Below are 56,504 nucleotides of genomic sequence, written 5' to 3' on the forward strand. Positions count from 1 at the left end.
CACACCTGTTCCCATGCCGAACACAGCAGTTAAGCTCTCCAGCGCCCATGGTAGTTGGGGCTTTGCCCCTGCGAGAGTAGGACGCCGCCAGGCAAATTATAAACACCCTTGAATGAGTTCAGTCTCTTCCAAGGGTGTTTTTTTATGATTCGCAAATCAATACGTTTCAGAAGAGGTGGATATGAAGACACCTATTCACATGAAGCGAAGTGAAAAACTGTTGTGGAAATCACCCTCCAAGCTGTCAGAAGAAGAACCACAAAAGGTATCCAGTTCCATCCGCGTTTAAAAGAGGCATTTCGCCGTGTAAGTAAAAATGTTCATGGGTTGGAAACATAACGATAAAAGTTTTAAAACGAGATTCCTTTGGAACGAATAAAGCATAAAATTTTATGGCAACAAGCGGTTAAAAATATCTATAGAGTGAAATAGCGTAGCAGAGGAACTAAGCGAAACACCTGCAGAAAACGGACGACCAAGACCCCGCAGTGGGCTTTGCGAGGAGGCTTGGGGATCGTCCGCGGAAAGCGAGTTTAGTTCCTCTGCGGCCGCAGGAACATAGCTATTTTTTTGGAATAATCCTTTCGATAAAAGAGAGGGTGGAGTGAATATAACATCACCACATTTGAAAGATAACCAAAAGTTTTCAAAATAGTTATTTGTTTTAAAATAGAAACAAGCATTGCTGTTTATCATTACTACATAAGATAAAAGAAAACCCGATTTCATTTAGTCAGTAACGGGTATTTATTTCACTAGAATAAGGGGGAAGTGGAGTGCAGTTATCTAGTCTAATTCATGAGGATTTTACATTAATGGTAATTCGTTTATTCGTAGCCTTGCTGCTGTCCGGACTCATCGGATTTGAAAGAGAGTGGAATAACCATGCCGCAGGCTTTAGAACCCATATCTTAGTAGGTGTAGGGTCCTGTTTGATGATGCTTTTATCGATATATGGCTTTGAAGCCTTTATGGAGAAGTATGATAATGTTCGATTTGATCCTGCTCGTATCCCCTCTTATGTGATTAGCGGAATCGGATTTTTGGGCGCTGGGACAATTATGGTTCATGGAATTAATATTCGAGGTTTAACAACAGCAGCATCCATTTGGGCGGTGGCTGGTCTTGGCCTTGTGGTAGGTGCAGGTATGTATAGCCTGGCTGCAGTAGCTACGTTAATTATTTTACTTAGCTTAGTATTTTTGCAACAAGTAGAAAGGCTGTTTTTAAACAAACGGGCAAATCTCCATTTTGAATTAATTGTGGAGGAAGGCTTAAAAATTGAAAGCCTGCTTCGTATTTTTGAAAAGTACCAATCGAAAATCGAGAAAATGGAAGTAGAAAGAGCAGAGGATGATGCAAGAAGTTTGTTTATCGAACTGGACAATAAAACACAAATTGATAAGTATCAATTAATAGAAGAAATGTCTTCCCTCGAGCATTTAAAAAGGGTAAAGGAAATTTGAAGGGATTTTCTATAAAAAAGAAGAAGTCTTATAAAAACAAGAACAAAAAATCAAATTACGGAAGTTTATCCATGCTTTTTAAGGAAAAGATGTTTACTGAACTTTTTTATTTGCATCCTAAGAAAAGATGAGTATAATAAAAGTAAAGTCAAAGATAGTCAAAGTCAAAGCTGAGGAGGGGAGGGCAAATGAGTAACATATCTGATGTAATTGAGCGGTACTTAAAAGAAATTCTGCGCGAGACTAATAAAAACGCGGTTGAAATTAAAAGAAGTGAAATAGCGAACCAATTCCAGTGTGTGCCTTCTCAGATAAATTATGTGATTAAAACCCGCTTTACTGTGGAAAGGGGCTATATAGTCGAAAGTAAACGCGGAGGCGGAGGCTATATTCGCATAATTAGAATTGAAAATGAAGATAAAGCAAAATTGATCGATGATATTATTAAAATGATCCAACCTGCGGTAACACAGCAGGCTGCTGTGGATATATTGGAGCGAATGCTGGAGGAAGAATTGATTACCAAACGTGAGGCAAAAATGATGGCAAGTGCCATTGATCGCAGCACTCTTGCCTTTCAACTGCCGGTTCGCGATGAGGTGCGGTCCCGCATAATGACCGCAATGCTAGCAACTCTAAAATATTAGGCAGAAGGGGGAGTTGGCATGGAGTGCCAAGAATGCCATGAACGTCCAGCTACCTTGCATTTTTCAAAAATTGTTAACGGTAATAAAACAGAAATCCATGTATGTGAATATTGCGCCAAAGAAAAAGGGTATATGGGTTATGAAGACGAAGCTTATTCTCTGCATAATTTATTGTCTGGTTTATTTAACTTTGACGCTGGATCAGGTTTTAGTGAACAACATACGAGCAGTATACCTTCCGAACAAGGGCTCACTTGCCCGAAATGTGGCATGACCTATCAGGAGTTTGCCAGAATAGGTAAGTTCGGCTGTGCACGGTGTTATCAAACTTTTTCTGATCGACTCAACCCGGTGTTTCGCCGGGTTCACAGTGGGAACACAACCCATCATGGAAAAATACCTTCCAGAATTGGAAGTGGGATTCAGCAGAAACGGAAGTTAGGCGAGTACCGCGAACAGCTGAAACAGTTAATTGCCAACGAAGAGTTTGAAAGTGCTGCTCAGGTGAGAGATAAAATAAAACAATTGGAAAAAGACCTTAACCGCGACGGGGAAGGTGAGGAAGAATGAGCTTACAGCAATTTATGAATGAAGCGATCAGTCCGTGGATGAAGGAAGAAGGGCCGGATAGCGACATTGTGATGAGTAGTCGTATTCGCCTGGCAAGAAACTTTGAACAAGTTCCTTTCCCGATCATTGCCGATGCCGCTGATTTGGAAAAAGTGCTCTCGTTTTTTCAGAAGGAATATGAACATCAATCTTTTTCCAACTATAACGATTTGGCGCTCGTTAAAATGCGGGACTTGAAGCCGATTGAGAAAAAGGTTTTAGTGGAAAAACACTTGATCAGCCCTCATTTGGCAGAGAACGATGAAGAAGCTGCCGCCTTGATATCGAGCAATGAGCAAGTATCGGTAATGGTAAATGAAGAAGATCATATCCGGATACAATTATATTTTCCGGGTTTTCAATTGGAAAAAGCACTTGAACAGGCATTTACCTTTGATGATTGGCTGGAAGAAAGAATCAATTATGCGTTTGATGAAAAGCGCGGTTACTTGACTAGCTGTCCGACAAATGTAGGAACCGGGATGCGCGCTTCTGTCATGATGCATTTGCCGGCTCTGGCTCTAACTCAAAAAATCAACCGGATGATTCCGGCAATTAGCCAGCTTGGTTTGGTGGTTAGAGGTATATATGGCGAAGGAAGCGAAGCTATCGGAAACATTTTTCAAATTTCCAATCAGATTACCCTTGGTAAGTCGGAGCAGGACATTGTCCAGGACTTGCGGAGTGTCGTCAATCAACTAATCGATCAAGAACGAAAAGCTAGGCAGTTACTGGTAGAACAATCAGAGTTACAGCTTGAAGACAGGATTTTCCGTTCCTATGGCATCCTTCAGCACAGCCGTATCATTGAATCGAAAGAGGCTGCGAAATGCTTGTCAGATGTGCAGCTAGGTATAGATGTTGGTTATATAAATGATATCTCGAAAAGCATTCTCAACGAGTTAATGATCCTGTCCCAGCCTGGATTTTTACAGCATTATGCTAAAAGAATGCTGTCAGCGAAAGAAAGAGATGTGCTTAGAGCTTCATTGATTAGAGAACGGTTTAAACTGGAAATTTAACTAATGTAAGGAGGAAGACCTGATATGATGTTTGGTCGATTTACCGAAAGAGCACAAAAAGTTTTGGCCTTATCCCAGGAAGAAGCGGTCAGGTTAGGGCATAACAATATTGGTACAGAACATATTCTATTAGGGTTGGTAAGAGAAGGGGAAGGCATTGCTGCCAAAGCATTAAGCTCTCTCGGACTTGAAACGGAAAAAATCCAGGAAGAAGTAGAACAGTTAATTGGACGCGGCCAAAAAGTTTCGCAGACAATTCATTATACGCCGCGTGCAAAGAAGGTCATTGAACTCTCGATGGATGAAGCTCGAAAGCTGGGGCACTCATACGTAGGAACGGAACATATTCTATTGGGCCTTATCCGAGAAGGGGAAGGTGTCGCTGCAAGGGTCCTGAACAATCTTGGCGTCAGTCTGAACAAGGCAAGACAGCAAGTATTGCAATTGTTGGGCAGCAATGAATCAGCCGCTGGCCAACACGGCCGTAATGGTTCACAAGCCACTGCCGCCAATACACCTACCCTGGATTCACTGGCGAGGGACTTAACTTCAATCGCCAAGGACGGAAACGTGGATCCGGTTATCGGACGTGGGAAAGAGATTGAACGCGTCATTCAGGTGTTAAGCCGTCGAACCAAAAACAATCCCGTATTGATAGGGGAACCAGGTGTCGGTAAGACAGCCGTGGCCGAGGGGCTTGCCCAAAAAATCGTAAACAACGACGTTCCGGAAATTTTGCGTGATAAACGAGTCATGACATTGGATATGGGTACGGTTGTGGCTGGTACCAAATACCGCGGTGAATTCGAAGATCGCTTAAAGAAAGTAATGGAGGAAATACGACAGGCCGGAAATATTATATTATTCATCGATGAACTTCATACGTTAATTGGAGCTGGCGGTGCAGAAGGCGCAATAGACGCATCCAATATTCTGAAACCATCTCTTGCCCGCGGTGAACTGCAATGTATCGGGGCAACCACGCTAGATGAATATCGTAAATATATCGAGAAAGATGCAGCACTGGAACGACGGTTCCAACCTATCCAGGTGGATGAACCGACGATGGATCAATCTAAGCAAATTTTGCGGGGGCTGCGAGATCGTTACGAAGCCCACCATCGTGTCACCATTACGGATGAAGCCATCGAAGCTGCCGTTACGTTATCTGATCGTTATATCACCGATCGCTTTTTACCTGACAAAGCCATCGATTTAATTGATGAAGCAGGTTCGAAAGTGCGTCTACGCTCTTACACTGCTCCGCCAAACCTGAAAGATTTGGAGCAAAAGCTGGAAGAAGTTCGTAAGGAAAAGGATGCAGCGGTTCAAAGCCAGGAATTTGAAAAAGCAGCTTCCTTAAGAGACAGCGAACAGCGTTTGAGAGATGAACTGGATCAGACGAAGGAAGAATGGAAGGAACAACAGGGGCAGGAAAGCTCGGAAGTGACGGTCGAGGACATTGCCAGTGTTGTTTCGACATGGACCGGTGTTCCGGTTTCCAAGCTTACCAAAGACGAAAGCGAACGACTGCTTAATATGGAAGAAGTATTGCACGATCGAGTAATCGGGCAGGAGGAAGCAGTGAAAGCTGTAGCAAAAGCCATTCGCCGTGCCAGGGCCGGATTGAAGGATCCAAAACGCCCAATCGGTTCCTTTATCTTCTTGGGGCCAACAGGTGTAGGTAAGACGGAGTTGGCTCGTGCTCTAGCTGATACAATGTTCGGTGATGAGGAAGCGATGATTCGTATCGATATGTCCGAGTATATGGAAAAACACTCAACATCCCGACTTGTTGGTTCGCCTCCAGGTTATGTCGGTTATGAAGAAGGCGGACAATTAACAGAAAAAGTAAGAAGGAAGCCTTATTCCGTTGTGCTGCTCGACGAAATAGAGAAAGCACATCCTGAAGTCTTCAATATTCTGCTACAAGTACTGGAAGACGGGAGATTGACCGACTCTAAAGGAAGACTGGTCGATTTCCGCAATACGGTGTTGATTATGACCTCCAACGTAGGGGCCAGTGAATTGAAGCGCAACAAGTATGTAGGTTTCAATCTTGGAGACGAGGATCAAGGTTATAAAGGGATGAGGGATAAGGTAATGGATGAATTGAAAAAGGCATTCCGTCCAGAATTCCTCAATCGGATCGATGAAACAATCGTCTTCCACTCTCTGGAAAGAAAGCACATGAATGAAATTGTCACCTTGATGGCGAATGAACTGCAAAAAAGATTGGCAGATCAGGACATTGAGTTTACCTTAACCGATCAGGCGGTGGAAAAAATCGCAAATGAAGGGTTCGATCCGGAGTATGGTGCACGTCCGCTCCGTCGTTCCATTCAGAAGAATGTCGAGGATTTACTGTCCGAAGAATTGTTAAAAGAAAAGATTCAAAAAGGGCAGAAAGTGAAAATCGATGTCAACAAAAATGATGAGTTTACCGTTACGGCACAAAAAAGCAAGGCTGCCGAATAAGGCTGGAAAAACGGAAGGTTAAATCCCTTCCGTTTTTTCATTTTAAGAAAAGGTAGCGAGTAGAAGTTTGTGGCGGTACTGACATTCTGGCATCATAGGCTCTTTCAAGGTGGTTTACGAGAAAAAATCACCATTCTGGGACTGGTATAGGCATTCATGGCGTCATCGAACTGTTTATCGCTTTAAAGGAAGAGATATTTTTTAATAAATTGATAGAAGTCTGTAACTTGTTCGTTATCTCATTCGTATACAATAGGTGAGGAGAGATTATTTTGGCAAAAAGAAAGACGAAGTATGTTTGTCAGGAATGTGGATACGAAACACCAAAGTGGATGGGGAAATGTCCTAGCTGCCATAATTGGAATACGTTTGTGGAGGAAATGGAAGCTTCTTCTTCCTCAAGGCACACATTTCAAGTGCAATCTGGAACAAAATCAAAACCAGAAAAAATTACTGCTATTCAGTCAGAAGAGGAACCGCGGGTTACAACGAAAATGCCGGAATTCAACCGGGTGCTTGGTGGAGGTATTGTTCCAGGCTCGTTGGTCCTGATAGGCGGGGATCCCGGGATCGGGAAGTCAACCCTCCTGTTGCAGGTCTCTTCCCAGCTGGCAAGGAAACAAATGAATGTATTGTATATATCGGGTGAGGAATCGGCTCGTCAGACAAAGCTGCGTGCAGATCGCCTTGGCGTAACATCGGACAACCTTTATGTACTTGCCGCAACAAATTTACTGGATATATCCAATCAAATCGAGCAATTGAACCCGTCCTTTGTGGTTATTGATTCCATTCAGACCATTTATCGGGAGGAAGTCACCAGTGCACCGGGTAGTGTTTCACAAGTGCGGGAATGTACGAGCGAGCTCATGCGTATAGCTAAGAGTAAGGGAATACCCATTTTTATTGTCGGTCATGTCACCAAAGAGGGATCAATTGCCGGTCCGAGACTCCTTGAGCATATGGTGGATGCTGTCCTTTACTTTGAAGGGGAACGTCATCATACTTTCCGTATCTTAAGAGGTGTGAAAAACCGTTTCGGAAGCACGAATGAAATGGGTATCTTCGAAATGAAAGAAGAAGGCTTACGTGAAGTAAACAATCCATCGGAAATTTTTCTCGAAGAACGCTCGCAGGGAGCGGCAGGATCCACCGTAGTGGCTTCCATGGAAGGAAGCCGGCCGGTACTGGTGGAAATCCAAGCACTGATATCTCCCACCAGCTTTGGAAATCCAAGGCGAATGGCTACAGGCATCGATCACAACCGGGTCCCGCTTTTAATGGCTGTTCTAGAAAAAAGGGTCGGCCTGATGCTACAAAACCAGGATGCCTATGTGAAGGTTGCTGGAGGGGTGAAATTGGATGAACCCGCCATCGACCTGGCAGTTGCTGTCAGCATTGCTTCCAGCTTCCGTGACCAGGTGTCCAGGCCGGATGACGTGTTGATCGGCGAAGTGGGACTGACCGGCGAAGTCCGAAGGGTAGCGAGGATTGACCAAAGAGTCCAGGAAGCAGCGAAGCTTGGTTTCCAGCGGGCAATTATTCCGGCGAAAAATCTTGATGGATGGACGACTCCGAATAATATTGAAATCGTCGGGGTGAACACGGTTCAAGAAGCCTTAAAAGTGACGCTGGGAGGAAACTAAATGGAATGGCAGGGTAGAAAAGAAGCAAAGGTAATTGAGGCAATGCTGAAGTTTGTAGCTCCTGGAACTCCTATGAGACAGGGGATTGATAATGTATTGAGAGCTAACACCGGGGGCCTGATTGTCGTCGGCAGCCCCGATAAACTCAAGGGGGTTGTCGATGGCGGATTTGCGATAAATGCTTCTTTTTCCCCTGCAAATCTGTATGAACTGGCAAAAATGGACGGAGCAATCCTTCTCAGTGAGGATGCGTCGACCATTCTTTATGCCAATGTTCAACTGATGCCGGAGCCTACCATTCCTTCTAAAGAAACAGGAATGCGGCATCGGACGGCTGAACGAGTTGCAAAACAAACTGAAACGCTAGTGATTGCCATTTCAGAACGAAGAAATGTCATCACACTTTATAACGGCGGTATTCGATACGCATTGAAAGAAATGGGTGTCATCTTAACGAAAGCGAACCAAGCAATGCAGACATTGGAGAAATATAAAATCGTGCTTGATCAGACCCTGACCAATTTAGGGGCGCTGGAATTTGAGGATTTGGTGACATTAACAGAGATTGTGCAAGTCTTTCACCGGATAGAAATGGTGCTGAGAATCAAAACAGAGATACTTAAATATATTACGGAGTTGGGCACGGAAGGACGTCTAATCCAATTGCAATTGACTGAGTTGGTTGCTGATATCGAAATAGAGGCTGCCCTTATTATCAGGGATTACAGCACGGATTCCGGCTTGTCACCAGAAGAGATGCTGCTGAAAATGCAGGAGGTAGTTTCGGCTGAGCTTACCAGCGAGGAACAAATCATCAAAATGCTGGGATATAGTCTCGACTTTAAACGCGATGCTATTATTTATCCGCGGGGATATCGGGTTCTAGCCAAGATACCGCGTCTCCCTCACGTAATCATCGATTATCTTATTGATCATTTTGGAATGTTGAATGAAGTAGCCAATGCATCTACTCAAGAGCTTGTTTCCGTTAATGGAGTGGGAGACATAAGGGCCAGAAAAATCAAGGATGGGTTGAACAGATTGCAGGAGCAGCTTTTCATCGACAGGCATATTTAAAATAGTTTGACTATGAACACTTACTGTGATAAAATCTTTATTTTTACTCATTTGACTGATTTTGTCAAGTGTGATAATTTAAGTTTAGAAACCTGCCTATAAAGCGATCCGGCGATAAGGGGGTTTCCACTGGAAATGAACTTGACACTACTAAGAAACAATTATTCGGGGATAAATTTTATATATTTGGAGATACTGACTCATAGGAGGTGACCTTGGTGCTAAAAAGAATTGTACAGCTGTTCATCATTATAGCTGGCGGAACGATTGGATATTTGTATATACCAGATTTATTGGAATTAACGGGCCTTACGAACGGAAACTGGGTTGAGTCACCATATGTAGGTCTAGTATTTGGGGCAATTATTTTATACTTACTATCATTTTGGGTGGTAGATTACATCGTAGACTTTTTGCGGTGGGTTGAGGAGACGCTTGTCAAGGCTCCAGTCGGAGACTTGTTATTCGGCAGTCTTGGATTGATTCTTGGACTGGTAATCGCCTATTTAATCACCATACCAATTTTGGATATTGAGATTAAACTTGTTTCCCAGGTATTGCCGATATTTGTGACGTTTTTATTGGGATACTTCGGTTTCCAGGTCGGTTTTAAACGAAGAGACGAATTTTTGAACTTATTGACGCTCGCTAGGAAGGAAAAAGACAAGACAGCCGTAGAAGAGAACGAGACAGAATCGAATCGGCAAATGCCTAAGGTGAAAATCCTTGATACCAGCGTCATTATTGACGGTAGAATTGCAGATATCTGTCAAACCAACTTTTTGGAAGGGACAGTGCTGATTCCACAGTTTGTATTGGAAGAGTTGCAGCACATCGCTGATTCTTCAGATGTCCTGAAACGAAATCGAGGCCGGCGCGGACTGGATGTTCTGAATCGAATGCAGAAAGAGCTGCCTGTAAATGTTGAAATTTATGAAGGAGATTTTGAAGAAATCCAAGAAGTGGACAGTAAGCTTGTCAAGCTTGCTAAAGTGATTGACGGGGTTGTCGTCACCAATGACTTTAACTTAAATAAAGTATGTGAATTCCAGCATGTCCAGGTATTGAATATCAACGACCTGGCAAATGCCGTGAAGCCGGTCGTCCTACCTGGTGAAGAATTGACTGTTCAGGTCATTAAGGACGGGAAGGAACAAAACCAGGGTGTTGCCTATCTGGACGATGGCACGATGATTGTTGTCGAAGAAGGCAAGGAATACATTGGCAAAACAATTGAAGTGTTAATCACCAGTGTCCTGCAAACTTCTGCGGGCCGAATGATTTTTGCCAAACCAAAATTACTTGAAAAAGCACTATAAAAAAGGTATAACTTATAGAGGAAAACAAAAGTGATAACAGTTCTGTTATCGCTTTTGTTATGAGAGGACCCTTTAGGATATGGAGATACATATAAACAGAATGAACAGGGAATGTTCCCTAGATTAAAACTAGGATGATACAATAATGAGGAGTTATCAGGCTATTATACTGGCAGCTGGTCAGGGAAAGCGGATGAAGGCCGGAGAAAACAAACAGTTTATCAATATCAGTGGACGGCCACTGATCCTTCATACGCTCGATGTGTTTTTGCAGGATAGCTGGTGTGCTGCGATTACTTTGGTTGTGAACCCAAAGGACGAAGAGCGGATGAGAGAGCTGCTTGATTTGGTCTCCTCCCAAAAGGATATCCGTCTGGTCATGGGCGGAGAAGAACGCCAGCAAAGCGTGTTTTCCGGTTTGAAAAGCCTAAAGGGATACACAGGCATAGTATTTATTCATGATGGTGCCCGTCCGTTTGTGTCGAACGACCATCTTCATGCATTGGCTGAAGCGACTGTAGAAAACCGGGCAGCACTGTTGGCGGTGCCTGTAACGGACACGATTAAGCAAGTGGTCAACGGGCGATTAGAAACATTGGACAGAAAAACGCTCTGGGCGGCACAAACACCGCAAAGCTTTGATTTTGAACTGATTCACCAGATACATCAACAGGCGGCTGAACAAGGGGTTCTTGGAACAGACGATGCTTCTTTGGCGGAGCATTATGGCTATGATGTGGGGATTGTGCAAGGAAGCTATCATAACATTAAAGTCACAACACCTGAAGACTTGGGGAAAGCTCAAGCCTTTTTGGGAAGTAAGCAGAATAACAAGTAAAGGGGATAACGGTCATGTTCCGTATAGGACAAGGTTTCGATGTCCACCAGTTTGCCGAAGGGCGTCCTTGCATTATCGGTGGAGTGGACATTCCTTATGAGAAAGGACTTCTGGGCCATTCCGACGCCGATGTACTGCTCCATACAATTGCGGATGCGTGCTTGGGAGCGATAGGGGAAGGAGATATCGGCAAGCATTTTCCGGATACAGACCCGTCGTTTAAAGATGCCGATTCTGAGCGTCTACTGGCACATGTTTGGCGATTGGTCGAGGAGCGCGGCTATCAACTAGGTAATCTTGATTGCACGGTCATTGCGCAGGCTCCCAAAATGGCTCCTTACATTGAAGCGATCAGAGGCAACATCTGCCGGATTCTGGCTGTCGACGTCTCGCAAGTGAATGTCAAGGCGACAACAACGGAAAAGTTAGGGTTCCCGGGGAGAAAAGAAGGAATTGCTGCGCAAGCTGTAGTACTGTTGCATAATAATCAACAATGACCGGTATTAGTGATAGAATGAATGTAGAAATGAATTCATGAAAAGTTGGCAGAATAATATAGATTGGTTAACAAAGGAAGGAGCTCGGCAAGATGACGAACGAAGTAAGGGTGCGCTATGCGCCAAGCCCAACCGGACATTTACATATAGGAAATGCCCGCACGGCTTTATTTAACTATTTATATGCCCGTCATCTGGGCGGTAAATTTATTATCCGTACAGAAGACACGGATGAAAAAAGAAATGTAGCTGGCGGTGAAGAAAGCCAGCTTAGTTATTTGAAATGGCTAGGAATAGAATGGGATGAAGGTGCGGATATTGGCGGTGATTACGGACCCTACCGGCAGACTGAGCGGCTGGATTTATACCAAAAATACGTAGACGAGTTGCTGGAAAGAGACCTTGCATACAAATGTTATATGACAGCTGAAGAGCTGGAACAAGAGCGGGAGGAACAAAAAGCTAACGGACAAGTTCCGAAGTATTCCGGTGCCCACAGCAATCTTTCAGAGGAAGAGATTCAGCAGTTCGAAGCGGAGGGCCGCCAGCCGAGCATTCGTTTCCGTGTACCGAAGAATGTAACGTATAAATTCAATGATATTGTCCGTGGAGATATTACCTTTGATTCCAGCGATTTTGGAGATTGGGTAATCGTGAAAAAGAACGGGATTCCTACTTATAATTTCGCTGTTGCAATTGATGACCATTTAATGAAGATCTCCCATGTGCTGAGGGGAGAAGAGCATATCTCCAATACACCAAAACAGATGATGATTTACGATGCGTTTAACTGGGAACCTCCAAAGTTCGGTCATATGACATTGATTTTGAACGAAAACCGCAAAAAACTGAGCAAGCGGGATGAGCATATACTGCAATTTATCGAACAATATAAAAATCTCGGTTACTTGCCGGAAGCATTGTTCAACTTTATTACATTATTAGGCTGGTCGCCGGTTGGGGAAGAAGAATTGTTTACCAAGCAGCAGTTCATTGAGATGTTTGATCCGGATCGATTGTCCACCTCCCCAGCGATTTTTGATCCACAGAAGCTGAAGTGGATGAATAATCAATACATCAAAGCGACCGATTTTGATCATGTCGTGAAACTGGCACTGCCTCATTTGGTCCACGCAGAAAGACTGCCGGAAGACATGGATAAAGAACAGGAAGATTGGGCGCTGGAACTGATCGGGCTTTATAAGGATCAATTAAACTATGGAGCGGAAATCGTAGAATTGACGGAGCTGTTCTTCCGTAAGGAAATTCAGTACAGCCAAGAAGCGCTGGAAGTTCTTCACGAGGAGCAGGTTCCAGAAGTGTTATCCGTATTCGCTGATAAGCTTGAAGCAAGTGATGATTTTACGCCGGACGCAATTAAAGCAGAAATCAAAGCGACACAAAAAGAAACGAAACACAAAGGGAAAAAATTATTCATGCCGATTCGTGTGGCGACAACCGGTCAGGTTCATGGGCCGGAATTGCCTAATTCGATCCATTTGTTAGGAAAGGATACAGTCCTGGCGAGACTGCGTTCCGCCATTGAACAAATCAACAAGTAAAGCTTCACATTTTCATCGTTTTGTAATATAGTAATACTACAAAAATCGAGCGTTGAAGAGGAGAAGTAAAAAGCGGCAGGCTTAGAAAGAGAGAATCACCACCGGCTGAAAGTGATTTTAAGCGTCCGTTTTTGAAATGCACCTCTGAGTCCCTTATTGAAATGAGTAGGTAAGGGCGGCTGCCTGCCGTTAACCAGGAACTTGAGTTGGGGAATTTTTCCCAAACAGAGTGGAACCGCGCTTAAGCGTCTCTGTGTATGTATACACGGAGGCGCTTTTTTTGTTAGGTACGGTAGAAGGTTTTTCCATTTTCAAGGATATTGGAATCATGGGATGATTCAACGAGGAAGGGAGGCGGTCTTACGTGGGTTTTTTTAGAATGCTGAAAGAAGATATTCTAGTCGTGTTTGACCAGGACCCGGCTGCCCGTACTTATTTTGAAGTTATTTTAACGTACGCAGGGTTACATGCAATTTGGGCACATCGGGTTGCTCACGCTTTTTATAACAAGAAGTTTTATTTTATTGCCCGGGTAATTTCACAAATCAGCCGTTTCTTGACAGGGATTGAAATTCATCCAGGGGCAAAAATAGGAAAAAGATTTTTTATTGACCACGGAATGGGTGTGGTAATCGGGGAAACATGTGAAATCGGAGATAACGTTACAATCTTCCAGGGAGTCACCTTAGGGGGCACTGGCAAAGAGAAGGGAAAAAGACATCCAACGATAAAAAACAATGCTCTAATCGCAACCGGGGCAAAGGTGCTCGGTTCGATTGTGATTGGTGAGAGCTCCAAAGTAGGGGCTGGCTCGGTGGTCCTGCATGATGTCCCTGACCACTCAACAGTTGTCGGAATTCCCGGAAGAGTGGTCATTCAAAACGGAGAGCGGGTAAGAAAGGATCTCGATCATCATAAGCTGCCCGATCCCCTTTCAGAGGTAATGAAAGATATGGAGGCTGAAATAAACGCTTTGCGAAAAGAATTAGATGAGTTAAAAGGAGTGAAGAGCCATGACAATACAACTTTATAATACGTTGACCCGGCAAAAGGAGCCCTTCGAAACCATTGAAGAAGGAAAGGTTAGAATGTATGTCTGCGGTCCAACTGTCTATAACTATATCCATATCGGGAATGCGCGCCCTGCAATTGTATTCGATACGGTAAGAAGGTATCTGGAATATCGTGGATATGAGGTCAATTATGTGTTGAACTTTACGGATGTCGACGACAAAATAATCAAAGCGGCGAATGAACTTGGAGAAGAAGTTCCGGATATATCACAGCGGTTCATCAATGCTTATAAGGAAGATGTCGGTGCTCTGGGTGTGAAGCAAGCTGACCATCATCCCCGCGTAACAGAAAGCATGGAGGAAATCATTGACTTTATCTCCTTGCTGATAGAGAAAGGGCACGCATATGAAGCGGACGGTGACGTGTACTTCCGCACTCGTTCCTTTGATAATTATGGCAAGCTGTCCCATCAGTCGGTCGACGAGCTTCGATCAGGCGCCAGAATTCAGGTAGGAGAGAAAAAAGATGACCCACTCGATTTCGCTTTATGGAAACAGGCCAAATCAGAAGAAATCTCGTGGGACTCTCCCTGGGGCAAAGGCCGTCCGGGGTGGCATATCGAATGCTCGGCCATGGCCAAGAAATACCTGGGCGACACCATTGACATTCATGCCGGCGGACAGGATTTGACTTTCCCGCATCACGAGAATGAAATAGCTCAATCGGAAGCTGGCAATGATAAGCAGTTTGCGAACTATTGGATGCATAACGGTTATATCAATATAGATAATGAAAAAATGTCCAAATCACTGGGCAACTTTGTTCTTGCTCATGACTTGATCGAACAGCATGAGCCCCAGGTAGTACGTTTCTTCATGTTAAGCGTCCACTACCGGAACCCAATCAATTTCAGTGAGGCATTATTGGAAAGTGCTAAAAATAGTTTGGACCGAATCAAAAATGCCTATTTAAATTTGGAACACCGCAAGCAGTCCAGCGCTAATCTTGATGAAAACGAGGAAGAATGGCTGGAAAAAGCGGAGGGTTATCAAAGAAGATTCATCGAGGAGATGGACGATGATTTCAATACAGCCAATGCCATAGCTGTATTGTTTGATATAACGAAAGACGCCAATGTTTATTTGCAGTCCAAGCAAACTTCCGAACGGGTCATCAACAGGCTGATGGAGCTGTTAGAACAGCAGACAGGCGTCCTTGGCATACAGTTAAAACAAGAAGTAGAATTGCTGGATGAAGAAGTAGAAGCTTTGATCAAGCAAAGGATTGACGCAAGAAAGAACCGTGATTTCGCGTTGGCGGACCAAATTAGGGATGATTTGAAGGAACAGGGGATCATTCTCGAGGATACACCGCAAGGTACGCGGTGGAAGCGGGGATGAACATGTCGGAAGTAGATGTAAAACAAATGAAGAGTCTGAATCTGGCTTATATGGGAGATGCCGTTTATGAAATCTATGTAAGGCATCATCTTATTAGAAAAGGGAATGTAAAGCCAGATCAATTACACCGTTCCGCAGTCGCGTTTGTCTCTGCTAAGTCGCAAGCCAGGGTGATTACTGATTGGCTTGAGAAGGAACGGTTGTCTACGGAGGAAGAGGGGGTTGTCCGGAGAGGCAGGAATGCCAAATCCGGAACGGTGCCTAAAAATACAGATGTACAAACCTATCGATATAGTACTGCTTTTGAAGCGCTGTTGGGGTATTTATACTTGGGTGGAAATAAAGAAAGGCTGGAACAGTTAGTGGAAGCAGCCATCGCATTCGTAGAGGAAAGGGATTGATCAATAATGGCTGAAGAATGGATCATTGGCAAAAATCCGGTTACAGAAGCATTGAAATCTGGACGATCGATCAATAAAATTTTGATTTCAGACCAGTTGCAAAAACAAGCGTCTCATAAGATTCAGTCACTGGCCAAGGAGAATGGCGTGACAGTACAGCAAGTACCAAGGCGAAAGATAGACCAGCTGGTGGAAGGGAATCATCAAGGGGTAGCTGCAGCTGTCGCTGCGTATGCATACAGCGACCTGGAAGATTTATTCAAAGCTGCCGAACAAAAGGACGAGCCTCCGTTCTTTATGATTTTAGATGAAATAGAAGATCCGCATAACTTGGGCTCTATTCTCCGTACCGCTGACGCGGCTGGGGTTCATGGGGTTATCATTCCAAAACGCCGATCGGTCGGCTTGACCACGGTGGTAGCCAAAACGTCGGCAGGAGCGATTGAGTATATCCCTGTCGCCCGTGTAACCAATATCGCAGCCACCATTGATGAATTAAAAGAAAGAAACGTATGGGTGGTTGGTACTGCTGCAGATGGTTCAGAGGATTATCGGGAACTGTCGGCAGATATGCCGTTAGCCCTTGTCATCGGCAATGAAGGGAAAGGAATGAGCAGGCTGGTGAAAGAAAAGTGCGATTGGACAGTAAGGCTGTCAATGAAAGGAAAAGTTTCCTCGTTGAATGCCTCTGTTGCTGCGGGATTGCTTATGTATGAAGTTTTTAGAAAACGGAATCCGATTGGTGAATGACAATGGATGTATTAGTGGTTGACGGATACAATATCATCGGTGCCTGGGATGAATTAAAGAAATTAAAAGATCATGACCTTGCTCAGGCTCGTGATCTTTTAATTGCCAATATGGCAGAGTACCAAGCGTATAAAGGAATGAGGGTAATTGTCGTATTTGACGCTTATTACGTCCAGGGCCTTTCGAAAAAACAACAGAATTTCAAGGTTGAAGTAATTTTTACGAAAGAAAAAGAGACGGCTGATGAATGTATCGAGAAATTAATCAAACAGTTGAAAAACGTGAAAACCCAAGTGTATGTCGCTACTTCAGATTTCACAGAACAACGTACCATTTTTGCTCAGGGGGCACTCCGCAAGTCCGCACGAGAGCTTTATATTGAGATGCGGAATATAGAGAAAGAGATAGAGGAAGATTTAGAATCTTATCGAAATATCCAATCCTCCTCCAAGATTCCGATCAAAAAAGATATATTGGAAGTGTTCGAAAAATGGCGAAGGGGCGGACATTAGTCGACACCTGTTATTGACGATAGTGAAACGCTTACTGTATAATATTGCTATATTCACGGCAGTATAGTCGGGGGGAATCCTGGGTGACCATCACACACACGGAGACAGACGATCAGGAATTAGGCTATGAGAAACTAGAAGACGATGAGTTGATTGAATTGGTTCATCAGGGCCAAACCTATGCCTTGGACTATTTGATTACGAAGTACAGAAACTTTGTTAGGGCAAAAGCCCGGACCTACTTTTTAATCGGAGCGGACCGGGAGGATATAGTACAGGAAGGCATGATAGGTCTCTATAAAGCAATTCGGGACTATAAAGGAGACAAACTTTCTTCTTTTAAAGCATTTGCCGAACTATGTATAACCCGCCAAATTATCACTGCAATCAAAACAGCCACGAGGCAAAAACATATCCCGTTAAATTCTTATGTTTCACTGGACAAGCCTATTTATGATGAAGAGTCAGACAGGACACTCATGGATGTGATTGCCGGATCCAAGGCCGTCGACCCGCAAGAGTTGATTGTGAACCGTGAGAAATTCGGTGACATGGAATATAAAATGTCAGAATTGTTAAGCGAATTAGAGCAGCAAGTGCTCAGTCTGTATCTGGACGGCAGATCTTATCAAGAGATTTCCGTAGAGTTGAAACGACATGTAAAATCGATTGATAATGCCCTTCAGCGGGTGAAGCGCAAACTGGAGCGTTACTTGGAAATCAGTGAATTGAGTCTATAAAGGTAACGTTGACAGGCTCTTGTTACCATGCTACATTGGTATGGTGAAAAACCCTGAAACGGGGTGATGAAATGAGACGTAAAGTAGTACTGGCCTGTGTTGACTGCCTAAGCAGAAACTACAGTACAGATAAGAATAAAACAGAGAATGCCGAACGGTTGGAAGTTCGCAAATTTTGCAAGAGATGTGGAGCTCATACCCTGCATCGGGAAACGAAATAAGTAAAAGCCGGTCTGTAGGCCTTAAGTTTGGGGGTAAAGCATGAAACTTATCACATTCTTTAAAAATGTTTCCAGAGAAATGAAAAAGGTGAGCTGGCCAAAGGGTCGGGAACTTACAAGCTATACAATCACAGTTGTATGCACCGTTGCGTTTGTCGCAGTCTTTTTTGCTGTGATTGATTTGGGAATTACGGAAATTCTTAATCTATTGTTTGAATAATTAATGGTAGTTTATGCTATAATATAGTTAATCATACTTTTACGAGCAAAACCCGTGAACTGCGGGTTTTTTAAATTGGCAAAAATAATCAGTATTCGAAAAGGGAGGGAAGGGCAAGGGGATTGTCCTGAAATCATGGAAAAAAATTGGTATGTAGTCCACACTTATTCTGGCTACGAAAACAAAGTGAAAACGAATCTGGAGAAACGTTTGGAATCAATGGGAATGGAAGATAAGATTTTTCGTGTGCTTGTTCCTGAAGACGAGGAAACAGAAATCAAGAACGGAAAAAAGAAGGTAGCTAAAAAGAAAGTATTTCCGGGTTATGTATTGGCCGAAATGATCATGACAGATGATTCCTGGTACGTGGTCCGCAACACCCCGGGAGTGACCGGATTCGTCGGCTCGACCGGAGCAGGCTCCAAACCCATCCCTCTCTTACCTGAGGAAGCAGAGTTTATACTGAAACGGATGGGTATGCAAGAACAGGTCACCGAAGTAGACTTCGAGGAAAAGGAAAGTGTCCGCGTAACCGACGGGCCATTCACGAACTTTACTGGTACCATCGAACAAATTGATCTCGATAAGCAAAAAGTCAAGGTACATGTGAACATGTTCGGCAGAGAAACCCCTGTAGAACTAGAATTCTCCCAAATCGAAAAATTATAATAGAAGATGTAAGAAAAGCGAAAGCGCCTTGCACACCCCCGATAAAGAAAACTGGCTGATTGGCGAGCCATCAGGCGATGACAGAGGCTAAGCTGCACTTATACTTTAATCTAAAAAATTCACTGCGTCGTTTATATCCTATGCTAAATTTTTTAAGGTTCTGAAGTGCAAGCTTAAGCCAAACATAGGATGGCGGTTTTACACACAGAGGATGTGCTTAAGACGGGGTAGGTGCTGGATCTGGACAAAGACACATTAAAAATAATTGAAAGCAATCGATATGGCTGTACGTTCCTATAGGCAATGGTCAAAGAACAGGAACTGGGAATGACTGGTATTCAAACAACCCCTTGCATTTTGTTCGTAAAGATGCTAGAATTTTTATGTTCTTTATGCTCGGTGTATAAAGATATACGATGAGTGGGAGGGGAAGACCCTATTACCACATCACGGACTTTAAGGAGGTGTGTCTCGTGGCTAAAAAAGTTATTAAAGTTGTAAAACTTCAAATCCCTGCAGGGAAGGCAAACCCGGCACCGCCAGTTGGACCGGCATTGGGTCAAGCAGGTGTAAATATCATGGGATTTTGTAAGGAATTCAATGCCCGCACGCAAGACCAGGCTGGCATGATTATTCCAGTAGAAATCACGGTATTTGAGGACCGTTCATTTACATTTATCACAAAAACTCCGCCTGCTGCTGTGCTTCTTAAAAAAGCAGCTGGAATCGAAACGGCGTCAGGTGAACCAAACCGTAATAAAGTTGCTACTGTCAAGCGCGACAAAGTAAAAGAGATTGCGGAAACCAAAATGCCTGATCTGAATGCTGCTAACGTGGAAGCGGCTATGCGTATGGTTGAAGGTACAGCGCGTAGTATGGGAATCGTTATCGAAGACTAATCCCACAGCGACTCTGCTGAGTAAAGAAGGTTGCGATGATGGCGGAAGTGCCTTTCGCAACCTTTTTGTAGGACAGGGATTAAATCATGATTGCCTCCGAAGCAATCGTGTAGCGAGCCCGGCTGTGGAAGACAGCCGGTGAGGCTCGTTCCGCTTTTTAAAGTGGGAGGTATAACCGTTAAAACCACAATCAAGGAGGAAAAAATAATGGCTAAAAAAAGCAAAAAGCAACAAGAAGCTTTGAAACTTGTTGACCGTTCAAAAGCTTATGAAATAAAAGAAGCAGTAGAGCTAATCAAGCAAACTGCCAAAGCTAACTTTGATGAAACCGTAGAGGCTGCGTTTCGATTGGGTGTTGACCCTAAAAAAGCTGACCAACAGCTTCGCGGTGCAATGGTGCTTCCGCACGGTACTGGTAAAACACAGCGCGTCTTGGTTTTCGCGAAAGGCGATAAAGCCAAAGAGGCTGAAAACGCTGGTGCTGACTTTGTAGGAGAGCAAGATCTAATCAACAGAATCAACCAAGGATGGTTTGATTTTGATGTCGTTGTAGCGACTCCTGACATGATGGCTGAAGTTGGTAAGCTAGGACGCGTATTGGGGCCAAAAGGTTTGATGCCAAACCCTAAGACCGGCACGGTTACTTTTGAAGTTGAAAAAGCAGTACAAGAAATCAAAGCCGGTAAGGTAGAATACCGCGTGGATAAGTCTTCCAATGTTCATGTGCCAATCGGAAAAGTATCCTTTGATGACGCTAAGTTGATCGAGAACTTTGAAGCAATTACGGATACCTTAGTGAAAGCAAAACCACAAGCGGCTAAAGGCATTTACATGCGTAACGCTTCTGTTGCTTCTACGATGGGCCCTGGCATCAAAGTAGACGTTTCTAGCTTTGTTCGCTAAAAAAGTCTATTGACTTGTCATGAATGTTTAGCTATAATGTACAATGTTGCATAAGTTAAAGTAACTAAATATAAACGTTGTACCGTAGACAGCAGGCGCTGAAAAGCTTAATTTCCTGCCGAGGTGTGTGAATAGAAAACAATCACCGTTGTATGATTGTTTCATCGAAAACAAAACCTCCATGTCTGCATGGGGGTTTTTTTCATGTATTGGCATAGGATCTAACGGTATGATGAAAAGTCAATAGGAGGTGGAACAATGTCCAAAACAATTGAGCACAAAAAACAAGTTGTAACCGAAATCGCCGACAAGTTCCGCGAAAGTAAATCAACAATTCTTGTCGATTACCGCGGTCTTGACGTTGCAGAAGTTACAGAACTTCGTACACAACTTCGTGATGCTGGTGTCGATTTCAAAGTGTACAAAAACACAATGACTCGCCGCGCTGCAGAAGAGGCTGAGCTGGGAGATCTCAACGAAACGTTGGTTGGGCCGACGGCTATTGCGTTTAGTGCTGACGATGTAGTAGCACCTGCAAAGATTTTGAATAACTTTGCTAAGGAACATGAAGCGCTTGAGATCAAAGCTGGTGTCATCGAAGGAAGCATTGCATCCCTTGAGCAAATCAAGGAACTTGCCGACCTGCCAAATTACGAAGGTATGCTTTCTATGCTGCTTAGCGTGCTTCAAGCACCTGTCCGCAATTTCGCTTACGCTACAAAAGCAGTTGCAGAACAAAAAGAAGAACAAGGCGCGTAAGCTAGCACTTGTTTAGAGATTTAACGTGATTCGTTTCAAATAAAATTAATTATTCCAAGGAGGAAGAAACATGTCTAAAGAACAAATTATCGAGCAAATTAAAGAAATGACAGTTCTTGAATTGAATGACCTGGTAAAAGCTATTGAAGAAGAATTTGGAGTAACTGCTGCTGCACCAGTTGCTGCTGCAGGCGCAGCTGGCGGCGGAGAAGCTGCTGCAGAACAAACTGAATTTGATGTTGTTCTGGAAAGTGCTGGATCTTCTAAAATCAAAGTTGTTAAAGCAGTACGCGAAATCACTGGTCTTGGCCTTAAAGATGCAAAAGATCTTGTAGATAACGCTCCAGGAGCAATCAAAGAAGGCGTTGCGAAAGAAGAAGCTGAAGAAATGAAATCTAAGCTTGAAGAAGCAGGCGCTTCTGTTGAATTGAAGTAATGAATAAACAAGCCCGCCTTTACCGGCGGGCTTTTATTACCTTTAAAGGTTTCTGCTCCGGGAATTGTGAAACACCTAAACAAACCGAGTTGGGCGGCAATAACGGGAATCGCGATTAAGCCTGTTCCCGGTATTTACATCCTCTGAATCATTTTAACTAAGAAAAGCAGGTGCTTACCATTATGTCTGAGCATTATTATTCGAAAAAACCAACATCAGAGAGTAATCCGAAAACCTGGCATTACAAACTGAGGGGTTTTGACTTTTCTTTTACCACTGATCACGGAGTGTTTTCCAGAAATGAAGTAGACTTCGGCTCCCGTACATTAATTGAAGGTTTTACAGAGCCGGCGGTAGCAGGCGGGTTCCTTGACCTTGGTTGTGGATACGGACCGATAGGTTTGTCATTGGCGAAATCTTTTCCGCACCGTCATATTACCATGAGTGATATCAATGAAAGGGCGATTGACTTAGCCAGGCAAAACGCGATAAACAACCAGGTGGAAAACGTAGAATTTAAAATTAGTGATCGTCTCCAGTCCTTCCAAAACGAAACGTTTTCAGCTATAGTAACCAATCCCCCGATCCGTGCAGGGAAAAAAGTAATTTTCGATATGTTTGAAGAAAGCTGCCAAGCGCTGCTTCCGCAAGGGGAGTTGACGGTTGTCATTCAGAAGAAACAGGGAGCGCCTTCTGCCCAAAAGAAATTGGAACAACTATTTGGGAATGTCGAAGTGCTTACAAAAAACAAGGGTTATTACTTATTAAAATCAACAAAGCAATAAGTAGTCCGCTGCTTTTGTGCCAGGAATTTTATCATTGACTCGCTGTTCCTGTTGTGGTAATATTGAAAAATGCCAATAGGCGACTTCCCTTGTCAAGGATTATTTTCACTTTTTTTACGTATAATCTTTTTTGATAAAGGAAAGAATGGTGAAATCGGATAATTTTTCCTATTGTTTCAAGCAGAAATGAAAGAAGAATCATTGCCGTTTTACCACTTTAAAAAAATTTAAATTTTTTTAAATGTCGCAGTATGCTTTCCAGCGGCAACAGGCAAAATGCCAGAAACCCGTTTCTAATCTAACGTTAGATGGATGGAAAATGTGATACAACATTCGCTCGTAGCGAATGTCTCAATAAAAATCTTGTGAACGATTGGTTTTTGCTTCACAAGTTTGTTCGGTATGTTTACCGAACAATTTTGCGCTTAACACCAAATGCTCGTTTCACTGCTGAACAAGAGGGGTGTGATGGTGCAAAAATCGCTTCACCTTAAAGCTGGGCAAAGTGCTAGTGTCTTATATTATAAGCATTGTTGCTTTCTGGGCAGTAATGGTTAAATTCTTGTTCTTTGCCGCCAGTCTTGATGGTGTGCAGCGTTTTTTTCTAATTCTTGATTTGAGGGGTGAATCAGTTGACAGGTCAACTAGTTCAGTATGGACGACACCGCCAACGCAGAAGTTATGCACGTATTAGTGAAGTACTAGAATTGCCAAACCTAATCGAGATACAAACTGCTTCCTATGATTGGTTTTTGGAAGAAGGTTTGCGCGAAATGTTCCAGGACATCTCTCCAATTGAAGACTTCACAGGGAATTTATCATTAGAGTTTGTGGATTACAGCTTGGGTGAACCTAAGTATCCTGTCGATGAATCGAAAGAAAGAGATGTCACCTACAACGCTCCTCTTCGTGTTAAAGTCAGGTTGCTTAACAATGAAACTGGCGAAGTGAAAGAGCAGGAAGTATTTATGGGAGACTTCCCGTTAATGACCGATACAGGTACCTTTGTGATCAATGGTGCCGAACGGGTAATTGTATCCCAGTTAGTTCGTTCACCAAGCGTTTACTATAGTGAAAAACATGACAAAAACGGAAAAAGGGGTTATACAGCTACTGTAATCCCGAACCGTGGAGCCTGGCTCGAGTTTGAAACTGATGCTAAGGACGTTGTTCATGTTCGTATCGACCGTACAAGAAAGCTTCCAATTACGGTTCTTTTGCGTGCGCTCGGATTTGGCACTGATCAAGAGATCATTGACTTGCTTGGCGACAACGAATACTTAAAAAACACGTTGGAAAAAGACAACACGGAAAACAGCGAAAAAGCTTTGCTTGAAATATATGAACGGCTGCGCCCTGGTGAACCGCCGACAGTCGATAATGCCAAAAGTCTGCTTGTTTCCCGCTTCTTTGATCCAAAGCGATACGACCTTGCGCATGTGGGCCGTTATAAAATGAACAAAAAGCTTCACATTAAAAACCGTCTATTCAACCAAGTGCTAGCTGAAACCCTCGTCGATCAGGAAACAGGAGAGGTGTTAGCACAAAAAGGCGATACCATTGACCGCAGGCTGCTTGATAAACTCCTTCCTTATTTAGAGGGAACAGAAGAAAACACCGGTGATCAAGTTCTGGAACCGCACGAAGGAGTGCTGGAAGATCCAATCAAGGTCCAATCGATTAAAATTGTTGATCCGACAGACCCTGAAGGCGAAAGGACATTGAATGTTATCGGCAATGGCAATGTGGACGATAGCGTGAAAAACATTGCACCTGCTGATATTCTTGCGGCGATTAGTTATTTCTTCAATCTGCTGCATCAAGTAGGCGGCACGGATGATATAGATCACCTTGGGAATCGTAGACTGCGTTCTGTAGGTGAACTTTTACAGAACCAATTCCGGATTGGCTTGTCCAGAATGGAGCGTGTGGTTCGGGAGCGAATGTCCATTCAGGACACCTCGTCGATTACACCGCAGCAGTTGATTAATATCAGACCTGTTATTGCTTCCATAAAAGAGTTTTTTGGCAGTTCCCAGCTTTCCCAGTTTATGGATCAAACGAATCCGCTGGCAGAGCTGACCCATAAACGCCGCCTGTCTGCTTTAGGACCCGGCGGATTAACGAGGGAACGTGCCGGAATGGAAGTTCGTGACGTTCACTACTCGCACTATGGTCGTATGTGTCCGATTGAAACGCCGGAAGGTCCGAACATCGGACTGATTAACTCCTTGTCTTCTTATGCGAAGGTAAATAAGTTCGGTTTTATCGAAACGCCTTACCGTCGTGTTGATTTAGAGACAGGAAGGGTAACAGAGCACATTGATTACCTGACTGCCGATGAAGAAGACAACTATGTAGTAGCGCAAGCGAACGCTCGTTTAAATGAAGACTGGTCATTCACGGATGAAGAAGTTATTGCCCGTTTCCGTGGCGAGAACACAGCAGTTCCTCGCGACCGGATTGATTATATGGACGTATCTCCAAAACAGGTTGTATCTGCCGCAACGGCATGTATTCCTTTCTTGGAAAATGATGACTCCAACCGAGCTTTGATGGGTGCGAACATGCAGCGTCAGGCTGTTCCATTGATGCAGCCGGAAGCGCCGAGAGTCGGAACTGGAATGGAATACGTTAACGGAAAGGATTCCGGAGCTGCAGTCATTTGTAAGCACGAAGGAATTGTCGAGCGGGTAGAAGCGAAAGAAATCTATGTCCGTCGTATTTCCGAAGTGGATGGAAAACGAGTGGAAGGCGATTTGGACCGCTACCGTTTGCAGAAATTCATTCGATCCAACCAAGGTACTTGTTACAATCAGAAGCCGATCGTAAGCGTCGGTAACCACGTCACTAAAGGAGAAGTCCTTGGCGACGGACCTTCCATGGAAGATGGAGAACTTGCCCTTGGACGGAATGTCCTGGTTGGTTTCATGACGTGGGAAGGGTACAACTATGAGGACGCCATTATTATGAGTGAGCGTCTGGTCAAAGACGATGTATATACTTCTATTCATATTGAAGAGTATGAGTCAGAAGCACGCGATACAAAACTGGGACCTGAAGAAATCACGCGCGACATCCCGAATGTTGGTGAAGACGCACTGCGCGACCTTGATGAAAGAGGTATTATCCGTGTAGGTGCAGAAGTAGGGGACGGCGATTTGCTAGTAGGTAAAGTTACACCTAAAGGGGTAACCGAATTGTCTGCTGAAGAACGATTGCTTCATGCCATCTTTGGCGAAAAAGCACGTGAAGTACGTGACACTTCCTTGCGTGTCCCTCACGGCGCCGGTGGTATCGTGCTTGATGTGAAGATCTTCAACCGGGAAGATGGCGATGAACTTCCGCCAGGCGTGAACCAGCTTGTCCGTGTTTATATCGTTCAGAAGCGTAAAATCTCTGAAGGGGACAAAATGGCAGGGCGACATGGTAACAAAGGTGTTATTTCGAAAATATTGCCTGAGGAGGATATGCCATTCCTTCCAGACGGAACACCGATTGATATTATGCTTAACCCATTAGGGGTACCTTCCCGTATGAATATCGGACAGGTATTGGAGTTGCATTTGGGTATGGCAGCTAGACAGCTTGGCCTTCATGTGGCTACCCCTGTATTCGATGGTGCCAGGGAAGAAGACGTTTGGGAAACACTTGAAGAGGCCGGAATGCCAAGAGATGCGAAAACAATCCTTTATGATGGCCGTACTGGTGAACCTTTTGACAACCGTGTTTCTGTCGGTGTCATGTATATGATCAAACTTGCCCATATGGTAGATGATAAACTCCACGCCCGTTCTACTGGTCCATATTCACTTGTAACGCAGCAGCCACTGGGTGGTAAAGCTCAATTTGGCGGACAGCGTTTCGGTGAGATGGAGGTATGGGCACTGGAAGCCTATGGTGCTGCTTATACATTGCAGGAGATTCTGACAGTGAAATCAGATGATGTCGTCGGACGTGTTAAAACGTATGAGGCAATTGTAAAAGGCGACAATGTTCCAGAACCAGGTATTCCTGAATCATTTAAAGTATTAATCAAAGAGTTGCAAAGTCTTGGCATGGACGTGAAGATGCTTTCCGCAGATGAGGAAGAAATTGAGCTTAGGGACATTGAAGAAGATGATACTCAATCCGCAGACAACCTGAACATTGAAGTGGAAGAAAGCTAATTCCACTTCCTGTTCATTCAGTCTGTGCTAAGGTTAAAACCTGGATACTAAAAGGGAGGTAGGCCCCTTGCTAGATGTAAATAATTTCGAATTTATGAAAATAGGTTTGGCTTCACCTGATAAAATTCGATCCTGGTCTTTTGGTGAAGTGAAGAAACCGGAAACCATCAATTATCGAACGCTGAAGCCGGAGAAAGACGGATTGTTTTGCGAGAGAATCTTTGGTCCTCAGAAAGACTGGGAGTGTCATTGCGGTAAATATAAACGTGTCCGTTATAAAGGCGTAGTTTGTGACCGCTGTGGTGTCGAAGTTACCAAAGCAAAAGTCCGGCGTGAGCGAATGGGGCACATCGAGCTAGCTGCTCCAGTTTCTCACATCTGGTATTTTAAAGGAATCCCAAGCCGTATGGGTCTTGTGATGGATATGTCTCCAAGGGCTTTGGAAGAAGTTATTTACTTTGCTGCATATATTGTTACTGATGCTGGAGATACGGCATTGGAGAAAAAACAATTGCTTTCCGAGAAGGAATACCGCGCTTATCGTGATAAGTACGGGCAATCATTCCAGGCCCAAATGGGAGCGGAAGCAATCCGTAAACTTCTTCAAGATATTGATTTAGATAAAGAAGTTGATCAACTCAAGGAAGAACTGAAAACGGCCCAAGGTCAAAGGCGTACCCGTGCAATCAAGCGTCTGGAAGTATTGGAAGCTTTCCGTAATTCCGGAAACGAGCCTTCCTGGATGATATTGGATGTATTGCCTATTATCCCGCCTGAGTTACGTCCGATGGTCCAACTTGATGGTGGACGCTTTGCAACTTCTGATTTGAATGACCTGTACCGTCGAGTGATCAACCGTAACAATCGATTAAAGCGACTGCTTGATTTAGGTGCACCAAGTATCATTGTGCAAAATGAGAAGCGCATGCTTCAAGAAGCTGTCGATGCATTGATTGACAATGGCCGTCGCGGCCGTCCGGTTACCGGTCCGGGGAATCGCCCGCTTAAGTCGCTTTCCCATATGTTGAAAGGGAAGCAAGGACGTTTCCGTCAAAACTTGCTCGGTAAACGTGTTGATTATTCCGGCCGTTCTGTAATCGTTGTGGGACCGCACTTAAAGATGTATCAGTGTGGGCTGCCGAAGGAAATGGCAGTTGAATTGTTTAAACCGTTCATCATGAAAGAGCTTGTCGAGAAAGGGCTTGCCCATAATATAAAATCGGCGAAGCGCAAAATTGAACGCTTGCACCCGGAAGTATGGGACGTTCTTGAAGAAGTGATTAAAGAACATCCTGTTCTATTGAACCGCGCACCTACGTTGCATAGATTGGGTATTCAAGCTTTCGAACCCACATTGGTTGAGGGAAGGGCGATCAGGCTTCACCCACTCGTATGTACAGCGTATAACGCAGACTTTGATGGTGACCAGATGGCTGTTCACGTTCCATTGTCTGCAGAAGCGCAAGCGGAAGCACGCATTCTGATGCTGGCTGCGCAAAACATTTTAAATCCAAAAGACGGCAAGCCGGTCGTTACACCTTCCCAGGACATGGTGCTTGGTAACTATTACATCACCCTGGAACGTGAAAACGCAGTAGGCGAAGGCATGGTCTTCAGGGATCTTAATGAAGCCTTGATTGCCTACCAGAACGGTTATGTCCATTTGCATACACGAGTCGCTGTAAGTGCTGCCTCTTTAGGCAATGAAACGTTCAGCGAAGAACAGAGAAGTAAGTTAATTATCTCTACAGTCGGTAAATTGATCTTCAATAACATGCTTCCTAATTCGTTCCCTTATATGAACGAACCAACACAGGAAAATCTGGAGCTTCGTACGCCAGAGAAGTATTTTGTGGACAAAGGGGAAAATGTGAAAGAAATCATTGCCGAGCGTGAAATTATTCCTCCGTTCAAGAAAGGTATACTTGGCGACATTATCGCCGAGGTATTTAAACGGTTCAAGATCAGTGAAACATCGAAAATGCTTGACCGCATGAAGGACTTAGGATTCAGCTATTCGACAAAAGCCGGTATCACTGTCGGTGTTTCGGACATTGTCGTATTGGCTGAAAAAGAAGAAATCCTTGATGAAGCCCAGGGCAGGGTCGACAAAGTATTGAAACAGTTCCGCCGCGGTCTCATAACCGAAGAAGAACGCTATGACCGCGTCATTTCGATTTGGTCACAGGCTAAAGATACGATTCAAGAAAAGCTGATGAAGTCCTTGAATCCACGCAACCCAATATTTATGATGAGTGATTCCGGAGCACGTGGTAATGCTTCTAACTTCACTCAGCTTGCCGGTATGCGCGGACTGATGGCTAACCCGGCAGGACGTATCATTGAATTGCCGATTAAATCCAGCTTCCGTGAAGGTTTAACGGTGCTTGAATACTTTATTTCTACTCACGGTGCCCGTAAAGGTCTAGCGGATACGGCGTTGAAAACAGCTGACTCTGGTTATCTGACAAGAAGACTTGTTGATGTGGCTCAAGATGTTATTATTCGGGAAGAGGACTGTGGAACGGATAAAGGATTAACCGTTCAATCGATTACAGAAGGTACAGAAATGATTGAACCATTGATCGATCGTCTGATTGGAAGAACTTCATTCCAGGCTGTCCTTCATCCTGAAACAAACGATGTGCTAGTGAATAAGAACGAAGTCATTACAGAAGATACTGCCAAGCAGATTGTAGATGCGGGCATTGAACAAGTGACGATTCGATCTGTCTTCACTTGTAACACCAAGCATGGAGCTTGTAAAAAATGTTACGGAAGAAACCTTGCTACCGGAGACGAAGTCGAAGTCGGTGAAGCAGTCGGAATCATTGCTGCCCAGTCTATCGGTGAACCAGGTACACAGCTTACAATGCGTACCTTCCACACTGGTGGTGTAGCAGGAGACGATATCACCCAAGGTCTACCGCGTATCCAAGAGCTTTTCGAAGCACGTAATCCAAAAGGTCAAGCAGTTATCAGTGAGATCAAGGGAACAATCCAGGATATCAATGAGATTAAAGATAAGCAGGAAATCGTTGTACAGGGTGAAGTGGAAAACAGAACGTATACTTCTCCATACGGAGCACGCTTGAAAGTAGCTGTTGGGGATAAAATCATAGCCGGCCAGGAACTGACGGAAGGTTCTGTTGATCCGAAAGAGCTTCTGAAGGTTCAAGGCATTGACGGCGTACAACAGTACTTGCTAAAAGAAGTGCAAAAGGTATATCGGATGCAAGGGGTTGAAATTGGCGATAAACACGTAGAAGTGATGGTTCGTCAAATGCTGCGCAAAGTCCGTGTTTCCAATGCAGGGGATACTGATGTATTGCCAGGTTCGCTACTTGAGATTCATCAGTTTAGAGACGCCAACAAAAACGTATTGCTAGAAGGTAGGCAGCCAGCAGTCGGCCGACCTGTCATTCTAGGTATTACAAAAGCGTCCCTTGAAACAGACTCCTTCTTATCCGCTGCATCCTTCCAGGAAACAACTCGAGTCCTGACTGATGCCGCGATTAAAGGGAAACGCGATGAATTGCTCGGCCTGAAAGAGAATGTAATTATCGGTAAGCTTGTACCAGCCGGAACAGGTATGCCGACATATAGAAAAATCCAGGCAGAAGTAGATGAAGCAGAAGAACCTGTTGATGTACAGCAGGCAGAAGAAATCACCCATTAATTACTTTGTATAAAACAAGGTATAGCAGGGGAGCAAACAGGAAGCGGCAGATTTCAACAATCTGCCTGTTTTCCTGCCTCTATATGAAAAATCCTTTTAATTTAAGTTGACATTAATTTTCGAGGATGATACTATATTTGAGGTGCTTCCGTTTATCCTTGTTACTTTGGAGGATAGCCAATGTCTTATGATAAAGTGGCACAGGTTAAAACTGGTTTGATAATAGGAACCAAACAGACATTAAAAGCCATGAAAAATGGCGAAGTAAGGGAAGTAGTTATTGCAGATGATGCTGATCTGCAAATAACAGAGAAAGTGTCGCGTCTTGCAAGTGATTTAAGCATCCCATGCAGCAGAGCGGATTCGAAGAAAAAACTCGGCGAAGCATGTGGCATAGATGTAGGTACTGCGACTGTGGCAATCAAGCAATAAAGTTTTGGCGAATCGTAGTTAATCGCGAAAACTTTGTTTTTTGCCTTGAAATGAACCACCTGGATATGTGGTATTACAGAATGAGGATGAAAGGAGGAAAAAACATGCCAACAATTAATCAATTAGTACGTAAAGGTCGTGTGAGCAAAGGAAAAAAATCCGACTCACCAGCATTGAACAAAGGGTACAACAGTTTCAAGAAAACCTTGACTGACCAATCTTCTCCGCAAAAACGCGGTGTGTGTACTCGTGTTGGTACTTTGACACCGAAGAAACCAAACTCTGCACTTCGTAAATACGCTCGTGTACGTTTGACAAACGGTATTGAAGTTACTGCTTACATTCCTGGTATCGGACATAACCTTCAAGAGCACAGTGTTGTGCTTATTCGCGGAGGTCGTGTAAAAGACTTACCAGGTGTACGTTATCATATTGTACGTGGTGCGCTTGATACAGCCGGAGTAGAAGGCCGTGCGCAAGGACGTTCTAAATATGGTACTAAGAGACCGAAAAAATAATGGAGCGATTGCTCTTATCTAAATAGAAGAACAGAAAGGAGGAAATCATATGCCACGTAAAGGACCAGTAGCAAAACGTGATGTATTGCCAGATCCGTTACACAATTCGAAGCTTGTTACTCGTTTGATCAATCAGATCATGATTGACGGACAACGAGGCAAAGCTCAAAAGATTCTTTATAAAGCATTTGAACTTGTTCAAGAACGCAGCGGCCAAGATGCTATGGAAGTTTTTGAACAAGCAATGAAAAATGTAATGCCAGTGCTTGAAGTACGCGCACGCCGTGTAGGGGGTTCTAACTACCAGGTGCCTGTAGAGGTACGCCCTGAACGTCGTCAGGCTCTAGGTCTTCGTTACATTGTTAACTACTCCCGTCTTCGCGGAGAGAAAACAATGGAAGAACGCCTTGCGAATGAAATCCTTGATGCTTCCAACAATACAGGTGCATCTGTCAAGAAACGCGAAGACATGCACAAAATGGCTGAAGCTAACAAAGCATTCGCCCATTACCGCTGGTAATCTAAAAACTAAACATTATATCAGGAAGGAGAAAGATGCATGGCTAGAGAATTCTCCTTGGAAAAGACTCGTAATATCGGTATCATGGCTCACATCGATGCTGGTAAAACCACTGCTACCGAGCGTATTCTTTTCTACACAGGACGTATCCATAAAATTGGCGAAACCCACGAGGGCGCTTCTCAAATGGACTGGATGGAGCAGGAACAAGAGCGTGGTATTACCATTACGTCTGCCGCGACAACTGCTCAATGGAAAGGTCACCGTATCAACATCATCGATACACCAGGCCACGTGGACTTCACAGTTGAAGTAGAACGTTCTCTGCGTGTACTTGATGGTTCTGTTGCAGTTCTTGATGCTCAATCTGGTGTGGAACCACAGACAGAAACCGTATGGCGCCAGGCTACAACCTATGGTGTTCCTCGTATTGTATTTGTAAACAAAATGGATAAAGTAGGTGCAGACTTCCTTTATTCCGTTGGAACACTGGGCGACCGTCTGGGAGCAAATGCTCACCCGGTTCAATTGCCGATTGGTGCAGAGGATAATTTCGAAGGAATTATCGACTTGATCTCCATGGAAGCATATTACTACATGGATGATTTGGGCACCCGTGCAGAAGCACGACCAATACCGGATGAGTATAAAGAACAGGCTGAAGAATATCGTACCAATTTAGTTGAAGCAGTAGCAGAGCTGGACGAGGAACTTATGATGAAGTACTTGGAAGGCGAAGAAATCTCTAATGAAGAATTGAGAGCTGCTGTCCGTGCTGCAACGTTAAGCGTTGAGTTCTATCCTGTTTTTTGTGGTTCTGCCTTTAAAAACAAAGGGGTACAATTGCTGATTGACGGTGTCATCGACTACCTGCCGTCACCAATTGATGTACCTCCAATCGAGGGTCATGTACCACAAACAGAAGAAAAAGTCGTCCGCAAATCTGATGACAGTGAACCATTCTCGGCATTGGCATTTAAGGTTGCAACCGACCCTTATGTCGGAAAACTGACTTTCTTCCGTGTATATTCCGGCACATTGAACTCCGGTTCTTATGTGCGAAATTCAACGAAGGATAAGCGTGAGCGTGTAGGTCGTATCCTGCAAATGCACGCCAACTCTCGTGAAGAAATTTCAACTGTTTATGCCGGCGATATCGCTGGTGCTGTCGGACTGAAGGATACTGGAACAGGGGACACGCTTTGTGACGAAAAGTCACTGGTAATCCTTGAATCTATGGAATTCCCTGAGCCGGTTATCGATGTTGCCATCGAACCGAAGACAAAAGCAGACCAGGACAAAATGTCTGTTGCGCTAGGTAAGCTGGCTGAAGAGGATCCTACTTTCCGAACAGAAACAAACACGGAGACTGGCCAAACAATCATTTCCGGAATGGGTGAACTTCACCTGGACATCATTGTTGACCGACTGAAGCGTGAATTCAAAGTAGAGGCTAATGTTGGTGCTCCACAGGTTGCTTATCGTGAAACTTTCCGTGCTTCTGCTGAAGTAGAAGGTAAGTTTGTAAGACAGTCCGGTGGTAGAGGTCAATACGGACACGTTTGGGTTAAATTTGAGCCAAACGAAGAAGGTGCCGGCTTTGAATTTGAAAACAAAATCGTTGGTGGTACAGTTCCGCGTGAATACATTCCTTCTGTAGAAGCTGGTATCAAGGAATCTATGGAAAACGGTGTATTGGCAGGATATCCATTGATTGACGTCAAAGCGACATTGTTCGACGGAAGCTACCATGACGTTGACTCCAACGAGATGGCCTTTAAAGTTGCTGCGTCAATGGCACTTAAGGCTGCTAAAAATAAGTGTCAACCAGTCATTCTGGAACCAATGATGAAAGTTGAAGTCACGATTCCGGAAGAATATATGGGAGACATTATGGGTGACGTAACATCCCGTCGTGGACGTGTAGAAGGTATGGGCGCTCGTGGTAATACACAAGTCGTAAATGCTTTCGTACCACTTTCCGAAATGTTCGGTTATGCAACGGCTCTTCGTTCCAACACCCAAGGAAGAGGTCAATATACAATGCATTTTGACCACTATGAAGAAGTACCGAAGAGCATTTCCGAAGAAATTATTAAGAAAAATGCTGGTGAATAATTGATTTTTTTCTGTTCATCGCGTATAACTTGTATTGTAAGCTTAGAAACGACTTCCCAGTTGTTTCTAAGCGGCAAATACATTGATTATAAAATCAACACTTTTACTTACTTAAAGGAGGAAATATAAATGGGTAAAGAAAAATTCGATCGCTCCAAAGACCACGTTAATATTGGTACTATTGGTCACGTTGACCACGGTAAAACTACTTTGACTGCTGCTATTACTACAGTACTACACAGCCGTTCTGGTTCTGGTACTGCAATGGCATACGACCAAATTGACGGTGCTCCAGAAGAGAAAGAACGCGGAATCACTATCGCAACTTCTCACGTTGAGTACGAAACAGAAAACCGTCACTATGCTCACGTTGACTGCCCAGGTCACGCTGACTATGTTAAAAATATGATCACTGGTGCTGCGCAAATGGACGGTGCTATTCTTGTAGTATCTGCAGCTGACGGCCCTATGCCGCAAACTCGTGAGCATATCCTTCTTTCTCGTCAGGTTGGTGTACCGGCAATCGTTGTATTCTTGAACAAAACAGACATGGTAGACGATGAAGAACTTCTTGAGCTAGTAGAAATGGAAGTTCGCGACCTACTTTCTGAGTACGACTTCCCTGGTGACGACGTACCAGTAATCAAAGGTTCTGCTCTTAAAGCTCTAGAAGGTGACGAGGAATATGCAAACAAAATCTTCGAACTTATGGATGCTGTTGATGAGTATATCCCAAGACCTGACCGTGACACTGAGAAACCATTCATGATGCCAGTTGAGGACGTGTTCTCTATCACTGGTCGTGGTACAGTTGCTACTGGCCGTGTTGAGCGCGGACAAGTTAAAGTCGGTGACGAAGTTGAAGTTATCGGTCTTGCTGAAGAAGCAGCTAAAACTACTGTAACTGGTGTAGAAATGTTCCGTAAGCTTCTTGACTATGCTGAAGCGGGCGACAACATCGGTGCGCTACTTCGTGGTGTGGCACGTGACGATATCAACCGTGGCCAAGTTCTTGCTAAGCCTGGTTCAATCACTCCACATACTAAATTTAAAGCAGAAGTTTATGTTCTTTCTAAAGAAGAGGGTGGACGTCATACTCCATTCTTCGGTAACTACCGCCCACAGTTCTACTTCCGTACAACTGACGTAACTGGTGTTATCACGCTTCCAGAAGGCGTAGAAATGGTTATGCCTGGCGACAACGTAGAAATGAGTGTAGAACTTATTTCTCCAATCGCTATCGAAGACGGAACTAAGTTCTCTATTCGTGAAGGTGGACGTACAGTAGGCGCTGGCGTTGTTGCTTCTATCCAAGAATAAGTTGAAGCGACGCTAGAATTTAAGCAGACAGCTATAAAGCTGTCTGCTTTTTCTATTTTAAAAAGGGTGTATGTTATCGGAAAGACGTATAGTGACCTAAGCAAAAACCGAGTGATGGTCTAAAACCTTTAGCGTGCGACCAGTTCGGACCTTCATTTCATATAAGCAACCATTTTAACCAGGCAACAAGAAAGACTTTTGACCAAGGAAGTCTATCTGGGTAGTACGCTCTCTCTTCGAAGTCCTTTCCATTGTGTTGCTAATCAAACTACATAAAGAAGTCTTTTTATGTGGAGTTATGTTTGTTGGTTTTCATGTTTCAAAATGGTTGAGTGAAGTGAACGCATTTCAGCTCTAAATGAAGCTATTTCCATAATTGATGATCAACCAGGCAACATTCGCAGTCTTTTCATTTAATTACCATCAAAAAACAGGAATAAGGCCTTGAAAATCGGGGTGGAACTCCTGTATAATACGGGAAGTGCCGTTAAGAGTGCACCTTAAAGGAACTTTTCACATTATATTTTTTTGAAAGGCTTCTTTCTTCATATTTAAGGTTGCAATGACCGCTATTATTCTATATAATGAGTAATGTTGGTCATAAAAGGCGATGATGCGGAAGGTTGTTGGCACACCCGGCCCCTTTGCCATGGCGGGGATGTCAAGGAATTTTCGCGGAGAATGTCTATTACAAAATGGGCGAAAAAAGGAGGGAAAATAATGGCAAAAGAAAAGATTAGAATTCGTTTAAAGGCGTATGATCACCGTATCTTAGATCAGTCTGCCGAGAAGATTGTAGACACAGCGAAGCGTTCTGGTGCTAATGTATCCGGACCAATCCCGCTTCCAACTGAAAAATCTGTGTACACAGTGCTTCGTGCCGTACACAAATACAAGGATTCTCGTGAGCAATTTGAAATGCGCACACATAAACGTCTTATCGATATTGTAAGTCCTACCCCACAAACGGTTGACTCGCTAATGCGTTTGGATCTGCCGTCTGGCGTGGACATTGAAATTAAATTATAAAGAATTCAAAGATATTAGGAGGTGTGACGGATGGCGAAAGGAATCTTAGGTCGTAAAATCGGCATGACACAACTTTTCAGTGAAGAAGGAGAATTGACTCCTGTAACTGTAATTCAAGCTGACCCGAACGTTGTTCTTCAAAAAAGAACTCTTGAGAATGACGGATATGAAGCAATTCAATTGGGTGTAGCTGATCAAAAAGAAACAAAGGCAAACAAGCCGGCAAAAGGGCATGCTGAAAAAGCGAACACAACAGCTAAGCGCTTCATTCGTGAAATCCGTGATGCTAACCTTGACGACTACGAAGTTGGCCAAGAGGTTAGTGTTGAGATTTTTCAAACTGGAGACAAAATTGACGTGACTGGAACTTCTAAAGGAAAAGGATTCCAAGGTGCGATCAAGCGCCACAATCAATCCCGCGGACCGATGACTCATGGTTCTCGTTATCACAGAAGACCAGGTACGATGGGTGCTATCGACCCAATGCACGTTTTCAAAGGTAAAAAACTTCCTGGACAAATGGGTGGAGAACAAGTAACGCTTCAAAATCTTGAAGTGGTGAAAGTCGACACGGAGCGTAACCTTATCTTAGTAAAAGGTAATGTGCCGGGAGCGAAAAAATCATTCGTTAAAATTACGAGTGCAGTTAAGGCTAACTAATCATAAACGAAGGGAGGATATGTCATGCCTAAAGTAGCACTTTATAACCAAGGCGGATCACAAGTCGGCGATTTAGAACTTAATGATGCCGTTTTTGGTATTGAACCAAACACACACGTTTTACACGAAGCTGTTGTTATGCAACGCGCTTCTTTACGCCAAGGAACACACGATGTAAAAAATCGTTCTGAAGTAAGCGGTGGTGGACGTAAACCATGGCGCCAAAAGGGCACAGGACGTGCTAGACAGGGATCCATCCGCTCTCCGCAATGGGTAGGCGGAGGAACTGTATTCGGCCCTACACCACGCAGCTATAGCTACAAACTACCGAAGAAGGTACGCAGATTGGCGCTTAAATCTGCTCTTTCCTCTAAAGTGAACGAAGAAAGCCTGGTTGTTCTTGAGAGTCTTGCATTCGATGCGCCGAAAACAAAAGAAGTAGTAAACGTACTTTCTGCTCTTAATGTTGATGGAAAAGCATTGATCGTAACTGCCGATCAGGACGAAGTTGTGGCACGTTCGGCTAACAACTTGCCAAACGTAAAGGTTTTGACTGTGAGCGAAGTTAACGTACTTGACTTGCTTACGCATGACAAGCTGATCTTGACAAAAGAAGCAGCTGAAAAAGCAGGGGAGGTGCTTGCATAATGAAGGACCCACGAGATATTATTAAGCGCCCGATAATCACGGAACACTCTGCTGACTTGATGGCAGAAAAGAAATACACCTTTGAAGTGAACACTAAAGCCAACAAAACAGAGATTAAAGATGCTGTTGAGTTGATTTTTGATGTGAAAGTAGAAAAGGTCAATACAATGAATCTCAAAGGTAAATTCAAGCGGATGGGTCGTTACGGTGGATACCGTCCAAACCGCAAGAAGGCCGTTGTGCAATTGACAGAAGACAGCAAAGAACTCGAATTCTTTGAAAGTGTATAAATAAAACCTATTAAAAAAGGAGGGAAACAAGATGGCGATTAAAAAGTATAAACCAACTTCTAATGGTAGACGCGGCATGTCAACATCCGATTTCGCTGAAATCACAACCGACAAGCCGGAAAAATCTCTGTTGAGCCCAATCCACAAACGTGGTGGACGTAACAACCAGGGTAGATTAACAGTTCGTCATCAGGGCGGCGGCCATAAGCGCCAATATCGTATCATCGATTTCAAACGCGACAAAGATGGAATACCAGGACGCGTTGCTACAATCGAATACGATCCAAACCGCTCCGCAAACATTGCATTGATTAATTATGCTGACGGTGAAAAGCGATACATCCTTGCACCTAAAGGCCTGACTGTGGGTACTGAAATTATTTCTGGACCAGAGGCTGATATCAAGCTCGGAAACTCGCTTCCACTGCAAAACATTCCAGTAGGTACTATCATTCATAACGTAGAATTGAAGCCTGGCCGCGGCGGACAACTTGCCCGCTCTGCAGGAGCTCAAGCGCAAATTCTAGGACGTGAAGATAAATACGTATTGGTTCGCTTAGTATCTGGTGAGGTGCGTCTAGTGCTTGGTACTTGCCGTGCTACAATCGGACAGGTAGGAAACGTTGAGCACGAACTAATCAACGTTGGTAAAGCAGGACGTTCTCGCTGGAAAGGCAACCGTCCAACTGTTCGTGGTTCTGTAATGAACCCTAACGATCACCCACACGGTGGTGGTGAAGGTCGTGCGCCTATCGGTCGTAAATCACCAATGTCTCCTTGGGGCAAACCTACGCTTGGTTACAAAACGCGTAAACGCAACAAGCCGACAGATAAATTCATCGTTCGTAAACGTAAAAAATAACGGGATTGAAAGGCGGGAGGAAAACCCCGTCTGTCAATCGCAAAGGGAGGTTTATGTATGGGTCGCAGCTTAAAAAAAGGACCTTTCGCAGATGACCATTTAATGAAAAAAGTCGAAAAATTGAACGAAGACAACAAGAAACAAGTTGTAAGAACTTGGTCTCGCCGTTCAACTATATTCCCTAATTTTGTTGGTCATACCATCGCTGTATATGACGGTCGTAAACACGTACCGGTATATGTCACCGAAGATATGGTCGGACATAAATTAGGTGAATTCGCGCCAACCCGCACGTTCAAAGGGCATGCTGGCGATGATAAGAAAACAAAACGCTAATGAGAGGAGGCACTCTTGATGCAAGCTAAAGCCGTTGCGAAATCTGTTCGTATTGCTCCTCGTAAAGTTCGTTTAGTCGTAGATTTAATTCGAGGAAAAAAAGTCGGAGAAGCCGTTGCAATTCTAAACCATACACAACGCGGTGCATCACCAGTTGTGGAGAAGGTATTGAAATCAGCTATTGCTAATGCTGAACACAATTATGAAATGAACCCGGATGATTTGGTAGTATCTGAAGCATTTGTAAACGAAGGGGTTACGCTGAAACGTTTCCGCCCTCGTGCAATGGGTCGTGCTAGTCAAATCAATAAAAGAACCAGCCATATCACTGTGGTTGTATCAGAACAGAAGGAGGGATAATCAGTGGGTCAAAAAGTTAATCCTGTAGGACTTCGTGTTGGCGTCATCCGTGATTGGGAATCCAAATGGTACGCTGGCAAAGATTACGCAGACTTGTTACATGAAGACATTAAAATTCGTGAATATATCGAAAAGCGTCTGAAAGATGCAGCTGTTTCAAGCATTGAAATTGAACGTGCAGCCAACCGCGTGAACATTTCTATTTCAACTGCGAAGCCAGGAATGGTTATCGGTAAAGGCGGTTCCGAAGTAGAAGCATTGCGCAAATCTTTGAACGCTTTGACTGGCAAGAGAGTTCACATCAACATCGTTGAAGTGAAGAAAGCAGATCTTGATGCTACATTGGTAGCTGAAAACATCGCACGTCAATTGGAAAACCGTATTTCTTTCCGTCGTGCTCAAAAACAAACGATCCAACGTGCTATGCGCGCAGGAGCTAAAGGTATTCGTACTCAAGTCTCTGGTCGTCTTGGTGGAGCAGACATTGCCCGTGCAGAACATTACAGCGAAGGAACTGTACCACTTCACACACTTCGCGCTGACATCGATTACGGTACTGCAGAAGCAGATACTACTTATGGTAAACTTGGTGTCAAAGTGTGGATCTATCGTGGAGAAGTCCTTCCAACTAAAAACAATCAATAAGGAAGGGGGAACGCATTATGTTAATGCCTAAACGTGTAAAATATCGTAAACAACACCGCGGCCGCATGACTGGTAAAGCAAAAGGCGGTACGACTGTTGCATTTGGTGAATATGGACTACAAGCTATAGACGCTTCTTGGATTACAAGCCGTCAAATCGAGGCTGCTCGTATTGCAATGACCCGTTATATGAAGCGTGGCGGTAAAGTCTGGATCAAGATCTTCCCAGACAAACCTTATACTGCTAAACCTCTTGAGGTTCGGATGGGTTCCGGTAAAGGTGCTCCTGAAGGATGGGTCGCAGTAGTAAAACCAGGTAAAATCATGTTTGAAATCGCCGGAGTTTCTGAAGAAGTAGCACGTGAAGCATTGCGTCTTGCTTCTCATAAACTGCCGATTAGAACGAAATTTGTAAAACGTGAAGAAATTGGTGGTGAAATCAATGAAGGCTAATGAAATCAGAGAGTTAACCACTGCCGAAATTGAACAAAAAGTTAAATCTTTAAAAGAAGAGCTATTCAACTTGCGTTTCCAACTAGCTACCGGCCAATTGGAAAACACCGCACGTCTTCGTGAAGTTCGTAAATCGATCGCACGCATGAAAACTGTTGTACGTGAAAGAGAACTAAGCGTTAATAACTGATAAACCCGAGAGGAGGTTAGCCTCACATGAGTGAACGTAACAATCGTAAGGTCTATAACGGCCGTGTAGTATCAGATAAAATGGATAAAACCATTACCGTATTAGTCGAAACCTACAAATTCCATAAGCTTTATGGAAAACGTGTTAAGTATTCTAAGAAATTCAAAGTGCATGATGAAAACAACCAAGCAAAAATCGGCGACGTTGTGCGCATCATGGAAACTCGCCCGCTTTCAGCTACAAAGCGTTTCCGTCTAGTTGAAATCGTTGAAGAAGCGGTTATTATTTAATAAAGTTCGCTCGGAAGGATTCCGAAGGGAGGTTCAAGCAGTATGATTCAACAAGAAACTCGTTTAAAAGTTGCAGATAACTCAGGAGCACGTGAAGTGCTTGCGATTAAAGTTCTGGGCGGTTCCGGCCGTAAAACTGCCAATATCGGCGATGTGATTGTGTGTACGGTGAAACAAGCAACACCAGGCGGCGTTGTTAAAAAGGGTGAAGTCGTGCGTGCTGTCATTGTCCGTTCTAAAAGCGGAATGCGCCGTAAAGACGGTTCTTACATTCGATTTGATGAAAATGCAGCGGTAATTGTACGTGAAGATAAAAGTCCGCGCGGTACTCGTATCTTTGGACCAGTAGCACGTGAATTGCGCGATGCTAAATTCATGAAAATCGTTTCCCTAGCTCCAGAAGTACTATAAGCGAATTAAAAGCCTTGTAAGGAGGTGCAGCAAGCATGCATGTTAAAAAAGGTGATAAAGTTCAGGTAATAGCTGGCAAGGATAGCGGCAAACAAGGCACTATTCTCGAAGCTTATCCGAAAAAAGAGCGTGTGTTGGTCGAAGGCATCAATGTCGTGAAGAAGCACGCAAAACCTTCTCAGGATAACCCGCAGGGCGGAATTCTTAACCAGGAAGCACCAATTCATGTTTCCAATGTGATGCCGATCGATCCGAAATCCGGCGAACCAACTCGTGTTGGACATGAAGTGCGCGACGGTAAGAAAGTCCGTATAGCTAAAAAATCCGGTGAAGCATTAGATAAATAAATCAGCGGCGAAAGGAGGGCTACTCGATGAACGAATTGAAAAAAAGATACCAAGAGGAAATCGTTCCTTCATTGGCAGAAAAATTTAATTATGATTCAGTAATGCAAGTGCCTAAAATCGAAAAAATCGTAATCAACATGGGTGTGGGTGATGCTGTTCAGAACACAAAAGCGTTGGATAACGCTGTGGAAGAACTTTCGCTGATCTCCGGACAACAGCCAGTTGTTACAAAAGCAAAGAAATCAATTGCAGGATTCCGTTTGCGTGAGGGGATGCCGATCGGGGCAAAAGTAACCCTTCGCGGCGAGCGTATGTACGAATTCCTTCAAAAGCTGATCGGGGTATCATTGCCACGTGTGCGTGACTTCCGTGGTATCTCTAAGAAAGCATTTGACGGACGCGGTAACTATACGCTTGGTATTAAAGAACAATTGATTTTCCCGGAAATTAATTATGACAAAGTCAATAAAGTTCGTGGTATGGACGTAGTTATCGTAACTACTTCAAGTACTGACGAAGAAGCACGTGAACTTTTAGCTCAGCTTGGCATGCCTTTTCAAAAATAAGCATTAGAGCTAACACAAGGAGGGAAAATTGTGGCTAAGAAATCTATGATTGCGAAACAAAAACGCAAACAGAAATTTAAAGTACAAGAGTACACACGTTGCGAACGCTGCGGACGTCCACACTCTGTATTACGCAAATTCAAACTTTGCCGTATTTGTTTCCGTGAACTTGCCTATAAAGGTCAAATTCCTGGTGTCAAAAAAGCAAGCTGGTAATCCCCGATCAGGGAAGGAGGTAATGAATAATGGTTATGACAGATCCAATCGCAGATATGCTTACTCGTATTCGTAACGCCAACATGGTACGCCATGAGAAGCTAGAGGTGCCTGCTTCTAAGCTTAAAAAAGAGGTTGCAGACATTCTTAAACGTGAAGGCTTCGTACGCGATTACGAATTTATCGAAGATAACAAACAAGGTGTTCTACGTATTTTCCTTAAGTACGGTACAAATGAAGAAAGAGTCATTTCCGGGCTGAAAAGAATCAGTAAGCCAGGATTGCGCGTTTATGCTAAAGCCGACGAAATACCAAAAGTATTGAACGGACTAGGCATCGCAATTGTTTCTACTTCAAAAGGTGTTTTATCTGACAAAGAAGCACGTGCGCAAGCAATTGGCGGCGAAGTGCTAGCATATATTTGGTAATTTATTCAGACAAGATAGGAGGTGCTTTGAATGTCTCGTGTAGGTTTTAAAATTTTGGAAATCCCTGAGGGTGTTGAAATCAAGCAAGATGGAAACACCGTTACAGTTAAAGGTCCTAAAGGAGAACTGTCCCGTACTTTCCATCCGGACATTGAAGTGAAAATTGAGGACAACGTTCTTACTGTAGAGCGTCCGAGCGACAGTAAAGAACATCGCGCCCTGCATGGCACTACCCGCAGCTTGATCGGCAATATGGTTGAGGGTGTCCATAAAGGATACGAAAAGAGCCTGGAGATTAATGGTGTAGGTTACCGTGCTACGAAGCAAGGCGACAAAGTAGTCATTAACGCAGGTTATTCCCATCCAGTGGAAATCGAGCCACGTGAAGGAATCGAAATCGATGTTCCTGCCAACACAAAAGTTACCGTTAAGGGTATCGATAAAGAATTAGTCGGAGCTGTAGCGGCTAATATCAGAGCCATTCGTCCGCCTGAACCTTATAAAGGAAAAGGTATCCGTTACGAAGGCGAATATGTACGTCGTAAAGAAGGTAAAACTGCAAAATAAGGTAGGTTAGGGAACAGAAAGGAGTGACCTAGATGATCACAAAGCCTGACAAGAACGTTGTGCGTAAAAAACGCCATACTCGTGTACGTAAAAATCTTTTCGGAACAGCTGAACGTCCACGTCTGAACGTTTATCGTTCAAACAAACACATCTACGCACAGCTTATCGATGATATAAACAGCAAAACTTTGGCAAGTGCATCTACTGTAGATAATGATCTTAACCTGGATGCAACAGGTAATGTAGAAGCTGCTCAAAAAGTAGGCGAATTGCTTGCTAACCGCGCAATTGAAAATGGACACAAGAATGTGGTATTCGACCGCGGAGGTTACTTATACCATGGACGTGTAAAAGCATTGGCAGATGCTGCTCGTGAAGCAGGTCTTGAATTTTAATAGAAAAAGGAGGGACATATATTGCGTACTAACATTGACCCGAATAAATTAGATATCGAAGAACGTGTAGTTACTATCAACCGTGTCGCAAAAGTAGTAAAAGGTGGACGTCGTTTCCGTTTTGCTGCACTAGTTGTTGTCGGCGACAAAAACGGTCATGTAGGATTTGGTACTGGTAAAGCACAGGAAGTACCAGATGCAATTAGAAAAGCAATCGACGATGCGAAGAAAAATCTAATTACTGTACCAATCGTAGGAACAACTATCCCCCACGAAATCACTGGCGGATTTGGCGCAGGAAGCATCCTGATGAAGCCTGCTGCAGAAGGTACCGGAGTAATCGCAGGCGGACCTGTCCGTGCGGTACTTGAACTTGCTGGTATTGGTGATATCCTTTCCAAGTCACTTGGATCCAACACACCAATCAACATGGTTCGTGCTACAATCAATGGATTGAGCGAACTTAAGCGTGCAGAAGATGTTGCCAAACTACGTGGTAAGTCAGTAGAAGAACTGTTAGGATAAGGAGGGAAATCACATGGCTAAAAAGTTAGAAATTACCCTCACGCGCAGTGTTATTGGCAGAAGTGAAGGCCAAAAGCTTACAGTCAAAACACTTGGCTTGAATAAAATCCGTCAATCGGTAGTCCGTGAAGATACTCCTGCCGTCAGAGGCATGATCAACAAAGTATCTCACTTAGTATCGGTAAAAGAAGTATAATTAACGAATAGCGCAAAGAGGAGGTGCTCGCATGAAACTTCATGAATTGAAGCCAGCAGAAGCTCGCAAAAAACGTAATCGTGTAGGTCGAGGAATGTCTTCAGGTAATGGAAAAACAGCTGGGCGCGGACATAAAGGACAGAAAGCTCGTTCAGGCGGCGGTACTCGTCCTGGTTTCGAGGGTGGCCAAATGCCTTTGTTCCAACGTCTGCCTAAGCGTGGATTTACCAACATTCACCGTAAAGAATTTGCGATCGTCAATTTGGATACTCTTAACCAATTTGACGAAGGCACAGAAGTTACACCTGAGCTTTTACTTGAGACTGGTGTTGTCAGCAAGCTAAAAGCCGGCATTAAAGTTCTTGGAAATGGAAATATTGAAAAGAAACTTACCGTAAAAGCTCATAAGTTCTCTGCTTCAGCGAAAGAAGCTATTGAAGCAGCGGGCGGTCAAACAGAGGTGATTTAATGTTCCGTACAATCTCCAATTTTGTGCGCGTGGGTGACATTCGTCAAAAAATCGTATTCACCTTGTTGATGCTGATCGTATTTCGGCTTGGTACGTTTATTCCTGTACCGTTTACCAATCGCGATGCCATCGGTGATATGAATGAACAAAGCGTGTTTGGCTTTTTGAACACGTTTGGCGGTGGGGCTTTGCAAAACTTTTCCATTTTTGCAATGGGAATCATGCCCTACATTACCGCTTCGATTATCATGCAGTTGTTACAAATGGATGTTGTACCAAAATTTACCGAGTGGAAAAAGCAAGGTGAAGTAGGGCGGAAAAAATTAGCCCAGTTCACGAGATATGGAACGATTATTCTTGCTTTTATCCAGGCTGCTACCATGTCTATCGGCTTTAACGCCATGACAAACGGAATGTTGATAGTAGATCCTGGGTTTGGAAAGTTCGCAGTTATCGCGCTTGTTTTAACAAGCGGAACCGCCTTTCTTATGTGGCTTGGCGAACAAATCACAGCCAACGGTGTAGGAAATGGGATTTCGATCTTAATATTCGCCGGTATTGTTGCGGCAATTCCAAATGGAATAAATCAAATTTTTGAACAGTATTTTGGCGGAGATGTCGGCGATGATCTGTTTATCAACATAGTCATTGTCGCCTTAATTGTGTTGGTGGTTTTAGCAGTGGTTGTCGGAGTTGTCTTTATCCAGCAGGCATTGCGTAAAATCCCAATTCAGTACGCCAAACGTTTAGTAAATCGTTCGCCAGTAGGCGGCCACTCTACGCATTTACCGCTTAAAGTAAATGCAGCTGGAGTAATTCCGGTTATCTTTGCTGTCTCCTTTATCGTGGCACCGAGAACGGTTGCCGGATTCTTTGGAAACGACGGCATGGCGGGAACGATTCAAACCATTTTTGACTATACACAGCCAATAGGAATGGTGATTTACGTAGCCTTAATCATTGCTTTCACTTATTTCTATACATTTGTTCAAGTCAATCCTGAACAAATGGCTGAAAACCTGAAAAAACAAGGCGGATATGTTCCTGGTATACGCCCGGGTAAAAATACTGAAACGTATTTGACTCGTGTAATGTATCGACTTACTTTTGTAGGAGCTTTGTTTTTAGCAGCCGTTTCTGTACTTCCGTTAGTCTTGGGCAGTCTTGCTAATCTGCCGCAGACAGTACAAATTGGCGGAACAAGCCTCTTGATTGTTGTAGGAGTTGCTTTGCAGACGATGAAACAACTAGAGAGCCAGCTTGTCAAACGCCACTACAAAGGCTTTATCAAGTGAACCGGTCATGCTGTCCTTGCTGATGCCTTGCATGTTTAGCATGGCAGCAAACCGAGTTTCTTTAGAAGAAATGAGAGCGAGGGGAAAGTCATTGAATTTAATCCTGATGGGACTGCCAGGTGCCGGTAAAGGGACACAGGCAGAAAAAATAGTTGATAAATATCAAATCCCTCATATCTCAACAGGAGATATGTTCCGTTTAGCTATTAAAGAAGGAACGGAGCTCGGTAAGCAAGCAAAATCTTATATGGATCAAGGGGAGCTTGTCCCTGACGAGGTTACTATTGGTATTGTCCGTGAGCGGTTAAGCAAAGATGACAGCCAAAAGGGCTTCCTGTTAGACGGTTTTCCTAGAACGATTGCCCAAGCAGAGGCTTTGGAAAATCTTTTGGCAGACATGGGGAAATCCCTCGACTATGTTTTACACGTAGAGGTGCCGAAAGAACAACTTATCGAGCGATTAACTGGCAGAAGGATTTGTCCGACCTGCGGCGCTACTTATCATGTTCAATTCAATCCACCGCAAGTGGAGGGGATTTGTGACCGTGATGGTACAGCACTGATCCAACGGGATGACGATAAGCCGGCAACAGTTAAAAAACGTCTTGAAGTGAACGTAGAACAAACACAGCCAATGCTTGATTATTATCAGCAAAAAGGTTATCTCGCTGAAATCAATGGAGCCCAGGACATCGATTTGGTCTTCCGGGAAATTGATGAAAAGCTACAGAACCTTTCTCAATGATATTGGCAATACATCCTGTGAAACGCGAGATGCTGCCGGTCCGTTAGTCTTCCTTAAGACACATCAAATCGGCGAATTGCGTTAAACTGAGTATATTGGTGCAGGATTTGGATAATATTGCTGACGAGTAGATTCAGCAAGATGATGCAATTCCAGTGCATACAAGGTATAATGGATTTCGCAGGAGATTTGCGCATCAGTTATTGACGAGCTTGTGCAAGGAACGCCGGATAACCGGAAACCGTTGAATGCTTAGTACGCTGAACGAGTTGAGCCCGGGAAACAAACATCCTATCATGGCGATTCGGCTTGGATGTATCCTGTCGATGTAGTCGATAGCGATATGAACAATCTGCTGCTGGTAACAAAGAGGCCTTAATGAGAGGTTTACAAAAGGCAAAGTCAGGTGTCCGCCTTTCTAATATATCGCATGCCAAGCAAGGCATGGTCCTCACCATTGAACCAATGGTGAAAGCAGGAGAATCAACAGATCTCTTGCAGATGATTGGACAGTTGTCACCCGAAATGGTAAAATGTGTGCTCACTTTAAACACACCTTTGCCATTGCCAAAGAAGGTTTTAAATATTAACAAAAGCCTAAGTGAAGGTGATTGTGGTTGAGTGAATCAGAGTCGAGTCCGCGAATAGGTCAAGTTGTTCGTATTGCACGGGGACGGGAAGCTGGTCAATTTGCGATCGTCATTCAAATGCTTGATGATCGATTTGTCTTGCTTGCTGATGGAGAAAAAAGGAAATATGATCGGCCGAAGAAGAAGAATCTGCATCATATTGAATTAATGGATTATATCTCTCCAGAAGTCCAGAACAGCCTTCTAGAAACTGGTCGCGTAACAAATGGTAAGCTGCGTTTTGCTCTATCAAAATTTGTCAATGAAGTAGTGACTGATTTGAAGAAGGGAGATCAACTCGATGGCGAAAGACGATGCAATTGAAGTGGAAGGAACCGTTGTTGACACGTTGCCTAATGCAATGTTCAAAGTTGAATTAGAAAACGGTCATACTGTTTTAGCTCATGTCTCTGGAAAAATTCGTATGCATTTCATCCGGATTCTTCCTGGAGATAAAGTGACGGTTGAGCTTTCCCCATATGATTTAACAAGAGGACGTATCACGTACCGTTATAAATAAATGCTCCGATCCAAAAGGAGGTATGGATGATGAAGGTAAGACCATCTGTAAAACCAATTTGTGAAAAATGTAAAGTTATTCGCAGAAAAGGCAAAGTCATGGTAATCTGTGAAAACCCTAAGCATAAACAAAAACAAGGCTAATTTAAAGGAGGTGCACGTATCTAATGGCACGTATTGCTGGTATTGATATTCCGCGTGATAAACGTGTAGTTATTTCCCTTACCTATATCTATGGTATTGGTAAATCAACTGCAAAAGAAGTATTGAAAGAGGCTGGAGTTTCAGAAGATACAAGAGTTCGTGATTTAACCGAGGATGAACAAGCTAGAATTCGTCAAGCAGTAGAACGATTCACTGTAGAGGGTGATCTTCGCCGTGAAGTATCTCTGAACATTAAACGCTTGATCGAAATCGGTTCTTATCGTGGCATCCGCCACCGCAGAGGGCTTCCGTTGCGTGGACAAAAAACGAAGAACAACTCTCGTACTCGTAAAGGCCCACGTCGTACAATCGCTAACAAGAGAAAATAAGCTAAAAGGAGGTTAATTAATCAATGGCACGTAAAACAAATACACGTAAACGTCGTGTGAAAAAGAATATTGACAGTGGTATAGCTCATATCCGTTCAACTTTCAACAACACTATCGTGACCATCTCTGATGTTCAAGGTAACGTTGTAAGCTGGAGCAGCGCTGGCGCTCTTGGTTTCAAAGGCTCTCGTAAATCGACTCCTTTTGCTGCTCAAATGGCTGCTGAATCTGCTGCAAAAGCAGGGATGGAGCACGGTTTGAAAACCTTGGAAGTAACAGTTAAGGGTCCTGGTGCTGGACGTGAAGCAGCAATCCGTTCACTTCAAGCAGCAGGTTTAGAAGTTACAGCTATTCGTGACGTAACGCCAGTTCCTCACAATGGCTGCCGCCCACCAAAACGTCGTCGTGTTTAATTTATCCGTATATAATTTGTCACCCTGTCTATAATGGGTTATGATAGCTAAAAATGCAGGAGACCAGATAGGGATCGCTGATCTTGTCTGGATACCCTACAGCATCGCAAATGACAGAAAAGCATACGAAGTTGCATAGTGCAGAGAACGGTAACTGCCTACCTGGGGAATTTCGGTTAGACCAATAACGTCTAACCGGGGTTTCGACGTTTTGAAGGAGGGTTTTAATTAATGATTGAGATTGAAAAGCCAAAGATTGAAACGGTCGAGGTGAGCGATGACGCTACCTTTGGCAAGTTCGTCGTAGAACCGCTTGAACGTGGATATGGTACTACACTAGGTAACTCCTTGCGTCGTATCCTTTTATCCTCACTTCCTGGCGCTGCTGTGACATCGATTCAAATTGATGGGGTGCTTCATGAGTTTTCTACCATTGATGGAGTAGTAGAAGACGTGACAACCATTATTTTGAATTTGAAGAAGCTGGCTCTTAAAATCTATTCTGATGAAGAAAAAACATTGGAAATCGATGTTCAGGGAGAAGGAAAAGTTACAGCTGCCGACATTACTTACGACAGTGATGTGGAAGTATTGAACCCGGATCTTCATATTGCTACATTAGGTGAGAACGCTCATTTTCGTATGAAGATTTCAGCTGAACGGGGCCGCGGATATCGTCCAGCAGAAGCAAACAATCATGAAGATTTGCCAATTGGTGTCATTCCGGTAGACTCGATTTTCACTCCGGTGGAACGAGTTACTTACCAGGTGGAAAACACGCGTGTCGGCCAGATCACCAACTTCGACAAATTGACGTTGGATGTTTGGACTGATGGAAGCATACGACCTGAAGAGGCTGTTTCATTGGGCGCTAAGATTTATACAGAACATCTTAATATTTTCGTAGGACTTACTGATGAAGCACAAAGTGCGGAAATCATGATTGAGAAAGAAGAAGATCAAAAAGAAAAAGTTCTTGAAATGACAATCGAAGAATTGGATTTATCGGTCCGTTCTTATAATTGTCTAAAGCGTGCCGGCATCAATACGGTCCAAGAGCTTGCTCATAAGTCAGAGGAAGATATGATGAAGGTTCGAAATCTTGGCCGCAAATCATTAGAAGAAGTAAAACATAAACTAGAGGATCTTGGTCTAGGATTACGCAAAGAAGATTGATAAATGAATAGACACCTTTAGATATTTCGAAAAAGGGAGGGATAATCCATGGCTAGAAAACTAGGTCGTACAACCGATGTGCGTATGGCACTACTTCGCAACCTTGCCACAGACTTGATTATTCATGAACGATTAGAAACTACTGAGGCGAAGGCAAAAGAACTTCGCTCCGTTGTTGATAAAATGATTACGCTTGGTAAGCGCGGCGATCTTCATGCCCGCCGTCAAGCAGCTGCATTCCTATACAATGCAGAAGCGAACGAAAACGAAGATGTCATCCAAAAGCTATTTTCTGATATCGCTGCTCGCTATGAAGAGCGTCAAGGCGGTTACACTCGAGTCCTTAAGCTGGGACCTCGTCGTGGAGACGGTGCAGAAATGGCGATTATCGAGTTGGTTTAATTTTAAAAGCAATTGCTTGAAGGGCAGGACAGAATCTCTTCCATGAGGTGAATCCCAGCCCTTTTTTGTTTTATCAGAATTTGAAAGTATGGAGTAGTCCGTTTACTTTCTAGAGGTCTTAAGTCAACCTTGGGGCAATAGGGAACCGCCGCTCGAGTTTGTTCTTAATCACTCGGGTTTTTCCTTGTGCTTGCGTTTTTCTTTAAATGTCTAGTTGAGTTTATTCGACAGATTTTATTTCCGGGGAAATATCCGTCGAACAGCCAAAGGAGAGTGGAAGATGGGGAAGAATGTAATGAAGTTTCAGAACGTCTGGTTTCGTTATGGAGAGGATTTACCCTGGGTACTGCAAGATGTCAGCTTTGAAATCAGTGCATCAGAATGGGTGGCTGTAATCGGTCATAATGGGTCTGGTAAGTCAACAATTGCGAAGCTGATGAATGGCCTGCTATTTCCCCAGAAAGGGAATATTCTCATCAATGGACTCGAAGTAAATGAAGAAACCATTTGGGATGTCCGCAAGCAAGTCGGAATGGTCTTTCAAAATCCAGATAACCAGTTTGTCGGTACCACTGTACGAGATGATGTTGCTTTTGGCTTGGAAAATAGAGGGATTCCCAGAGAAGAAATGATCAGACGGCTGAAAAGTAGTCTTGCAGCTGTCAGAATGGAAGACTATGAGTTACAAGAACCCCATCGCTTATCGGGTGGTCAAAAACAACGGGTAGCGATAGCTGGGGTGTTGGCGGTTTCTCCGCAAATCATCATTTTAGACGAAGCTACTGCAATGCTTGACCCGAATGGCAGAAAGGAAATAATGCAAACCGTAAAAACGGTGAAAGAACGGGATGATGTATCGCTAGTCACTATCACGCATGATTTGAATGAAGTGACATTGGCTGACCGGGTACTTGTGATGAATGAGGGAAAGGTATGGATGGAGGCACCTCCTAAAAACGTGTTTGCTAAACGGGATGAATTGAAAGAAATCGGTTTGGATATCCCCTTTGTCACAAAACTTGCTGCTGAACTCACTGATCGGAATATTTTCTTGAAGACAGAACCATTAAACCATGACGAGCTGCTGGAGGAACTATGGAGATTTCATTTAAACAGGTAAGCTATACGTATCAACCTAATACCCCTTTTGAACACAGAGCTATCAATGATCTTAGTATGGATATCTCTTCAGGATCTTTTACCGCCATCATCGGACATACCGGATCAGGAAAATCAACATTGATCCAACACTTGAACGGCTTATTGAGGCCTTCCTCGGGTAAAGTTAACATTGGCTCTTACCAACTGCATGCAGAAGCTAAGCTTAAGGGCATCAAAGAACTCCGCAGCAAGGTTGGGATTGTTTTTCAATATCCCGAACATCAACTGTTTGAGGAAACGGTATTCAAGGATATTGCTTTTGGGCCTTCTAACTTTGGTGTCGATCGCGAGGAAGTCGGGGGACGTGTTGACCAGGCATTGCAGGCCGTCCAGCTGCCGGAAGAGTTGCTTGACCGATCCCCGTTTGAGTTAAGTGGAGGTCAAATGCGAAGAGTAGCGATTGCTGGTGTGCTGGCAGTTCAGCCCGAGCTGCTTGTTTTGGACGAGCCTACAGCTGGGCTTGATCCGAAAGGGCAAAAAGAAATGATGAATATGTTCCACCAGCTTCATAAACAAAAGGGATTGACGACCATCCTGGTCACCCATAGTATGGAGGATGCTTTGGCCTATGCAGATCATGTCATCATTCTAAATAAAGGGGAAAAGTATTTGGAAGGTAAACCTGAAGATGTTTTTACCAGACAACAGGACCTCCAAAAGGTGCAACTCGATGTACCGGAAGTTATCCAATTCATCACGAATGTTAAAGATAGATTTCAAGTTGACCTATCCTATCATGGGCAGACAATCAAGGAATTGGCGGAAGAGTTAGCGGCGATTGTGAAAGGGGAAAACCGTTATGAATAATGCCTTTATTATAGGTCAATATGTACCGGGAGAATCGATTGTGCATCGCTTAGACCCACGCACCAAAATGATCATTATTTTTATGTTTGTCATCGTAGTGTTTTTCGCTAATTCTATCTGGAGCTATGGACTGTTGACGGTATTTTCCCTGCTATGCGCGCTTACAACCCGCATTCATTTTTCTTATATACTTAAGGGACTGACCCCGGTATGGTTTTTGATTGTCTTTACGCTGCTTTTGCATTTAATCGTCACAAAAGAAGGGGAAGTACTCTTCCGCATTTTTTCTTATCCGATATATTCTGGTGCTGTTGCACAAGGAGCTGCGATATCGTTGCGGTTTTTCTTGTTAATTATGGTGACCTCCCTTCTAACTTTAACTACTACTCCAATTGAAATCACCGATGCCATAGAGAGCCTGCTTCAGCCGTTGAAAAAAATAAGGTTTCCTGTCCATGAGCTGGCATTGATGATGTCGATTTCTCTCCGGTTCATCCCCACTTTAATGCAGGAAACAGAGAAAATCTCCAAGGCACAGGCCTCCAGAGGAGTGGACTTCCGGACGGGAACTGCTAAAGAGCGGATTCAGGCAGTTGTCCCGTTATTGGTTCCATTATTCATCAGTGCTTTTAAACGGGCGGAAGAGTTGGCGATGGCAATGGAAGCAAGAGGATATCAAGGCGGCGAAGGCAGAACAAAGCTAAGAGAATTGAAAACAGACCGGCTGGACATCATCGTATATGCGCTGTTTGCTTTTGTGGTTATTTTATTATTTGTCATACGTGACTAGAAAGTGGGTTTATAAGACAGTGGGACGGATAAAATGTATTATTAGCTATGATGGAACTGGTTTTTCTGGATACCAAATTCAACCGAATGGGCGTACTGTTCAGGAAGAAATAGAAAAAGCGTTGACCAAAGTGCATAAAGGTGACTTCGTTCGAGTAGTCGCGTCAGGAAGGACTGATGCGGGTGTTCATGCCAAAGGCCAAGTCATCCATTTTGATTCCGACATTAAAATGCCGGAAATTAACTGGAAAAAAGCTTTAAATGCTTTGTTGCCAGATGATGTACAAGTAATCAAGGCGGCAAAAGTAAACGATACGTTTCACTCACGCTATGATGTGAAGGAAAAGGAGTACAGGTATTTTGTTTTGAATGCAGAGGACAACGACGTATTCCAACGCCATTTTTGCTGGCGCAAAAGCGGGGAAATCGATATCGAAGCGATCCAGAAAGCTTGTGCAATGTTAGAGGGCCGGCATGATTTCTCTTCTTTCTGCTCCGCCAAAACAGACTTGCAGGGGGATAAAATCCGCTCGATCTATCACGCAAGCTGTCACAGGGAGGGGGAAATGATTGTCTTTTCTTTTAAAGGCAGCGGTTTTTTATACAATATGGTGCGAATTTTAGTGGGAACCCTGTTGGAAATTGGCAAAGGAAAAAGAACACCTGCTTCTATCCCGGAGATAATTGCCGCTGAAGACCGTATAGCAGCTGGTGAAACCGCGCCGCCGCAGGGTTTGTTTTTGTGGAACGTCACCTATTTGGAAACTGACAAAAATCCGTTACAAAACAACGGTTCCTAGTGTAACATTTCCTTGACATCCTAGCATAATTGTTATACTATGATTAATGGCATTTTATTTCTATACCACGATTAGCCCCGGAAAGTTAATTCGTGTAGAATAGATGAAATACGCAATCTGCCCAATCCATTTGAGTGAGGAAGAACAGAAAACTACAGACTGCAGTTATCGTTCTTAATCAGTGGATATGGGAAGTCGTCGTTAGATAAAAGATTATGGAAATTGAAATTCAGGAGGTACTGATCATGCGCACAACTTTCATGGCGAATGAAAACAATATTGAACGCAAGTGGCTTGTTGTGGATGCTGAAGGACAAACGCTTGGACGTTTGGCAAGTGAAGTTGCTGCTATTCTTCGCGGCAAGCACAAACCAACATACACACCGCATGCTGACACCGGTGATCACGTAATCATCGTAAACGCTGAAAAAATCGAACTTACTGGTAACAAGCTTAATGACAAAATGTATTACCGTCACTCCAACCACCCAGGTGGTTTGAAGCAGCGTAATGCAAACGAAATGCGTACGAAATACCCTGAGCAAATGCTCGAACTTACAGTAAAAGGTATGCTTCCAAAAGGCAGCCTTGGCCGTAAAATGGGTAAGAAATTGCACGTATTCCGTGGCCCGGATCACAATCATCAAGCACAAAAACCTGAAGCATACCAGCTTCGCGGATAATTAAAGGAGGTAAACGATAGTGGCACAAGTACAATACTACGGCACCGGACGCCGTAAAAGCTCAACTGCACGCGTGCGTTTAGTACCAGGGACTGGACGTATCGTTGTAAATAATCGTGACGCTGAAAGCTATTTCCCATATGAAACACTTCGTACTATCATTAAGCAGCCTCTAGCTGCTACAGAAACAGAAGGAAGCTACGATGTACTAGTAAACGTAGACGGTGGAGGATTTACCGGCCAAGCTGGCGCAATCCGCCATGGTGTAGCTCGCGCTCTGTTGGAAGCAGATCCAGAATACCGTTCTGCTCTTAAAAGAGAAGGCTACCTTACTCGCGACTCCCGCATGAAAGAACGTAAGAAATACGGTCTTAAAGGCGCTCGTCGTGCACCGCAATTCTCGAAGCGTTAATAAACCTTATATACCAAGGGTTTGCCCTCTTTGCTCTTATCGAGCAGAGAGGGTTTTTTAATGTACGAAAATGGAATTGAACAACCTTTGAATACCCTACGCTAAAATTTCATGTGCTTATGGAATATCTCCGCTGTTTTATCCTTCGCTTCATCGGTCACATGGATGTAAATATCCATCGTGGTTTGAATATCCGTATGTCCGGGACGAATTTGTACATCTTTGATGGAAGTGCCGGCTGCAAACAACAAACTGGCATGTGTGTGCCTGAATGCGTGCACGTTTATTTGTGGCAGCTCCGGGTTTCTTTGATAAATCTGCTCCACCTTTCATTTTAGTAAGCCAGTCGGCAATAATTCATTTCTTGTTTTATGTGATTATAGATCATAAAAATAGGTTGTTTTTTATCAGATTGAAAAGGAGTGGAAAGATTTAACGTCAAATAACGCCGTATTTGCTTGTTCCGCCATTTTTTTAGAATCGCTAGTCTCATCATCCACGCTAACAACACGCTGAGAGGCCTTTGTTTTTGAGCTGTTTTTTTCACTCGTGTGAATCAGTGTCTTTTTAAAACTGATTTTCTTATGATTAAAGTCCACGTTCGACCAATGAAGGGCACAAAGTTCGCCCTT

Annotated in this window: 70 protein-coding genes, 1 rRNA gene and 2 other annotated features; of the genes, 70 read left to right on the plus strand and 1 reads right to left on the minus strand. The window is 43.8% G+C overall.

All coding sequences use genetic code 11. The features are described 5' to 3' along the window. From rrf to rpsI, 70 genes are all read left to right on the plus strand, one after another. A 5S ribosomal RNA gene (rrf, locus tag BLR82_RS20085) occupies window positions 1-93 on the plus strand; the annotation flags it as partial. 722 nt (window positions 94-815) lie between these two features. Continuing rightward, window positions 816-1,466 (plus strand): MgtC/SapB family protein, encoded by a 651-nt coding sequence (locus BLR82_RS20090; RefSeq protein ID WP_074601267.1) that lies wholly within the window; start codon window positions 816-818, stop codon window positions 1,464-1,466. A gap of 188 nt (window positions 1,467-1,654) precedes the next feature. Continuing rightward, on the plus strand, window positions 1,655-2,113 hold the full coding sequence (locus BLR82_RS20095) for a CtsR family transcriptional regulator (RefSeq protein ID WP_074601215.1): 459 nt from the start codon (window positions 1,655-1,657) through the stop codon (window positions 2,111-2,113). Window positions 2,114-2,131: 18 nt separating this feature from the next. Further along, window positions 2,132-2,683, plus strand: coding sequence for a protein-arginine kinase activator protein McsA (gene mcsA, locus BLR82_RS20100; protein WP_074601216.1), 552 nt, complete (start codon window positions 2,132-2,134; stop codon window positions 2,681-2,683). Continuing rightward, window positions 2,680-3,744, plus strand: coding sequence for a protein-arginine kinase McsB (gene mcsB, locus BLR82_RS20105; RefSeq protein WP_074601217.1), 1,065 nt, complete (start codon window positions 2,680-2,682; stop codon window positions 3,742-3,744). Before mcsA ends, mcsB begins: the two co-directional genes overlap by 4 nt. A gap of 24 nt (window positions 3,745-3,768) precedes the next feature. Next, window positions 3,769-6,222 carry an ATP-dependent protease ATP-binding subunit ClpC gene (gene clpC, locus BLR82_RS20110; RefSeq protein WP_074601218.1) on the plus strand — a complete coding sequence of 818 codons (2,454 nt, stop codon included), beginning with the start codon at window positions 3,769-3,771 and terminating at the stop codon, window positions 6,220-6,222. Window positions 6,223-6,494: 272 nt separating this feature from the next. Next, the gene (radA, locus tag BLR82_RS20115) at window positions 6,495-7,868 is read left to right on the plus strand and encodes a DNA repair protein RadA (protein ID WP_074601219.1); all 1,374 of its coding nucleotides are present in this window, start codon (window positions 6,495-6,497) and stop codon (window positions 7,866-7,868) included. After that, window positions 7,869-8,945, plus strand: coding sequence for a DNA integrity scanning diadenylate cyclase DisA (gene disA / locus BLR82_RS20120; protein ID WP_074601220.1), 1,077 nt, complete (start codon window positions 7,869-7,871; stop codon window positions 8,943-8,945). A 218-nt stretch (window positions 8,946-9,163) separates the two neighbouring features. Next, a complete protein-coding gene (locus tag BLR82_RS20125) occupies window positions 9,164-10,264 on the plus strand; it encodes a PIN/TRAM domain-containing protein (protein ID WP_074601221.1) in 1,101 nt (366 codons plus the stop codon). 145 nt (window positions 10,265-10,409) lie between these two features. Next, complete coding sequence (ispD, locus tag BLR82_RS20130) at window positions 10,410-11,102, plus strand: 2-C-methyl-D-erythritol 4-phosphate cytidylyltransferase (RefSeq protein ID WP_074601222.1); 693 nt, start codon at window positions 10,410-10,412, stop codon at window positions 11,100-11,102. A 14-nt stretch (window positions 11,103-11,116) separates the two neighbouring features. Next, window positions 11,117-11,599, plus strand: a complete 483-nt coding sequence (gene ispF, locus BLR82_RS20135) for a 2-C-methyl-D-erythritol 2,4-cyclodiphosphate synthase (protein WP_074601223.1) — start codon at window positions 11,117-11,119, stop codon at window positions 11,597-11,599. 92 nt (window positions 11,600-11,691) lie between these two features. Beyond that, entirely contained in the window at window positions 11,692-13,161 is a 1,470-nt protein-coding gene (gene gltX / locus BLR82_RS20140; RefSeq protein WP_074601224.1) for a glutamate--tRNA ligase, read from the plus strand. A 43-nt stretch (window positions 13,162-13,204) separates the two neighbouring features. Continuing rightward, window positions 13,205-13,417: a binding site (T-box leader), on the plus strand. Window positions 13,418-13,540: 123 nt separating this feature from the next. Continuing rightward, complete coding sequence (gene cysE, locus BLR82_RS20145) at window positions 13,541-14,194, plus strand: serine O-acetyltransferase (protein WP_074601268.1); 654 nt, start codon at window positions 13,541-13,543, stop codon at window positions 14,192-14,194. Further along, a complete protein-coding gene (cysS, locus tag BLR82_RS20150) occupies window positions 14,175-15,575 on the plus strand; it encodes a cysteine--tRNA ligase (RefSeq protein ID WP_074601225.1) in 1,401 nt (466 codons plus the stop codon). The genes cysE and cysS overlap by 20 nt, the downstream gene beginning before the upstream one ends. Before the next feature lie 2 nt (window positions 15,576-15,577). Further along, window positions 15,578-15,976 (plus strand): Mini-ribonuclease 3, encoded by a 399-nt coding sequence (locus tag BLR82_RS20155; RefSeq protein WP_425440917.1) that lies wholly within the window; start codon window positions 15,578-15,580, stop codon window positions 15,974-15,976. 6 nt (window positions 15,977-15,982) lie between these two features. Then, window positions 15,983-16,726 (plus strand): 23S rRNA (guanosine(2251)-2'-O)-methyltransferase RlmB, encoded by a 744-nt coding sequence (gene rlmB / locus BLR82_RS20160; protein WP_074601227.1) that lies wholly within the window; start codon window positions 15,983-15,985, stop codon window positions 16,724-16,726. A gap of 2 nt (window positions 16,727-16,728) precedes the next feature. After that, window positions 16,729-17,238, plus strand: a complete 510-nt coding sequence (locus BLR82_RS20165) for an NYN domain-containing protein (RefSeq protein ID WP_074601228.1) — start codon at window positions 16,729-16,731, stop codon at window positions 17,236-17,238. An 83-nt stretch (window positions 17,239-17,321) separates the two neighbouring features. Further along, window positions 17,322-17,978, plus strand: a complete 657-nt coding sequence (sigH, locus tag BLR82_RS20170) for an RNA polymerase sporulation sigma factor SigH (protein ID WP_026569030.1) — start codon at window positions 17,322-17,324, stop codon at window positions 17,976-17,978. A 71-nt stretch (window positions 17,979-18,049) separates the two neighbouring features. Continuing rightward, window positions 18,050-18,199, plus strand: a complete 150-nt coding sequence (rpmG, locus tag BLR82_RS20175) for a 50S ribosomal protein L33 (protein WP_074601229.1) — start codon at window positions 18,050-18,052, stop codon at window positions 18,197-18,199. 40 nt (window positions 18,200-18,239) lie between these two features. Beyond that, entirely contained in the window at window positions 18,240-18,419 is a 180-nt protein-coding gene (gene secE, locus BLR82_RS20180) for a preprotein translocase subunit SecE (protein WP_074601230.1), read from the plus strand. 135 nt (window positions 18,420-18,554) lie between these two features. Continuing rightward, a complete protein-coding gene (nusG, locus tag BLR82_RS20185) occupies window positions 18,555-19,088 on the plus strand; it encodes a transcription termination/antitermination protein NusG (RefSeq protein ID WP_026569032.1) in 534 nt (177 codons plus the stop codon). Between the two features lie 473 nt (window positions 19,089-19,561). Continuing rightward, window positions 19,562-19,987: a 50S ribosomal protein L11 gene (gene rplK / locus BLR82_RS20190; RefSeq protein WP_026569033.1), complete on the plus strand. Its 426-nt coding sequence runs from the start codon at window positions 19,562-19,564 to the stop codon at window positions 19,985-19,987. Between the two features lie 207 nt (window positions 19,988-20,194). Continuing rightward, window positions 20,195-20,890 carry a 50S ribosomal protein L1 gene (gene rplA / locus BLR82_RS20195; RefSeq protein ID WP_074601232.1) on the plus strand — a complete coding sequence of 232 codons (696 nt, stop codon included), beginning with the start codon at window positions 20,195-20,197 and terminating at the stop codon, window positions 20,888-20,890. 64 nt (window positions 20,891-20,954) lie between these two features. Beyond that, window positions 20,955-21,102, plus strand: a sequence feature (ribosomal protein L10 leader region). Between the two features lie 46 nt (window positions 21,103-21,148). Beyond that, a complete protein-coding gene (gene rplJ / locus BLR82_RS20200; protein WP_074601233.1) occupies window positions 21,149-21,649 on the plus strand; it encodes a 50S ribosomal protein L10 in 501 nt (166 codons plus the stop codon). 70 nt (window positions 21,650-21,719) lie between these two features. After that, window positions 21,720-22,085 (plus strand): 50S ribosomal protein L7/L12, encoded by a 366-nt coding sequence (gene rplL / locus BLR82_RS20205; protein WP_026569036.1) that lies wholly within the window; start codon window positions 21,720-21,722, stop codon window positions 22,083-22,085. A 182-nt stretch (window positions 22,086-22,267) separates the two neighbouring features. Next, a complete protein-coding gene (locus tag BLR82_RS20210) occupies window positions 22,268-22,870 on the plus strand; it encodes a class I SAM-dependent methyltransferase (protein ID WP_074601234.1) in 603 nt (200 codons plus the stop codon). 632 nt (window positions 22,871-23,502) lie between these two features. Continuing rightward, complete coding sequence (rpoB, locus tag BLR82_RS20215; RefSeq protein WP_074601235.1) at window positions 23,503-27,039, plus strand: DNA-directed RNA polymerase subunit beta; 3,537 nt, start codon at window positions 23,503-23,505, stop codon at window positions 27,037-27,039. Window positions 27,040-27,106: 67 nt separating this feature from the next. After that, window positions 27,107-30,718 (plus strand): DNA-directed RNA polymerase subunit beta', encoded by a 3,612-nt coding sequence (rpoC, locus tag BLR82_RS20220; protein WP_074601236.1) that lies wholly within the window; start codon window positions 27,107-27,109, stop codon window positions 30,716-30,718. Between the two features lie 180 nt (window positions 30,719-30,898). Next, complete coding sequence (locus tag BLR82_RS20225; RefSeq protein ID WP_074601237.1) at window positions 30,899-31,150, plus strand: 50S ribosomal protein L7ae-like protein; 252 nt, start codon at window positions 30,899-30,901, stop codon at window positions 31,148-31,150. Between the two features lie 104 nt (window positions 31,151-31,254). Further along, on the plus strand, window positions 31,255-31,668 hold the full coding sequence (gene rpsL, locus BLR82_RS20230) for a 30S ribosomal protein S12 (protein ID WP_026569040.1): 414 nt from the start codon (window positions 31,255-31,257) through the stop codon (window positions 31,666-31,668). A 49-nt stretch (window positions 31,669-31,717) separates the two neighbouring features. Continuing rightward, window positions 31,718-32,188 (plus strand): 30S ribosomal protein S7, encoded by a 471-nt coding sequence (rpsG, locus tag BLR82_RS20235; protein ID WP_026771004.1) that lies wholly within the window; start codon window positions 31,718-31,720, stop codon window positions 32,186-32,188. Window positions 32,189-32,227: 39 nt separating this feature from the next. Then, window positions 32,228-34,306 carry an elongation factor G gene (gene fusA, locus BLR82_RS20240; protein WP_074601238.1) on the plus strand — a complete coding sequence of 693 codons (2,079 nt, stop codon included), beginning with the start codon at window positions 32,228-32,230 and terminating at the stop codon, window positions 34,304-34,306. Between the two features lie 129 nt (window positions 34,307-34,435). Further along, complete coding sequence (gene tuf / locus BLR82_RS20245; RefSeq protein ID WP_026569042.1) at window positions 34,436-35,626, plus strand: elongation factor Tu; 1,191 nt, start codon at window positions 34,436-34,438, stop codon at window positions 35,624-35,626. A 720-nt stretch (window positions 35,627-36,346) separates the two neighbouring features. Beyond that, on the plus strand, window positions 36,347-36,655 hold the full coding sequence (gene rpsJ, locus BLR82_RS20250; RefSeq protein ID WP_026569043.1) for a 30S ribosomal protein S10: 309 nt from the start codon (window positions 36,347-36,349) through the stop codon (window positions 36,653-36,655). Between the two features lie 30 nt (window positions 36,656-36,685). Continuing rightward, the gene (rplC, locus tag BLR82_RS20255; RefSeq protein ID WP_074601239.1) at window positions 36,686-37,315 is read left to right on the plus strand and encodes a 50S ribosomal protein L3; all 630 of its coding nucleotides are present in this window, start codon (window positions 36,686-36,688) and stop codon (window positions 37,313-37,315) included. 24 nt (window positions 37,316-37,339) lie between these two features. After that, window positions 37,340-37,963 carry a 50S ribosomal protein L4 gene (gene rplD / locus BLR82_RS20260; protein ID WP_074601240.1) on the plus strand — a complete coding sequence of 208 codons (624 nt, stop codon included), beginning with the start codon at window positions 37,340-37,342 and terminating at the stop codon, window positions 37,961-37,963. Next, a complete protein-coding gene (gene rplW / locus BLR82_RS20265) occupies window positions 37,963-38,253 on the plus strand; it encodes a 50S ribosomal protein L23 (protein ID WP_026569046.1) in 291 nt (96 codons plus the stop codon). The genes rplD and rplW overlap by 1 nt, the downstream gene beginning before the upstream one ends. 31 nt (window positions 38,254-38,284) lie before the next feature. Next, window positions 38,285-39,115, plus strand: coding sequence for a 50S ribosomal protein L2 (gene rplB / locus BLR82_RS20270; protein ID WP_026569047.1), 831 nt, complete (start codon window positions 38,285-38,287; stop codon window positions 39,113-39,115). Between the two features lie 57 nt (window positions 39,116-39,172). Further along, the gene (gene rpsS, locus BLR82_RS20275) at window positions 39,173-39,451 is read left to right on the plus strand and encodes a 30S ribosomal protein S19 (protein ID WP_026569048.1); all 279 of its coding nucleotides are present in this window, start codon (window positions 39,173-39,175) and stop codon (window positions 39,449-39,451) included. A gap of 18 nt (window positions 39,452-39,469) precedes the next feature. After that, window positions 39,470-39,811: a 50S ribosomal protein L22 gene (rplV, locus tag BLR82_RS20280; protein WP_026569049.1), complete on the plus strand. Its 342-nt coding sequence runs from the start codon at window positions 39,470-39,472 to the stop codon at window positions 39,809-39,811. A gap of 3 nt (window positions 39,812-39,814) precedes the next feature. Continuing rightward, window positions 39,815-40,456, plus strand: coding sequence for a 30S ribosomal protein S3 (rpsC, locus tag BLR82_RS20285; protein ID WP_026569050.1), 642 nt, complete (start codon window positions 39,815-39,817; stop codon window positions 40,454-40,456). Window positions 40,457-40,473: 17 nt separating this feature from the next. Further along, entirely contained in the window at window positions 40,474-40,908 is a 435-nt protein-coding gene (rplP, locus tag BLR82_RS20290; RefSeq protein WP_074601241.1) for a 50S ribosomal protein L16, read from the plus strand. Then, window positions 40,898-41,098, plus strand: a complete 201-nt coding sequence (rpmC, locus tag BLR82_RS20295; RefSeq protein ID WP_017473656.1) for a 50S ribosomal protein L29 — start codon at window positions 40,898-40,900, stop codon at window positions 41,096-41,098. Before rplP ends, rpmC begins: the two co-directional genes overlap by 11 nt. Before the next feature lie 26 nt (window positions 41,099-41,124). Further along, on the plus strand, window positions 41,125-41,388 hold the full coding sequence (rpsQ, locus tag BLR82_RS20300) for a 30S ribosomal protein S17 (RefSeq protein WP_026569052.1): 264 nt from the start codon (window positions 41,125-41,127) through the stop codon (window positions 41,386-41,388). 42 nt (window positions 41,389-41,430) lie between these two features. After that, the gene (gene rplN, locus BLR82_RS20305; RefSeq protein WP_074601242.1) at window positions 41,431-41,799 is read left to right on the plus strand and encodes a 50S ribosomal protein L14; all 369 of its coding nucleotides are present in this window, start codon (window positions 41,431-41,433) and stop codon (window positions 41,797-41,799) included. A gap of 35 nt (window positions 41,800-41,834) precedes the next feature. Further along, on the plus strand, window positions 41,835-42,146 hold the full coding sequence (gene rplX / locus BLR82_RS20310) for a 50S ribosomal protein L24 (RefSeq protein ID WP_074601243.1): 312 nt from the start codon (window positions 41,835-41,837) through the stop codon (window positions 42,144-42,146). Between the two features lie 26 nt (window positions 42,147-42,172). Further along, window positions 42,173-42,712, plus strand: coding sequence for a 50S ribosomal protein L5 (gene rplE / locus BLR82_RS20315; protein WP_074601244.1), 540 nt, complete (start codon window positions 42,173-42,175; stop codon window positions 42,710-42,712). A 30-nt stretch (window positions 42,713-42,742) separates the two neighbouring features. Further along, a complete protein-coding gene (locus BLR82_RS20320; RefSeq protein WP_026569056.1) occupies window positions 42,743-42,928 on the plus strand; it encodes a type Z 30S ribosomal protein S14 in 186 nt (61 codons plus the stop codon). A gap of 29 nt (window positions 42,929-42,957) precedes the next feature. Then, window positions 42,958-43,356, plus strand: a complete 399-nt coding sequence (rpsH, locus tag BLR82_RS20325; RefSeq protein WP_074601245.1) for a 30S ribosomal protein S8 — start codon at window positions 42,958-42,960, stop codon at window positions 43,354-43,356. Between the two features lie 30 nt (window positions 43,357-43,386). Then, complete coding sequence (gene rplF / locus BLR82_RS20330; protein WP_074601246.1) at window positions 43,387-43,923, plus strand: 50S ribosomal protein L6; 537 nt, start codon at window positions 43,387-43,389, stop codon at window positions 43,921-43,923. A 32-nt stretch (window positions 43,924-43,955) separates the two neighbouring features. Further along, window positions 43,956-44,318, plus strand: coding sequence for a 50S ribosomal protein L18 (gene rplR / locus BLR82_RS20335; protein WP_074601247.1), 363 nt, complete (start codon window positions 43,956-43,958; stop codon window positions 44,316-44,318). A 21-nt stretch (window positions 44,319-44,339) separates the two neighbouring features. After that, window positions 44,340-44,843 (plus strand): 30S ribosomal protein S5, encoded by a 504-nt coding sequence (rpsE, locus tag BLR82_RS20340; RefSeq protein WP_074601248.1) that lies wholly within the window; start codon window positions 44,340-44,342, stop codon window positions 44,841-44,843. Between the two features lie 13 nt (window positions 44,844-44,856). Continuing rightward, window positions 44,857-45,039, plus strand: coding sequence for a 50S ribosomal protein L30 (gene rpmD, locus BLR82_RS20345; protein WP_026569061.1), 183 nt, complete (start codon window positions 44,857-44,859; stop codon window positions 45,037-45,039). A gap of 31 nt (window positions 45,040-45,070) precedes the next feature. After that, window positions 45,071-45,508 (plus strand): 50S ribosomal protein L15, encoded by a 438-nt coding sequence (rplO, locus tag BLR82_RS20350; RefSeq protein WP_026569062.1) that lies wholly within the window; start codon window positions 45,071-45,073, stop codon window positions 45,506-45,508. Beyond that, window positions 45,508-46,803 carry a preprotein translocase subunit SecY gene (gene secY, locus BLR82_RS20355; RefSeq protein ID WP_074601249.1) on the plus strand — a complete coding sequence of 432 codons (1,296 nt, stop codon included), beginning with the start codon at window positions 45,508-45,510 and terminating at the stop codon, window positions 46,801-46,803. Before rplO ends, secY begins: the two co-directional genes overlap by 1 nt. Before the next feature lie 91 nt (window positions 46,804-46,894). Then, entirely contained in the window at window positions 46,895-47,548 is a 654-nt protein-coding gene (locus tag BLR82_RS20360; protein ID WP_074601250.1) for an adenylate kinase, read from the plus strand. A 378-nt stretch (window positions 47,549-47,926) separates the two neighbouring features. Then, window positions 47,927-48,169, plus strand: a complete 243-nt coding sequence (locus tag BLR82_RS21425) for a hypothetical protein (RefSeq protein WP_245693904.1) — start codon at window positions 47,927-47,929, stop codon at window positions 48,167-48,169. Further along, entirely contained in the window at window positions 48,166-48,501 is a 336-nt protein-coding gene (locus BLR82_RS20370; protein ID WP_074601251.1) for a KOW domain-containing RNA-binding protein, read from the plus strand. Before BLR82_RS21425 ends, BLR82_RS20370 begins: the two co-directional genes overlap by 4 nt. Continuing rightward, complete coding sequence (gene infA, locus BLR82_RS20375; RefSeq protein ID WP_062321807.1) at window positions 48,479-48,697, plus strand: translation initiation factor IF-1; 219 nt, start codon at window positions 48,479-48,481, stop codon at window positions 48,695-48,697. Before BLR82_RS20370 ends, infA begins: the two co-directional genes overlap by 23 nt. Before the next feature lie 29 nt (window positions 48,698-48,726). Continuing rightward, window positions 48,727-48,840, plus strand: coding sequence for a 50S ribosomal protein L36 (rpmJ, locus tag BLR82_RS20380; protein WP_003156543.1), 114 nt, complete (start codon window positions 48,727-48,729; stop codon window positions 48,838-48,840). 23 nt (window positions 48,841-48,863) lie between these two features. Next, on the plus strand, window positions 48,864-49,229 hold the full coding sequence (rpsM, locus tag BLR82_RS20385; protein ID WP_074601252.1) for a 30S ribosomal protein S13: 366 nt from the start codon (window positions 48,864-48,866) through the stop codon (window positions 49,227-49,229). Window positions 49,230-49,252: 23 nt separating this feature from the next. Then, the gene (gene rpsK, locus BLR82_RS20390) at window positions 49,253-49,642 is read left to right on the plus strand and encodes a 30S ribosomal protein S11 (protein ID WP_074601253.1); all 390 of its coding nucleotides are present in this window, start codon (window positions 49,253-49,255) and stop codon (window positions 49,640-49,642) included. Window positions 49,643-49,873: 231 nt separating this feature from the next. Beyond that, window positions 49,874-50,818: a DNA-directed RNA polymerase subunit alpha gene (locus BLR82_RS20395; RefSeq protein WP_074601254.1), complete on the plus strand. Its 945-nt coding sequence runs from the start codon at window positions 49,874-49,876 to the stop codon at window positions 50,816-50,818. 48 nt (window positions 50,819-50,866) lie between these two features. Beyond that, window positions 50,867-51,220 carry a 50S ribosomal protein L17 gene (gene rplQ, locus BLR82_RS20400; protein ID WP_026569069.1) on the plus strand — a complete coding sequence of 118 codons (354 nt, stop codon included), beginning with the start codon at window positions 50,867-50,869 and terminating at the stop codon, window positions 51,218-51,220. Between the two features lie 280 nt (window positions 51,221-51,500). Further along, window positions 51,501-52,340 (plus strand): energy-coupling factor ABC transporter ATP-binding protein, encoded by an 840-nt coding sequence (locus tag BLR82_RS20405; RefSeq protein WP_074601255.1) that lies wholly within the window; start codon window positions 51,501-51,503, stop codon window positions 52,338-52,340. After that, window positions 52,316-53,188, plus strand: coding sequence for an energy-coupling factor ABC transporter ATP-binding protein (locus BLR82_RS20410; protein WP_074601256.1), 873 nt, complete (start codon window positions 52,316-52,318; stop codon window positions 53,186-53,188). Before BLR82_RS20405 ends, BLR82_RS20410 begins: the two co-directional genes overlap by 25 nt. Beyond that, on the plus strand, window positions 53,181-53,978 hold the full coding sequence (locus BLR82_RS20415) for an energy-coupling factor transporter transmembrane component T family protein (protein ID WP_074601257.1): 798 nt from the start codon (window positions 53,181-53,183) through the stop codon (window positions 53,976-53,978). Before BLR82_RS20410 ends, BLR82_RS20415 begins: the two co-directional genes overlap by 8 nt. 19 nt (window positions 53,979-53,997) lie before the next feature. Then, window positions 53,998-54,777 carry a tRNA pseudouridine(38-40) synthase TruA gene (truA, locus tag BLR82_RS20420; RefSeq protein WP_074601258.1) on the plus strand — a complete coding sequence of 260 codons (780 nt, stop codon included), beginning with the start codon at window positions 53,998-54,000 and terminating at the stop codon, window positions 54,775-54,777. Window positions 54,778-55,022: 245 nt separating this feature from the next. Continuing rightward, window positions 55,023-55,460 (plus strand): 50S ribosomal protein L13, encoded by a 438-nt coding sequence (gene rplM / locus BLR82_RS20425; RefSeq protein WP_026569074.1) that lies wholly within the window; start codon window positions 55,023-55,025, stop codon window positions 55,458-55,460. A gap of 19 nt (window positions 55,461-55,479) precedes the next feature. After that, complete coding sequence (gene rpsI, locus BLR82_RS20430; RefSeq protein WP_053217590.1) at window positions 55,480-55,872, plus strand: 30S ribosomal protein S9; 393 nt, start codon at window positions 55,480-55,482, stop codon at window positions 55,870-55,872. A gap of 101 nt (window positions 55,873-55,973) precedes the next feature. Here rpsI and BLR82_RS21430 read toward each other — a convergent pair whose 3' ends face one another. Next, entirely contained in the window at window positions 55,974-56,198 is a 225-nt protein-coding gene (locus BLR82_RS21430) for a tyrosine-type recombinase/integrase (protein ID WP_074601259.1), read from the minus strand. Window positions 56,199-56,504 lie beyond the last annotated feature (306 nt).

The sequence above is a fragment of the Sediminibacillus halophilus genome (assembly GCF_900103695.1).
Taxonomy (GTDB): domain Bacteria; phylum Bacillota; class Bacilli; order Bacillales; family Amphibacillaceae; genus Sediminibacillus; species Sediminibacillus halophilus.

Bases quoted from the DNA above. Each gene is read 5' to 3' on its own strand.
- nusG (WP_026569032.1), top strand. From the start codon at position 18,555: ATGGAAAAAAATTGGTATGTAGTCCACACTTATTCTGGCTACGAAAAC.
- rplL (WP_026569036.1), top strand. From the start codon at position 21,720: ATGTCTAAAGAACAAATTATCGAGCAAATTAAAGAAATGACAGTTCTT.
- fusA (WP_074601238.1), top strand. From the start codon at position 32,228: ATGGCTAGAGAATTCTCCTTGGAAAAGACTCGTAATATCGGTATCATG.
- BLR82_RS20090 (WP_074601267.1), top strand. From the start codon at position 816: ATGGTAATTCGTTTATTCGTAGCCTTGCTGCTGTCCGGACTCATCGGA.
- rpmJ (WP_003156543.1), top strand. From the start codon at position 48,727: ATGAAGGTAAGACCATCTGTAAAACCAATTTGTGAAAAATGTAAAGTT.
- rplW (WP_026569046.1), top strand. From the start codon at position 37,963: ATGAAGGACCCACGAGATATTATTAAGCGCCCGATAATCACGGAACAC.
- cysS (WP_074601225.1), top strand. From the start codon at position 14,175: ATGACAATACAACTTTATAATACGTTGACCCGGCAAAAGGAGCCCTTC.
- clpC (WP_074601218.1), top strand. From the start codon at position 3,769: ATGATGTTTGGTCGATTTACCGAAAGAGCACAAAAAGTTTTGGCCTTA.
- rplR (WP_074601247.1), top strand. From the start codon at position 43,956: ATGATCACAAAGCCTGACAAGAACGTTGTGCGTAAAAAACGCCATACT.
- infA (WP_062321807.1), top strand. From the start codon at position 48,479: ATGGCGAAAGACGATGCAATTGAAGTGGAAGGAACCGTTGTTGACACG.
- rplC (WP_074601239.1), top strand. From the start codon at position 36,686: ATGGCGAAAGGAATCTTAGGTCGTAAAATCGGCATGACACAACTTTTC.
- BLR82_RS20405 (WP_074601255.1), top strand. From the start codon at position 51,501: ATGGGGAAGAATGTAATGAAGTTTCAGAACGTCTGGTTTCGTTATGGA.
- BLR82_RS20225 (WP_074601237.1), top strand. From the start codon at position 30,899: ATGTCTTATGATAAAGTGGCACAGGTTAAAACTGGTTTGATAATAGGA.
- BLR82_RS21425 (WP_245693904.1), top strand. From the start codon at position 47,927: ATGAGAGGTTTACAAAAGGCAAAGTCAGGTGTCCGCCTTTCTAATATA.
- rplP (WP_074601241.1), top strand. From the start codon at position 40,474: ATGTTAATGCCTAAACGTGTAAAATATCGTAAACAACACCGCGGCCGC.
- BLR82_RS20410 (WP_074601256.1), top strand. From the start codon at position 52,316: ATGGAGATTTCATTTAAACAGGTAAGCTATACGTATCAACCTAATACC.
- rplF (WP_074601246.1), top strand. From the start codon at position 43,387: ATGTCTCGTGTAGGTTTTAAAATTTTGGAAATCCCTGAGGGTGTTGAA.
- gltX (WP_074601224.1), top strand. From the start codon at position 11,692: ATGACGAACGAAGTAAGGGTGCGCTATGCGCCAAGCCCAACCGGACAT.
- rpsL (WP_026569040.1), top strand. From the start codon at position 31,255: ATGCCAACAATTAATCAATTAGTACGTAAAGGTCGTGTGAGCAAAGGA.
- rpsJ (WP_026569043.1), top strand. From the start codon at position 36,347: ATGGCAAAAGAAAAGATTAGAATTCGTTTAAAGGCGTATGATCACCGT.
- BLR82_RS20210 (WP_074601234.1), top strand. From the start codon at position 22,268: ATGTCTGAGCATTATTATTCGAAAAAACCAACATCAGAGAGTAATCCG.
- rplD (WP_074601240.1), top strand. From the start codon at position 37,340: ATGCCTAAAGTAGCACTTTATAACCAAGGCGGATCACAAGTCGGCGAT.
- rplE (WP_074601244.1), top strand. From the start codon at position 42,173: ATGAACGAATTGAAAAAAAGATACCAAGAGGAAATCGTTCCTTCATTG.
- disA (WP_074601220.1), top strand. From the start codon at position 7,869: ATGGAATGGCAGGGTAGAAAAGAAGCAAAGGTAATTGAGGCAATGCTG.
- BLR82_RS20415 (WP_074601257.1), top strand. From the start codon at position 53,181: ATGAATAATGCCTTTATTATAGGTCAATATGTACCGGGAGAATCGATT.
- rpsG (WP_026771004.1), top strand. From the start codon at position 31,718: ATGCCACGTAAAGGACCAGTAGCAAAACGTGATGTATTGCCAGATCCG.
- rpsM (WP_074601252.1), top strand. From the start codon at position 48,864: ATGGCACGTATTGCTGGTATTGATATTCCGCGTGATAAACGTGTAGTT.
- rpsK (WP_074601253.1), top strand. From the start codon at position 49,253: ATGGCACGTAAAACAAATACACGTAAACGTCGTGTGAAAAAGAATATT.
- rplX (WP_074601243.1), top strand. From the start codon at position 41,835: ATGCATGTTAAAAAAGGTGATAAAGTTCAGGTAATAGCTGGCAAGGAT.
- cysE (WP_074601268.1), top strand. From the start codon at position 13,541: ATGCTGAAAGAAGATATTCTAGTCGTGTTTGACCAGGACCCGGCTGCC.
- rplN (WP_074601242.1), top strand. From the start codon at position 41,431: ATGATTCAACAAGAAACTCGTTTAAAAGTTGCAGATAACTCAGGAGCA.
- rplB (WP_026569047.1), top strand. From the start codon at position 38,285: ATGGCGATTAAAAAGTATAAACCAACTTCTAATGGTAGACGCGGCATG.
- secY (WP_074601249.1), top strand. From the start codon at position 45,508: ATGTTCCGTACAATCTCCAATTTTGTGCGCGTGGGTGACATTCGTCAA.
- BLR82_RS20395 (WP_074601254.1), top strand. From the start codon at position 49,874: ATGATTGAGATTGAAAAGCCAAAGATTGAAACGGTCGAGGTGAGCGAT.
- rpmD (WP_026569061.1), top strand. From the start codon at position 44,857: ATGGCTAAAAAGTTAGAAATTACCCTCACGCGCAGTGTTATTGGCAGA.
- ispF (WP_074601223.1), top strand. From the start codon at position 11,117: ATGTTCCGTATAGGACAAGGTTTCGATGTCCACCAGTTTGCCGAAGGG.
- rplQ (WP_026569069.1), top strand. From the start codon at position 50,867: ATGGCTAGAAAACTAGGTCGTACAACCGATGTGCGTATGGCACTACTT.
- BLR82_RS20165 (WP_074601228.1), top strand. From the start codon at position 16,729: ATGGATGTATTAGTGGTTGACGGATACAATATCATCGGTGCCTGGGAT.
- rplO (WP_026569062.1), top strand. From the start codon at position 45,071: ATGAAACTTCATGAATTGAAGCCAGCAGAAGCTCGCAAAAAACGTAAT.
- mcsA (WP_074601216.1), top strand. From the start codon at position 2,132: ATGGAGTGCCAAGAATGCCATGAACGTCCAGCTACCTTGCATTTTTCA.
- rpsS (WP_026569048.1), top strand. From the start codon at position 39,173: ATGGGTCGCAGCTTAAAAAAAGGACCTTTCGCAGATGACCATTTAATG.
- tuf (WP_026569042.1), top strand. From the start codon at position 34,436: ATGGGTAAAGAAAAATTCGATCGCTCCAAAGACCACGTTAATATTGGT.
- BLR82_RS20155 (WP_425440917.1), top strand. From the start codon at position 15,578: ATGTCGGAAGTAGATGTAAAACAAATGAAGAGTCTGAATCTGGCTTAT.
- mcsB (WP_074601217.1), top strand. From the start codon at position 2,680: ATGAGCTTACAGCAATTTATGAATGAAGCGATCAGTCCGTGGATGAAG.
- rplA (WP_074601232.1), top strand. From the start codon at position 20,195: ATGGCTAAAAAAAGCAAAAAGCAACAAGAAGCTTTGAAACTTGTTGAC.
- rlmB (WP_074601227.1), top strand. From the start codon at position 15,983: ATGGCTGAAGAATGGATCATTGGCAAAAATCCGGTTACAGAAGCATTG.
- rpmG (WP_074601229.1), top strand. From the start codon at position 18,050: ATGAGACGTAAAGTAGTACTGGCCTGTGTTGACTGCCTAAGCAGAAAC.
- rplV (WP_026569049.1), top strand. From the start codon at position 39,470: ATGCAAGCTAAAGCCGTTGCGAAATCTGTTCGTATTGCTCCTCGTAAA.
- rplJ (WP_074601233.1), top strand. From the start codon at position 21,149: ATGTCCAAAACAATTGAGCACAAAAAACAAGTTGTAACCGAAATCGCC.
- rplM (WP_026569074.1), top strand. From the start codon at position 55,023: ATGCGCACAACTTTCATGGCGAATGAAAACAATATTGAACGCAAGTGG.
- rpsH (WP_074601245.1), top strand. From the start codon at position 42,958: ATGGTTATGACAGATCCAATCGCAGATATGCTTACTCGTATTCGTAAC.
- rpsQ (WP_026569052.1), top strand. From the start codon at position 41,125: ATGAGTGAACGTAACAATCGTAAGGTCTATAACGGCCGTGTAGTATCA.
- ispD (WP_074601222.1), top strand. From the start codon at position 10,410: ATGAGGAGTTATCAGGCTATTATACTGGCAGCTGGTCAGGGAAAGCGG.
- rpmC (WP_017473656.1), top strand. From the start codon at position 40,898: ATGAAGGCTAATGAAATCAGAGAGTTAACCACTGCCGAAATTGAACAA.
- BLR82_RS20095 (WP_074601215.1), top strand. From the start codon at position 1,655: ATGAGTAACATATCTGATGTAATTGAGCGGTACTTAAAAGAAATTCTG.
- secE (WP_074601230.1), top strand. From the start codon at position 18,240: ATGAAACTTATCACATTCTTTAAAAATGTTTCCAGAGAAATGAAAAAG.